The following is a 55,688-nucleotide window of genomic DNA, read 5'->3' as shown; positions in this document are numbered from 1 at the left end:
CCCCGCTGCACGGGGTCGGCGGCGAGACGCTGATCAGCGCGTTCACCGCGGCCGGGTTCGCCGCGCCGGCGTTCGTCGCCAACCAGTTCAGCCCCGATCCGGACTTCCCCACCGTCGCGTTCCCCAACCCCGAGGAACCGGGCGCGATGGACAATCTGCTCGCGCTGGCTCATTCGTCGGGCGCGGACCTGGCGATCGCCAACGACCCGGACGCGGACCGCTGCGCCGTCGCGATCCCGGCCGGCGACGGGTGGCGGCCGCTGCGCGGGGACGAGCTGGGCATGCTGCTCGCCGACCACCTGATCCGGCGGGGCGTGCCCGGCACGTACGCGACCACGATCGTCTCGTCGCAGCTGCTGGGCCGGCTCTGCGAAGCCCGCGGCGTGCCCTACGCCGAGACCCTGACCGGCTTCAAGTGGATCGTCCGGGCCGCCGAGGACCTGGCCTTCGGCTACGAGGAGGCGCTCGGCTACTGCGTGGCGCCGGCGCTGGTGCGCGACAAGGACGGGATCACCGCGGCGCTGACCGTGGCCGAGCTGGCCGCCGGTCTCAAGCGCGACGGAAAGACGCCGGCCGACCGGCTCGACGAGCTGGCCGCCGAGTTCGGCGTGCACGCCACCGACCAACTGTCGGTGCGGGTCGACGACCTGGCCGAGATCGGCGCGGCGATGGGCCGGGCCCGGTCGAACCCCCCGGCCACGCTGCTCGGCGCGCCGCTGACCGGGGTGAACGACCTGATGCCGGACAACGACGTGCTGACGTTCCGGACCGCCGCGGTGCGCGTGGTGATCCGCCCGTCGGGCACCGAGCCGAAGCTCAAGGCGTACCTCGAGGTGGTGGAACCGGTCGCCGACGGCGACGTGACCGCGGCCCGCACCCGGGCGGCCGCCGCTCTGCGCACCTTGCGCGACGAGACGGCGGCGGCTCTCGGAGTGGCTTAGGCCTGGGCGGGCTTGGGGGTGCCGAGGGCGGCCTGGATGGCCTTGCCGAGGGTGGCGACCACCAGGGCGACCGCCGGGCGAACGATCGAGTCCTCCAGGTTGGCGGAACCGGAGAAGCCGGCGCCCGCGGCGATCTGCTCCAGGCGCTCGTGCGCCCGGGCATTTTCCTCGGGCGGCAGCCGCAGTGCCGGCTCCATGCGGCAGGCGCAGAGCAGGGTGGCCAGCGCGGCGGTGCGCTCGGTGCAGATGCTGTCCCTGATGAGCGCGTCGGCGAGACGCTTACGGATCTCGGTCTCGTAGGCGTGGTCGGTGGTCGGGTAGCGGTGCACGTGGATGACGCCCATCTGGGTCTCGTCCACGTCCTGCACCACGCCCCGGCTCACCAGGTCTTCCAGGACATGGATGCGGAGGCGGTGACGCAGCCGCTGAACCCACTGGGCCGGGGTGTGCGGCTCGTCCTCGGCGACCTTGGCGAGCACGGCGTCGGCGATGGGGTCACCGATCGGGGTCGGGTCGGTCACCTTCAGAAAGCCGTCGAAGTAGGCGACCCGCCCGGCAAGCGCCAGATCGACCAGCACAGCCGCGGCCATGCCGAGGTCGAGCCCGATGCGGGAGCCGGTCGCCTTGCCGGTCCGGTCGTCATAGGCGAGGAGGAGCAGCTCCTCGGCGAGCGGAATGGAGGTCATGGGACGCAACGATAGTGGCAGGAGTCACGCGCCACGATCGCCAGGTCGGGTCGAAAGACCATCCCCTCGTCGCTCAACCGCTCAGATCAGGCAAAATACGCTGCCATGCAGGCGACCCTCGCGACTCTCGGCTACGTCTTCTCGGAAGACCGGAAGAACATCCTGATGATCCGCCGGGACGCCCGGCCGGACGACATCCACTACGGCTACCACAACGGTCTCGGCGGCAAGCTCGAGCCGGGCGAGGACGTCGCCTCCTGCATGCGCCGGGAGATCCGGGAGGAAGCCGGGCTCGAGTGCGACGCCCTCGACTTCGCCGGCACCATCTCCTGGCCGGGCTTCGGCCGGGACGGCGGCAACTGGTTCGGCTTCCTGTTCCGGATCACGGCGTGGAGCGGCACGCCCCTGTCGTCGAACGACGAAGGCAGTCTGCACTGGATGCCGATCGCGGATGCTTTGTCGGGAAACATCCCGATGTGGGAGTCGGACCAGCACTTCCTGCCACTGGTCTTCGCCGAGTCGCCGCGGCCGTTCCACGGGGTCATGCCGTTCGCCGACGGCAAGGCGCTCAGCTGGAACTACACCGAGCTCTAGAACCGCCGCATGCCGCCGAACTGACGGTCGCCGGCGTCGCCGAGGCCGGGCACGATGTACGCCTTCTCGTTCAGCCCCTGGTCGATCGAGGCGGTCACCAGGCGCAGCGGCAGGCCGCTCTCCGTCAACCGCGCGATGCCCTCCGGCGCGGCCAGCACGCAACAGATGATCACGTCGGTGCAGCCCCGGTCGACCAGCAGCTTGCAGCAGTGCAGCAGCGAGCCACCGGTGGCCAGCATCGGGTCGAGGACCAGCACCGGCTGCCCGGACAGGTCGCCGGGCAGCGACTCCATGTAGGCGCGCGGCTCGAACGTCTTCTCGTCACGAGCCAGGCCGACGAAGCCCATCGACGACTCGGGCAGCAGAGCAAGGGCGGAGTCGGCCATGCCGAGGCCGGCCCGCAGCACCGGGACGATCAGCGGCGGATTGGCCAGCCGGGTGCCGTCGGTGGGCGCCACCGGCGTGCTGATCGGGTATTTCTCGACGGCGAAGGAACGCGCCGCCTCGTAGACGACCATCGTGGTGAGCTCGCGCAGAGAGGCACGGAAGACGCCGGAGTCGGTCTCCGCGTTACGCATTGCGGTGAGCCGGGTCTGAGCCAGCGGGTGATCTACAACGAGTACGTCCACGCCGACAACCTACCGGTCCGTCAAGATCAAATGTTAACTGGCCGCGTAGAATCCGTTTCATGACTGCGACAGTGATGTCGGACCTGCGGTCGCGCCTGCACGGGCTGCCCGGGGTCGACAAGGTGGGCGTCGAGGCCAGGGCGGCCGCGCTCGGCACCCGATCGGTGAAGACGACCGCCAAGGCTCAGGCGATCGACCTGGCGATCCGGATGGTCGACCTCACCACGCTCGAGGGCGCGGACACCCCCGGCAAAGTGCGCGCGCTGTCCGCCAAGGCGCTGCGCCCCGACCCGGCCGACCCGACCTGCCCGCCGGTCGCCGCCATCTGCGTCTACCCGGCCATGGTCCCGGCGGCTTTCGAGGTGCTCAAGGGATCGGGAGTCCACCTGGCCAGCGTGGCCACCGCCTTCCCGTCCGGGCAGGCGCCGCTCGACGTGAAGCTCGCCGACACCCGTGACGCGGTCGCCGGCGGCGCCGACGAGATCGACATGGTGATCAGCCGCGGCGCGTTCCTGTCCGGCGACTACCCCAAGGTCTTCGACGAGATCGTCGCGGTGAAGGAGGCGTGCGGCGACGCCCACCTCAAGGTCATCCTGGAGACCGGCGAGCTCGGGACGTACGACAACGTCCGCCGCGCGTCCTGGCTGGCGATGCTGGCCGGCGCCGACTTCATCAAGACCTCGACCGGCAAGGTCCCGGTGGCGGCCACCCTCCCGGTCACGCTGATCATGCTGGAGGCGGTGCGCGACTTCCAGGCGCAGACCGGCCGGCAGGTCGGGGTGAAACCGGCCGGCGGCATCCGCACCACCAAGGACGCCATCAAATACCTGGTGCTGATCAACGAGACGGCCGGTGACGACTGGCTGAGCCCCGACTGGTTCCGGTTCGGCGCCTCGTCGCTGCTCAACGACCTGCTGATGCAGCGCACCAAGCTCACCACCGGCCACTACGCCGGCCCCGACTACTTCACGCTGGACTGAGTGATGTTCGAATACGCACCGGCACCCGAATCCCGCTCGGTCGTTGCGATCGCGCCGTCCTACGGTCTGTTCATCGACGGCGAGTTCGCGCCCGGCAAGGACACCTTCAAAACGATCAACCCGGCCACCGAGGAGGTCCTCGCCGAGGTCGCCCTGGGCTCACCGGAAGACGTCGACCGGGCGGTGGCCGCCGCGCGCCGCGCCTTCGAGACGTGGTCCGCTCTGCCCGGCGCCGAGCGGGCCAAATACCTGTTCCGGATCGCCCGGATCATCCAGGAGCGCTCCCGCGAGCTGGCCGTCCTCGAGTCGCTCGACAACGGCAAGCCGATCAAGGAGACCCGCGACGTCGACCTGCCGCTGGTCGCCGCGCACTTCTTCTACTACGCCGGCTGGGCCGACAAATTGCCGTACGCCGGCTTCGGCCCCGCGCCGAAGCCACTGGGCGTGGCCGGTCAGGTCATCCCGTGGAACTTCCCGCTGCTCATGCTGTCCTGGAAGATCGCCCCGGCGCTCGCCGCCGGCAACACGGTGGTGCTCAAGCCGGCCGAGACCACCCCGCTGTCGGCGCTGTTCTTCGCCGATGTCTGCCGCCAGGCCGGCCTGCCGCCGGGCGTGGTCAACATCGTGACCGGCGCCGGCGACACCGGGCGTTACCTGGTCGAGCACCCCGGCATCGACAAGGTCGCCTTCACCGGCTCGACCGAGGTGGGCCGGCAGATCGCCCGCTCGGTGGCCGGCACCGGCAAGCGGCTCACCCTGGAGCTGGGTGGCAAGGCCGCGAACATCGTGTTCGACGACGCGCCGATCGACCAGGCGGTCGAGGGCATCGTCAACGGCATCTTCTTCAACCAGGGCCACGTCTGCTGCGCCGGTTCGCGCCTGCTGGTCCAGGAGTCGATCGCCGATGAGCTGCTCGACTCGCTCAAGCGGCGGATGGCCACGCTGCGAGTGGGCGACCCGCTCGACAAGAACACCGACATCGGCGCGATCAACTCCGCCGCCCAGCTCGCCCGGATTACCGAATTGTCGGAAATTGGAACTGAAGAGGGCGCGGAACGCTGGTCGCCGGAATGTTCGCTGCCCGATCGCGGCTTCTGGTTCGCCCCGACGATCTTCACCGGCGTGACCCAGGCCCACCGGATCGCCCGCGAGGAGATCTTCGGGCCGGTCCTGTCGGTGCTGAGCTTCCGCACCCCGGACGAAGCGATCGAAAAGGCCAACAACACGCCGTACGGCTTGTCGGCCGGCATCTGGTCGGAGAAGGGCTCGCGGATCCTCGCCGTCGCCGACAAGTTACGGGCCGGCGTGGTCTGGGCCAACACGTTCAACAAGTTCGACCCCACCTCGCCGTTCGGCGGTTACAAGGAGTCCGGTTACGGTCGCGAAGGCGGCCGCCACGGCCTGGAGGCGTACCTTGCCTAAGTCTCGCCTTTCTGTGCGCAAGACCTACAAGCTCTACATCGGCGGGGCCTTCCCCCGCAGCGAGTCAGGACGGACCTATCTCGTGGACGGCGACAACGTGGCCCTCGCCTCCCGCAAGGACGCCCGGGACGCGGTGGTCGCGGCCCGCAAGGCCCAGCCGAAGTGGGCGAGTGCCACCGCGTACAACCGTGGTCAGGTCGTTTATCGCGTCGCCGAGATGGTCGAGGCCCGCCGGGCCGAGTTCAAGTCGCTCGGCGTGCCGGGCGACGAAGTGGACGCCTCGGTCGACCGCCTGGTCTGGTACGCGGGCTGGTCCGACAAGATCGCTCAGGTGACCGGCAGCGCCAACCCGGTGGCCGGGCCGTTCTTCAATCTCTCCTCGCCCGAGCCCACCGGCGTGGTCGGCGTCGTCGCCCCGCCCTCACTTCTCGGCCTGGTCAGCGTCATCGCCCCAGCGATCGTCACCGGCAACACGGTGGTCGTCCTGGCGGCCGGCCCGCAGGTGGCGGTCACCCTCGCCGAGGTGCTGGCGACCTCCGACGTGCCCGGCGGCGTGGTGAACATCCTGACCGGCCAGGCCGCCGAGACCGCGCCCTGGCTCGCCTCGCACGACGACGTGAACGGCCTCGACCTGACCGGCATCGACGACGCTTCGTTGGCGACCGAGTTGGAGCGCGCCGCCGCCGGCACGCTGAAGCGGGTCCGCCGGCCGGGCGTCAGCGACTTCTCCGGCGATCCCGGGACGGCCCCGATGACCGCGTTCCTGGAAACCAAGACGGTCTGGCATCCCAAGGGTTTCTAAGGGCGGTCGGCCGCCGCTCAGGCACGCCCATTAGGGTGTGTCGGCAGACTCACCGTCCAACCGTCCGAAATATCCCGGAGGTCACCGTGGCCAGCCAGTCCGACGAGTCCGAGAAGTCCGCAGTGGGCCTCTCCGGGCAGGACCTCTGGGACGAGGTCCGGATCGAGCCGGTCGAGATCGCGCTGCCCGGCGGCGTGGGGCTGACCCTGCGGGCGTTCCGGAAGAACTCCGAGCTGACTCCGACCGAGATCGAGGCGGAGGAGGAAGACATCTTCGACGCGCGCAAGCGCCGCGCCGAAGAAGCCGCGAAGGACGATGACGACGAGGAAGAAGTCATCGTCGACGAGGAGTTCCAGGCGCTGCTCGCCGAGGGCGAGGTCGACGAGTCGGTCGACGAGGACGCCAAGGCGGCGTCCGAGGAGCCCGACCCGGAAGAGTTCGAGGACGAGGTCGACGAGACGGCCGACGAGGACGTCCCGATGTTCCTCAGCCACAAGGGCAAGCTGCTCGCGTTCAAGACGCCGGAGTCGCTGGTCTCCTTCATTCGTTCGGGTGCTCCGCACGACCTCGCACAACTCGACACCTGGTCGGCCCTGGCCGAGCAGGTACAGTCGACCGACATCGACCCGCAGGCGGACGACCGCTACGAGCTCGACCTCGTGGTGGAAAACCTGCGCGGCGGGCACGACACGTGGGACCTTCCGCTGCTCATCGCGGCCGGCGAGGTGGCCCGTGACCTGGGTCACGCACTCCGGCTCAAGCCGGTGATCCTGGCCCTGTCGCCCGGCTCGCCGCTCGATGACCTGGACAATTCACTCCGATCGACCGAAAACGGTGGCATGGGCGGATTCTTCGGCCGCCGCCGTTTGAAGAAAATCGGGGCACAACAGGCAAGTCTTGGCTGGCGCTCGGTAATCGGCAAGATCTCTGCCGCTGTGGACTGGCGCGACTGACCCCTAACCAGGGACCATCAGTGCTTGGCCAAATACGGAAGCGTGGAGGAGGACGACGCCGTGGCGCTCGTGCGCGTGTACTGCGGTCTGGCGTCGGCTGATGAAACGGTGCGTTCGGCCTCGGCTGCGCGCCTGACCATCGCCGTGGTGGACGACGCAGGCCGGCTTCTCGGTGTCCACGAGATCAGCGACGACCCGAACGGCTACGCCGAACTGGGCATGCTTCTCGTGGAGCGGACGAGCGGGTTCACCGACGCCGCGGTCGCCGCCGACAGTGACGATCACCAGGTGACGTCCCTGTTGATCGCGGCCGGCCGTCCCCTCGTCGTCACGGACGACGACACCACCGATGACTTCGCCGAGCGCTTCGCCGACGACGACTCCGCCGAGGAGATGTCGGCCCCGCCGGCCGCGCGCCGGGCCGTCGGTCTCGCCCGGGCGCTGCAGGCCGGCGCCATCGCCGCGGCCAACCAGGCCGCCCCGCGCGAGCTGGTCAGCTACAAGCCGGTCCTGGCCGCCCACGTGGCCCTGCTCGGCGGCCGGCACGCCGCCGGGGTGGCGCTGCGTGAGGTCCTCCGCGAGCTCTACCCGGCCGCACTTCGCGCCTTCACCGACCCCTCGCACCCGCTAGCCCTCGCCGTGCTCGACGCGTTGCCCGAGCCGGGCCAGCTCACCGCGCAGGGCGACTCCGAGCGGGTGGCCGAGCAGGTCGCCGCCGAGCTGATCCGGGCCCGCGCCGGCACCGACGACGAGATCATCGCGGCGGTCACCGCCCTGCACGTGGCGATCAGCGAGTCGCCGCGCCGCGGTGGGGTCAACAAGTCGCTCGCGCCCGCCGCCGCCGAGACCGTCCGCAAGGCCATCGCCGCGGTCCGCGCGTGTGACGCCGCCTGCGCCGCCCTCATCGGCACCATCGCCACCCGCAGCACCCCGTCGGCCCGCCGCCGCGCCGAGGCGCCGCTGCAGGCCGTCACGGGCGCCGGCGCCAACCGGCGCAGCCGGCGCGACCCGATCGGGGCCGGTGGCCCGGCCGTCCCGCAACCGATGAACGCCCCGCCGGTCGCGCCCAACCCGGTCGCCCCGCCACCGCTGGCCCCGCGCCCGGTCACGCCGCCGCCGGCCGCGCCCGCCGCCGCGGCCGCGTTCCCCAACCGTGCCCCGGCGCCCGGCAACCGCCCGGTGTCGGTGCCGCCGCCTCCGCCCGGCATGACGCCGATCACCCCCGGCACGCGCCCTGTTTCCGGTGCGCGGCCCCCGCAGGCCCCCGCCGCCTCGGACACCGGCTCGTTCCGGGCGCGGCCCCCGCAGGCCCCCGCCGCCTCGGACACCGGCTCGTTCGCCTCGGACACCGGCTCGTTCCGGGCGCGGCCCCCGCAGGCCCCCGCCGCCTCGGACACCGGCTCGTTCCGGGCGCGGCCCCCGCAGGCTCCGGCCGCCTCGGACACCGGCTCGTTCCGCACGCGGCCCCCGCAGGCCCCCGCCGCCTCGGACACCGGCTCGTTCCGCACGCGGCCCCCGCAGGCTCCGGCCGCCTCGGACACCGGCTCCTTCCGGGCGCGGCCCCCGCAGGCCCCGGCGGCCTCGGACACCGGCTCCTTCCGGGTTCGGCCCCCGCAGGCGCCGGCCGCCTCGGCTGGCCCCACCGACACCGGCTCGTTCCGCGTGCAGTCGCCGGCCGCTTCGGTGTCGCCGGCGGAGAGCGGCGAGCCATTCCGCGCGACGCTCACCACCGCGGCGATCAACAACGCCCGCGCCGAGCGGCAACGCACGGTCATCCCGCCGCGTCCGGCCCGCAGCACGCCGGCGCCCGGCAGCGCCACCGACTACTCGTCGCTGCCGATGCCGACCCCGCGTGCCGAGCCGGTCGAGCCCGGTTCCCGCGCCAACTGGCCGCTGCTCAACCCGAGCGGTGACGAGCCGGCCGCGCCGGCTGCCTCGATCAGCGGGCCGCCCGCCGAGACCGGCCGGGTCAAGCCGCCGTGGCAGGACATGCCGAAGGAGCCGCCGGCCCTGCGCCTGGTGGAGCCGCGGATCGGCAACAGCCTCGACACGACGGTCACCGATCTGCCGGCCGTCTCCGAGCCGCCACCGCTGCGCCTGGTCGAGGGCGCCGCCGCCCGTCGTAACGGGATGGGCATGGGCATGGGCGGGCTCGGCAACGGCTCCTTCAACACCGGCACGACGATCACCGCGCTCGACCGCAGCACCACGCCGCCGGTTCCGTCCGACGGCGCCGACGGCGATCTGCTGATCTTCGCGGCCGCCCGGTCGGCCTGGTTCACCGGTCACGCCGAGCAGTCGCCCGAGATGGACTGGGCCAACCCGAACGACAGCGGCTGGCAGGCCGCCGAGCGGGCCGCCACCCCGGAGATCGCCGCCGAGACATCGGCGGGTCTGCCGAAGCGTGTTCCGCAGGCCAACCTGGTCCCCGGCTCGCCGCTGCGTGACGAGCGGCCGCTGCGGATCGTCCGCGACGCCGCGAGCATCGCCGCGCACACCACCGGCTACTTCCGCGGTTGGCGCCGCGGTCAGGAGATCGGCGGTTTCGCGATGGGTGGCCGGCCGGGCCGCGAGTCGGCCGGCGGCTGGGACTTCACCCGCGATCGGGAAGGCGCGGACGAGTTCCGCGACAGCGCCAACTATTCCCGCTAATTTCGGACGCGAAGGGCGGCCGCGGAGAACCGCGGCCGCCCTTTCTCATACTCGGTCCTGCCAGGTGCACAGGCAGACGCGGTTGCCCTGCGGATCGGCCAGCACCCAGAAGCTGGGCGCCTCGGCGTCGCTCTCGAGGGTGCCGCCGGCCGCCACCGCGTCGTTGATCCGCCGCCGCACCTCGGACGGGTCGATCCACAGGTCGGGGTGCCAGCGCTGCCGCGGCTCGTCGCGGCCGGACTCCTGGAACCAGATGGTCGGCAGCGCGCCGGACGGGTCGACGATCTCCTCGTCGTACTCCCCGGTGCGGCGCTCGAACCCGAGGATCGCCTCCCAGAACGGCGCGATCTCGGCGTGGTCGGGGCTGTCCAGGCCGAGTTCGAGCCAGGTGAGGCCGGCGAACGAGTGCTCGAGCCCGGCGTCGGCGATCAGGCCCGAGACGGTGCGGGCGAGCGCGACGTCCCGCTCGGTGACCCCACCGGTGTCGTGGCTGGTGAGCCGCACGTCGACGTGGGTGTAGCGCAGGTCGAGGTCGGGGTGGTGATCGACCTCCTCGGCGGCCGCGCCGATCGCGTCGACCAGGGCCAGCCCGGCGGCGAACGTGCCGCTGCGCACCCGGGTGTGCAGCCGGTTGTAGAGAAGCGCCCAGTCCGCCAATCCCTCGGCGGCCACCTGTCGTCCCGTCAGCTTCGTCATGGCCACCATCCTTACTCGACACCGTCGCCCATGGGGCTGCGCCCGGGGCGGCCCCGCGGGGTGGCCGGGCGGATGCGCTGGTTCCGGATGTGTTCGTAGACGATCGACGTGCGCACGTCGGCGACCTCCGGGCGCTCGGTCAGTCGGTCGATCACGAACTCGTACAGGCTCGCGTTGTCGGGGACCGCAACGTGCACGATGAAGTCGTCGGTGCCGGTCGTGACGTAGAGCCCGAGCGTGTCCGGCAGGGTGCTGACCCACTCCCGGAACGCCTCGATGTTGCGCCGCGACGGCGGCCGGATCCGCACCGCGATGAGCGCCTGCACCGGCCGCCCGATGGCCGGCAGATCGACGTCGAGGATGGCGCCCCGGATCACCCCGCGCCGCCGCAGCGCTCTCGTCCGGTCGAGCGCGGTGGTCGGCGAGACCCCGACCGCGGCCGCGACCTCCCGGTTGGTCTTCCGTGCATCCGACTGCAGTTCCCGCAGGATCGCCGTATCAAGTTCGTCCAGGTCAGCCACCCGATGCCTCCTGCCGATATTAGTACGGATGTTTTGCATCCATCTTATTCACCTGCCTAGCATTTCTGGGAACGAGCGAATGAATGCCTAGGGAGAACGCATGACCGTCGGATTTGCCACCGAAGAGATCGACCCCAGCGCGCCGACCCGTGCCGCCCGGCTCAAGTGGGTCGTGGTGGTCGACAGCGCCCTCCCGGCCGGCCGCGCCGCCAACGCCGCGATCTGCACCGCCGCCGCCACCGCCCAGGCCGTGGCCGGTCTGCTCGGCGACGACGCGGTCGACGCCGACGGCAACACCCACCCGGGCCTGCCCTGGGCCGGCTGCACGGTGCTCGCCGCCGACGCCGCCACGCTGCGCACGATCCGGGCCCGGGCCGCCGCCCGCCCCGACTTCTTCGTGGCCGACATGCCCGCCGCCGCCCAGCAGACCCGCGTCTACACCGAGTACCTGGCCGCGGTCGGCGAGGCGCCCGCCGACGGCCTGGACTACTACGCGGTCAGCATCGTCGGCCCGCGCAACCCACTCGACAAGATCGTCGGCAAGCTGCCGCTACTGCCGTAGCACCTTCGCGATGTTCCACTCCGCCAGATCCAGCATCCACTGACGGTCCGGAAAGTCGGTGGCGGCGATCCGCAACGGGCCCTCGATCAGGGACAACACCTGGGCGTACGTGTAGAGGTCGAGCCGCGCCGGGTCGAGCGGCGGCGGCTCGAGGCGCGGATAGTCGGCCTCGAACCGCATCGCGGTCCAGGCGTGGTCCCACTCCGCGTCGAACCGGACGAGACCCTCGAAGTCGATCAGCACCGGCTCGCCGGCCTCGTTGACCAGCACATGATCGGGGCCGAGCTCACCGTGCACCAGCGCGAACTCCCGCCGCGGCGTAACCGCCGCACGCAACCGGTGCAGGCGGTCGGCGATCCGCTCTCGCGCCGCCGCCAGGCGGGTGTCCTGCTCCGCCGCCGCCGCGAGATGCCGGAGCGCCCGATCCACCACCATGTCCTCGGCCGGGCGCTGCGGTCCGGCCGGGCGGGTGAGCGGCCCGTAGTGCCCGGTCACGTCGGCGTGCATGCGCCGCAGCGCGGCGCCCAGCTCGGTCAGCGGCGCGGCCGCCGCGACCGGATCGCGCTCCATCAGTCGCTCCAGCGACTCGCTTCCGGCATCTTCCACCAGGGCGAAAGCGCCGTCGTGGCTCAGCTCCAACAGCTCCGGTACGCGAACCCCGGCGCCCCGCAGCGCGGCGTGGTTGGCCTCGAACTCGGCCATCCCCGCCTCTCCGTCGAACGGGTCGTCCGGCGCCGTAGCCACCGACGGCCAGTAGTTCTCCGCCGCCGTCCACCGGTACAGGATCACCGTGCCGCTGTCGCCGCCGAGCCGCACCCGATAGACACCCTTCTTGGTGCCACCGGCCAGCCGCGACACCTCGGCCACCGGCCGGTCGATCAGGCCCTCGACGTCATCCGTCCCCAGAAATGCGCGCACGCCGAACGACGCTACCGGCTCTGGGATCATGCGGGGGTGCGCGCCATCGTCTTCGACTTCTTCGGCACGTTGACCGACCCGGCCGCGGAGTCCGGCCGCCGCGAGTCGTTCACCGCTACCGCGGCCGCCCTGGGCATCCCCGCCGATCACTTCTGGCAGGCGATGAGCGCCAGCTTCCCGGAGCGGATCACCGGTCGTTACGGCGGCACGCGAGAGACTCTGCGGCAGATAGCCCGGGAGTGCGGCGCCGACCCGGCCGAGTCCGATCTGGACGCTGCGGTGGCCGCTCAGCGGGCCGGCGCGGCCCTGGTCCGGCCGCCCCGCCCCGGCGTGCTGGAACTGCTGGACCGCCTACGCGCCGACGGCTACCGCCTCGGCCTGATCAGCGACTGTTCCAGCGAGCTCTGCGAGGCGTGGCCGGAAACGCCGTACGCGCCCAGAATCGACGTCGCGGTCTTCTCCTGGCGCGAGGGGTACCGCAAACCTGATCCGCGCCTCTACGCGGCGGTGAGCGCCCGTCTCGGCGTCCCCGAGCGGGAATGCTGGTATGTGGGCGACGGCGGAAGCCGAGAGCACGACGGCGCCCACCGGGCGGGCATGCGCCCGATCCTGGTGACCAATGAGGCCCACCCGGGCGCTGCGGCCCTGCGCAGCGACCCCGATCCGTACACCCCGGATCTGGTCATTTCCGATCTGGACGCCCTGCCCGGCACCATCGCCACGTAGTCGCTTGCGGCCCGGTCAGCGTTGCAGGGCGCGGACCGGCGGGATGCGGGCGGCCCGGCTGGCCGGGATGAGGCCGGCGAGCAGCCCGGCCACGGCGCTGACCGCGCAGGGCGAGCGGCGCCTGTCGCCCGATCAGCTGGGCCGTGCCGGGCGCCGTCTCGATCAGCACATCCGGCTTGCCCGCCGCGTGCGGCAGGTTTGTGGCCACCGAGTAGGGCATGATCACCGAGGCCATCGCCTCCGGCCGGCGGCCGACATCGCGATAGATGCCCATCACCGTGTAGGCGTGGCCCTCCAGAAAGACCCCGACGCCGGAACGACTGATGTGCAGCCGCTGGGCGATCGGCTCGGAGAGCAGCACCACCGGGGTGGCGTTGCGCTCCTGGAAATCGCCGTAGGTGCGCCCGGCGGACGTCGAAGGACGACGACACCTGATGGTCGAGGGTGGTGCCCAGGCCGAGACTGGCCACGAAGGCCGCCGCACCGACGACCGCGCCGATGACGGTGGCCAGCGAGCGACCGGGGTTGCGCAGCACCGACAGCGCGGCTTCCCAGAAGAGGTCGTCCCAGCGCAGCCGGGCGGTGCGAAGCTGCAGATCGCCTTGATCGAACTTCGTCATATCTCCCGCACCACGCCATCGGCCACCTGGAGCCGTCGCCCGGCGGTGTCGGCCACGGTCGCATCGTGGGTGACCACGACAACGGTCAGACCATCGAGGTTGAGCTGGCGCAACTGGGCCAGCACGACCTGGGTGTTCGCGCTGTCGAGGTTCCCGGTCGGTTCGTCGCAGAACAGCACCTGGGGCCGGGCGACGACCGCGCGGACGATGGCCACGCGTTGCATTTCACCGCCGGAGAGCTGGCGCGGGTCGGCCTGCATCCGATGAGTCAGGCCCATGCGTTCGAGCGCCTCGGTCGCCATCTGCCGGCGCTTCCGTCGCCGGTGCGGCCCGTAAAGCAAGCCGATCTCGACGTTCTCCAGAGCGGTGCGCCCGGGCAGCAGATGGAAGGACTGAAAGACGAAACCGAAGACCTGACCCCGGATTGCCGTACGCATGGCCGGCTTGCAGGTCACCGTGTCCACTCCACCGACCTGATAGGAGCCGGTCGACGGCGCGTCCAGCAGGCCGAAGAGGTTCAGCAGGGTGGACTTGCCGGACCCGGACGGCCCGGTGATCGAGACGTGGTCGCCGGCGGCGACGTGCAGGTCGGTCGGGTGCAGGGCGTGCACCGGCTGACCGTCGTCGTAGGTGCGCGCTATCTGGCGCATGCTCAGCATCGGCTCAGCCGGCCGTTTGCTCGCCGACCACGACCCGGACGCCCTCGGCGAGTTCCGGATCGCGGATCTCGACCCAGCCGCCGGCGATCTGCCCGGTCGTCACGGTGACATCGGCGGTCTTGTCGTGCTCCGACACGGTGGTGACGAAGGTCGTTCCGTCCGGCCGGGAGTAGAGCGCCGTCACCGGCACCGCCAGCACCTTCGTCGCGCTGGCGGCCACCTGCACGTCGAGTCGCAGCGACCGGCTGGTCGCCGACCGCGGCGATCGTCGCCGCTGCCTTCTCGCCGGTCAGGTCGTCGACGGCGGTGGCCGTCAAGCCGATCCGGAGCAGCGGCGCCTGGTCCTTGTCCGCGACCGCGACCACGGCCGACGCCTTACCCGCATCGGGCTCGGAGTCGCCGATGGTCACCCCGAACAGCCCCGGATCGGGAATCCGGAAGAAGTTGTCCTCTTCGCTGGTGCGATATCCCTTGCCGGCCAGGCAGCTCAGAAGCGTGCGCCACTTGGGCTGCCCGACGCGCTGGAACACCGTCACGAGGAACGGCTCGCTGAGTGCGTTGCCCAGGTCGAAGTAGCTGTAGTACAGCTTCTCGGCGGTCGGCGGCAGCTTCTTCCGGGACTTGGCGGTGCACTGATCCGAGGCCTGGTCGTAGTTCGGGTCGACGCTCGCGATCGCCGCCTGTTCCCCCGTGGACCGGAATAGGCGAATTGCCTTTCCGGCAGCGCCACGTTAGCCGCGTGGAGCACGTAGTCAAAGTATGTAAATACATCTATCGCGTAAACCACAGATGTTGTTCAGATCAGTTTCGAACGCTTGGCGATAAGGCGATCGGAAACGTTGAGACAGCCGGGACTGTATAGGAAACCCGCGGCTCGATCTGCCCTTTGATTAGACGCTGATCTATCGCAGGCGGTAACGGCATTAAAAGTCGTTCAGAATGGTCCGGGCAATTCTTTCGACCGCCCCACCCGTTCGCGGACATGCAGAATCCCCGCTCCGACCTAGCGGAGCGGGGCTTCTACGAGGCGTTACGCCGGAGCGACTGCGCGCGTGCGACGCATCGTCAACACATACTCGACCAGCGAGATGAGGACGTTCTTCGTCGACTCGCGGTTCCGGGCGTCGCAGCTCACCACGGGCACGTCGCTCGCGATCGCGAGCGCGTCGCGAACGTCCTGCGCGTTGTGGTACTGCATGCCGTCGAAGCAGTTGATCGCCACCAGGTAGGGAAGGCGACGGTGCTCGAAGAAGTCGATGGCCGCGAAGCAGTCAGCCAGCCGGCGCGTATCGACCATGACCACAGCACCGATCGCGCCCCGCACCAGTTCGTCCCACATGAACCAGAAACGCGTCTGGCCCGGGGTGCCGAACAGGTAAAGGATCAGGTCACGGTCGATGCTGATGCGGCCGAAGTCCATGGCGACGGTGGTCGTCACCTTCCCGGGCACCTGCCGGTTGTCGTCGACACCCACGCCGGCCGAGGTCATGATGGCCTCGGTGGTCAGCGGGGTGATCTCGGAAACCGACCCGACCAGCGTCGTCTTGCCGACGCCGAACCCACCGGCGATGACAATCTTCGCCGATGTAACGCGTCCCCCAGCAGCGGGACGGTGCGACATGTCAGAGCCTGCGAAGTCCACTCAGCACCCTTTCCAGCAGTTCCGTGCCTACCGCGTCGGTCTCGTCGTCCAATGAGGTGGGCTCATACACCGCGACCAGGCCGTCAGTGGCCATGTCCGCGACGATCACTCGAGCCACACCGAGCGGCAGTTGCATGCGTGCAGCGATTTCTGCGAGCGACTGCACACGGCCGCCGTCGCACATAGCCGCTATGTACTGATGCTCGCTTCCACCCTGCCCGCCGCGGATCATTCCTGATCGCCCGCGCACGGTTGTCTCGACCAGCGCTTCCAGCGCTATCTCAAGTTTTGGCCGGGTCCGACCGCGGGTCACGGCGTACGGCCTGACCAACGCGCCGGTCGGCTCATCGCGTTCTGGCATCGTCACCGCTCACCCCTTCCTCGAACCCTAGAAGTGTCTCGTGTTGTCAATGTTTTGGACAGTAGCCGACACCAACGGTGCCGACGGTTTGCCCGTTCAGCCCAGAACGCCGGCCGCGGAACGCGGCGCGGGGGTAAGGGCTTCGCCGACGCGGTCGACGAGGAGGGCCATTTCGTAGCCCACCTGACCGACGTCGCAGCTGCGCGCTGCGAGCACCGCGAACGACGAGCCGTCGGAGATCGACATCAGGAAGAGGAACCCGTTGTCCATCTCGACGACCGTCTGCAGCACCGCGCCACCCTCGAAGCACCGAGCGGCGCCCTGAGTGAGGCTGACCAGGCCGGAGGCGATAGCCGCCAGCTGGTCGGCACGGTCACGCGGAAGGTCCCGCGAGGCTGCCAGGAGCAGACCGTCGGCGGAGACCGCGATCGCATGTGCGACTCCGGGAACGCGGTCGGCGAAGTTGGCCAGAAGCCAACCGAGATCCTGCGTAGATGTCATGCCTCATGCTCCTTGCCAGCCTGCGAGGACTGCTGCCCTCCCGGAGTTCCCTCCGGGTTGGTCGATTGTTCCTTGGTGCGACCGCGCTGCACACCGCGGTGGTAAGCGGACAAGAGACCGCGAACCCCCTCGGGCGTGCGCTTCTGAGCGGGATCTCCGCCACGGTCGACACCGCCGGGGACGAGCTGCGCCATCGGTGTGCGCTTGGGCAGCCCAGCCGTGGTGGTGGTATCGATCGAACGCTCGGCGGCCGCGGCTGCGGCCTGCCAACCCTCATCGGCGGCGGTCTGCCACGGGCTGCTAGCCACGTTGCCGTTTGCGCCGTTGCCGTTCGAACCGTAGCCGTTCGCGGCTCCAACGCCCACCGGCGTCGGGTCGAGGTCTCGCGACTCGGGCGAACCGGCCTGCTGCGGCACCGCGCGAGCGGGGTCGCCGGTCGGGATCCGCTGCGAGGTGATCGCGTCCTCGGCGCCGTTGGGCTTGCCCTCTCCGGGCCGGGACGGCGTGGTCGTGGTGAACCACGCCGACTCGAGCTCGCGGAAGATCGGCAGTTCCATCGTCTCGTCGGCGAACTGACCCTGGTTGTCCCGCTGACGCGCCGCGGCCTGCGCCGCCGCGATCTGCTGAGCCGCGGTGGCCTGCGCCTCGGCGGCCTGAACCTCGGCTGCCTGGTGCGCCGCCCGGGCCGCGGCGGCTGCCCGTTGCTGGGCTTCCGTCTGCGGGCCACCCGAGGTGGGCATCGCGGAGACCGGGGTCCCCGACACCGGGCGAGCCGGCGGGGCGGACGACGGGATCGGCGCGGTCTGCGGGTTGGTCGGGCGCTCGACCTGCGGGTCGGAACGCTCGGGCCGGTAGCGCGGGATCTCGGCGGTCATGTCGAGCGCCGCGGCGAGGCTCTCCGGAACGTGCGGTCCGACGTTCGGGTCGCGCTCGGCGACCGGCGGCCAGACCGGCGGGTTCGCGGGCGGACCGGAGACGGGCCGCTCGTTCGCCGGCGGCACCGAGCTGGGCCGGGCGCCGTAGGGCGGGCCGGACGGCATCGGGGGCGCCGAGACCGGCGGCACCGGCGGGGCCGACACCGGCGGGACGAACCCGCCGCGACCCTGGTTCTCCGGGTTGGCCGGCAACTGCCGCGGGATGGATGGGCCGTTGCCGTAACCGTCGCCGCCCGGCTGCTCGCCGTTGCGACGCTGAGGCAGACCGTCGGGACCGGCGAAGCCCTGCGGACCCATCGGGCCGGACGGCAGCGGCGGGATCATCTCGTTGCTGCGCGGGCCGTAGAAGCCGTTGGAGCCGCCGCCACCACTGCCGTTGGAACCGTTGGTGCCGAAGCCGTTGGAGCCGTTGGAACCGGGCGCACCGGTGAGGTCGGACCAGGCCGGGACCCCCCGGGCACCGGTGCCGAGCATGCCACCGTTGGACATCGGCGGGTTCGGGTCGAATGGACGGCCACCGGGGTAACCGCCCCGGCCGCTCTCCAGGGCCAGCGGCTCGGGCATGCCCGAACGCCCGCCGGAGCCCTGCTGCAGGCTCTCGTAGCCGTTGGACGGCAGCGGCCGGCCGTTCTGCTGGCCGCCGACCAGAACCGACAGCGGCAGGCCGACCTCGGCCACCGTGCCGCGCTCGGAGTCGGCCGGGCGCAGCTCGACCTTGACGGCGTGCCGGCTTGCCAGCCGGGCGACCACGACCAGGCCCATCATGCGGGAGACGGCCACGTCGACCATGGGCGGGTTGGCGAGCCGCTCGTTGAGGTCACGCAGCTGTTCCCGGCTGATGCCGATGCCGTGGTCCTCGACCGAGAGCAGCGCGCTGTCGCCCAGCTTCCGCGCCTCGACGGTGACCGTCGAGTTGGGCGGGGAGAACGCGGTCGCGTTGTCGAAGAGCTCGGCGACCAGGTGGACCATGTCGTTGACGGCGTGCGCCGCCACCTCGATGTCCCGGTCGATCATGCCGAACTCGATGCGGGTGTAGTGCTCGACCTCGGACTGCGCGGCGCGGAGCACGTCGATCAGGGCGGCCGGCTCGCGCTGCACACGGGTCGAGTCGGCGCCGGCGAGAACCAGGAGGTTTTCGTCGTTACGCCGCATCCGGGTGGCGAGGTGGTCGAGCTGGAAGAGCTCGGCCAGCCGGTCCGGGTCTTCCTCGCCGCGCTCCAGCCGGTCGAGGTGGCCGATGAGCCGGTCGACCAGGATCTGCGAACGGCGAGCCAGGTTGACGAACATCGTTGCCACGGAGGCACGCAGTGCGGCCTGCTCGGCCGCGGTGCGGACCGCCTCGAGGTGGACCGCGTTGAACGCCTCGGTCACCTGGCCGAACTCGTCCCGGCTTCGCACCGGTAGTGGCTCGGCGATCTGGTCGGCCACCTGGGCCGGGGTCATCGAGGTGGCCAGCGCCGGATCACGCAGTCGCGAGACGGCGTGCGGCAGGCCGAACTGAGCGACCGAGAGCGCACCCTGGCGCAGTTCGCGCAGCGAGCGGGCCATCGACCGGGCGACCAGCCAGGCGAACAGGATGGCCAGCAGCAGCATCGCGAGCAGCACGCTGGTCTCGATGAAGACTCGCCGGTTGACGTCGTTACGGATGTCGGTGGCCTCGACCACGATGTCGGCGTCGAGCTTCTGCTCCACCTGCCGGAACAGGTTGTTGTAACCGATCATCGCCGTCTCCCACTGCTGGGAGTCGAACGGGATGTTCTTGGTGTTCGCACCCTGCAGGGCACGGAGCTGACCGGTGAGGTTGGTGGCGGCGCGACCGTCGTTGACGTTCGCGGTGCGCTCGAAGAGCTGGATCTCGGTGTCGGTGCCGACCGACTCGACGGTGCCCTGGGCGATCTCGAAACCGGTGTCGGTCAGCAGGAACGCGCGCCGCAGCGGGGCGGTGAAGTCGCCGGCGCCGAGCACCTCGTGGCCGACGTCGCGCTGCTGGGCGATGTAGTCCTTGGCCCGGGCGACCGCGGCGACTGTCCGCAGGTGGTCGCTCAGCTCGGTGTCGCTGGCCAGCTGGGCCGAGACGTCACGAACCGAGAGCAGGTCGTTGATCAGCTTGCCGTAGGTGTCGTCGACCTCGTCGACACCGAGCTTGCCGTTGGCGATCTGGCTGCGCTTGGACGGAAGGTCTTCGAGGTTGCGGTCGAGCCGCAGCAACAGCGTGCTCACCTTGGGTGGCACGTCGTCGAGCGCGGCCTTCTGCTGCGAATACGGAACCTTGGCCTGATCGACCTGCGCGTGCTCGCCGCTGTACGCCTTGAGCGCCGCGTCCCGGACCTGGCTCTGCCGCGGGCTCGTGGTGAGGATGACGCCGTAGGCACGTTCGTTCTGCAGGCGGTCGACGAGGCCACCAGCGGCCTCCGACAGCACTGAAAGGTTCCGAGCGCGCTCCGCGTTACTCGCTGTATCAATGTGGTCCACCAGGCCACTGACGCCGACAATGATCGTCGCCAGGGTAGGAACCAGCATGATCAGGCCGAGCTTCGACCAGATCGGCAGATCTCGCAGCCGATCGGCCGGCCGACGGAGACGCGACATGACGCCGGTCGCCGTCTTGGGGCGCTTGCTCACGTCACCGTCCTCCTGATTCGGGCCCGGCTTTACGGGTCGCCGGGCACCGCACACGGCCGACTACCGCGTCGGGCCCCCGAGATTCCATCACGACGAGTGTCAAAGAGAAAGAGCAGGCGGCCACGGACCGGTTGTGTGACGCGATGTTGCTCCGTCGGAGTTGGACATCGCCGGTTCGTTATGACTGCCTGTGTTGTTTAAGGTTTCTCAGAGTCACTCATGCCGATCAGTTCGGCGTGGGGGTGGCGCCGGCTGATCGAGCCCGATCGTAGTGGATCGCGGCAGGACAGACGATGTCGCGGTCAGGGCCCCAGGGCAAGGTGAGATGCCCGATTTCGCAATGTTTGTAGGGACCATTCTGACCGAACGGATGAGGGCCCTCATCAAACCCGGCAAAGCCACCACCCGTAGGTGCGGTGGTCCTTGCCGATCGACACTCATCCCATCAACTTGGCATACGCCGGTTTGATCACCTCAGTGATGATCTCGAGCCGCTCGTCGTACGGGATGAAAGCCGACTTCATCGCGTTGATGGTCAGCCACTGCAGCTCCGCCCAGCCCCAGCCGAACGCCTCGCTGAGCAGGGCCATCTCCCGCGACATCGAGGTGCCGCTCATCAGCCGGTTGTCGGTGTTGACCGTGACCCGGAACCGCAGATCGTGCAACAGCCCGATCGGGTGCTCGGCGATCGAGGCCGCCGCCCCGGTCTGCACATTGGACGAAGGGCACAACTCGAGCGGAATCCGCTTGTCGCGAACATAGGCCGCAAGCCGCCCCAGAACCGAGCCACCCGTGATGTCGTCGACCAGTCGCACGCCATGACCCAGCCGGTCGGCGCCGCACCACTGGATCGCCTGCCAGATCGACGGCAGGCCGAACGCCTCGCCGGCGTGGATGGTGAAGTGGAAGTTCTCCCGCTGGAGGTACTCGAACGCGTCCAGGTGGCGGGTGGGCGGGAAACCGGCCTCGGCGCCGGCGATGTCGAAGCCGACCACGCCCGCGTCGCGGTAACGCACCGAGAGCTCGGCGATCTCCTGCGACCGGGCCGCGTGCCGCATCGCGGTCAGCAGGACCCCGACGCGGATCGGACGGCCCAATGCCGCCGCTTCCTCGCATCCTTCGACAAATCCGGCATTCACCGCCTCAACCACCTGGTCGAGGTCGAGCCCCTGTTCCAGGTGCTGTTCCGGCGCGTAACGCACCTCGGCGTAGACGACGCCGTCGGCGGCCAGGTCGAGCGCGCACTCCTTGGCCACCCGGTGCAGGCTCGCCTCGGTCTGCATCACCGCCACCGTGTGCGCGAACGTCTCCAGGTAGCGTTCCAGCGAGCCCGAATCGGCCGCGGCGACGAACCAGGCGCCCAGCGCCCCCGGATCGCCGGCCGGAAGCTGGTGCCCGATCCCCTCGGCGAGTTCGAGGATGGTCTCGGGGCGCAGCCCACCGTCCAGGTGGTCGTGGAGCAGCGCCTTCGGCGCCTTGACGATGTCGGAGTGTGAGATGGCGACCATCAGAGAAGCCTAGAGGGCGGAAACGAATGATCGACGGAGCATTGCCGTACCTGCGGTGCCCCAATTGCCAAGAGTCGCTGCACCGGGCCGGACAAGCTCTGCATTGTGCTCGCGGGCACAGCTTCGACATGGCCAGGCAGGGCTACGCGGACCTGAGCGCGGGCCGGCTGCCCCACGTCGGGGACACCGCCGAGATGGTCGCCGACCGGGCCGATTTTCTCGCCGCCGGGCACTACGACTTCATTGCCGGGGCGCTCACGGCGTACGCAATCGGTGGTTTGGTGGTTGATGCCGGGGTGGGCACCGGCAGTTACCTGGCCCGGGTGCTCGACGCGGCGCCGGAGGCCATCGGCCTCGGCCTGGATGTGGCCAAGCCGGCGCTGCGCCGCGCGGCCCGCGCCCATCCGCGCGCCGCCGCGGTCCTCGCCGATGTGTGGCGGCCGCTGCCGATCATCGATGGGGCGGCCAGCATGGTCATCAATGTGTTCGCGCCGCGCAATGGTCCTGAGTTCCGGCGGATCCTGCGCCCGGACGGGATTCTGCTGGTGGTTACGCCGGCCCCGGAGCATCTGCGCGAGCTGATCGCCGCGCACGGTCTGATCCGGGTCGATCCGGACAAGCAGGCCCGGGTGCGGGAGGCGCTCGACGAGCACTTCACCGCGGGGGTCGCCGAGACGCACGAGCGGGAGCTGCGACTGACCGCGGGCGAGGCGCGCACGCTGATCGGGATGACGCCGAGCGCGCGCCACGTGCCGGTAGCCGGCCTGCCGACGACCGACGTGATGGTGACAGCTGCGGTGCAGGTCACCGCCTATCACCCTCACACCGAGAGGTCGACCTCTTCCCACTCGGGCGGTTTGTCGTGATAGGGGCCGGTGAAGATCACCGCCCACTCGAGGGCCCACCGCCGCTGGCCGATCGCGTTGCTGTCGAGCTCGCCGGGTAGGTCGGCGCCGACCCGCTCGGCCTCCTGGAACGCCCAGTCCAGGCAGTAGTAGAGATCGAGCAGGACAGCTGCCTCGATCGGGTCGCGGGGTGACATCAGCGACCGTGAGCGCCAGCTGCCGAAAGTCTCACCAGATGGCAGGTCGGGCATCTGGGACATCAGCCGGCCCTCGGGTGGCGCGGTCGGGTCCAGGTGCCGGGTCAGGCCCAGCAACCACGCCAGCGCGAACACCGCATCGTGGTGCAGCACGAACGACCGGTGATCGCCGTCGGCGCCGATCACGAACTGCCACTCCGGCGGGGTCACGAGATCGACCAGGTGCGATCCGAGCAGCCAGCCCATGGCGATCTCGGTGGGCATCCCGAAACATCGCGCCACGACCACGTGAAGCACCGCGCAGCGGGCCTCGATCTCCACGGTCGGGCGCAGTTCGACCGTGTCGCCCGGCTCCCAGATCAGCGGGAAGCCGGGCGGTGGCAGCGGCAGGCCCAGTCGCTCGATCTCGTCGAGACTGGCCTCGCGGACCGCGCGCGGGTCGGGGGCGGCCTTCGTCATGGTGCGTCAGGCTATGCGGTCGAGCACGAGTGGGGTAAGTGCGGGCGCGGTCGCACCGACGGTTATCGCTGCCGCCGCTTCGGCGCGCGCGGCATCGATCCGCGCGGATTCATCGGTACGCAACTCCAGCAGCACGTCCCCGGCACTGACCCGGTCCCCCGGCTTCACCGCCAGAAGCACGCCGGCGCCGAAGCTGACCGGGTCCTCCTTGCGGGCCCGGCCGGCGCCGAGACGCCAGGCGGCAATGCCGATCCCGTACGCGTCGACGGCCGTCACGACGCCGTCCTGGGTCGCTCGCAGGATCTCCGTCTCCCGCGCCACCGGCAACGAAGCGTCCGGATCGCCACCCTGTGCCTGGATCATCCGCCGCCAGGTGTCCATGGCCGCGCCGCTCTCCAGCACCTTCGCCGGGTCGGCATCCACCCCGGCCGCGGCGAGCATCTCCCGGGCCAGCGCGAGGGTCAGCTCGACCACGTCGGCCGGTCCGCCGCCGGCCAGCACCTCGACCGACTCGGCCACCTCGAGGGCGTTGCCGACGGCCAGGCCGAGCGGGGTGTTCATGTCGGTGAGCAGCGCGATCGTGTTGACCCCGCTGTCCTTACCGAGCCGCACCATGGTGCTCGCCAGCTCGCGGGCGGTCGCCAGATCCTTCATGAAGGCACCCGAGCCGACCTTGACGTCCAGGACCAGGGCGCCGGTGCCTTCGGCGATCTTCTTGCTCATGATCGAGCTGGCGATCAGCGGGATGGCCTCGACCGTGCCGGTGACGTCGCGCAGCGCGTAGAGCTTGCGGTCGGCCGGGGCCAGGCCGTCGCCGGCCGCGCAGATGACCGCGCCGACGTCGTCGAGCTGCCGCTTGAACGCGTCGTTGCTGATCGTGGCCTGCCAGCCGGCGATCGACTCGAGCTTGTCGAGGGTGCCGCCGGTGTGGCCGAGGCCGCGGCCGGAGAGCTGCGGCACGGCCGCCCCGCAGGCCGCCACGAGCGGGGTCAGCGGCAGCGTGATCTTGTCGCCGACACCGCCGGTGGAGTGTTTGTCGGCGGTCGGCCGGCTGACGCCGGACAGGTCCAGCCGCTCCCCGCTGGCGATCATCGCGGCGGTCCAGCGGGCGATCTCGGCCGGCGTCATGCCGCGCAGCAGGATCGCCATGGCCAGCGCCGACATCTGCTCGTCGGCGACCACACCCTTGGTGTACGCGTCGACCACCCAGTCGATCTGGTCATCGGAAAGGACGTGGCCGTCCCGTTTGGTCCGGATGATGTCCACCGCAGCGAAGCTCATTTTTCCCCTTCCCACCGGACGGGGATGCCCTCCGGTGGCTCTCCCTCGCCGGCCCAGGCCAGGCCGCCGTCGGCATCCACCACCACGATCCGTGGCGTGCGGACCCGGCCCCACTCGACCGCCTTGGCGGTGGTGGGAAAGTTCGGTCCCTCCTCGAGGACGCCTTTCGCGACGTCGCTCTCCGAAGGGCTGCCCCCGGACCGCTCCCAGTAGGCGGTCCAGACCGTCTCACCGCCGGACAGGTCGGGGTGCACGAACACCGTGCCCCGGCCGCGCCACTTGGCCAGCGCGGTCGGCACCTCGTTGCCGCCGGCCGGCCCGTTGACCTTGTCGAGGTCGTCCGGCCCGAACGCGTTCGGCAGCAGCTCGCTCATCTTCAGCGGCCGGGGCAGCGCCTCGACCAGGCACTCGCCCCCGCCGTGCTCGTAGAGCAACTGCCGGCAGCGCCCGCACGGCATCAGCGGGTTGCCGTTGGCATCCACGCAGGAGACCGCCACCAGCCGCCCGCCGCCGGTTGCATGAAGCGAGCTGACCAGCCCGCACTCGGCACAGAGCCCGACGCCGTAGGACGCGTTCTCCACGTTGCACCCGACGACGACCCGGCCGTCGTCCACCAACGCCGCCACTCCGACCGGAAAGTCGGAGTAGGGCGCGTACGCGTGCCGCATCGCCTCGATGGCGGCGGCCCGCAGTCCAGCCCAGTCGATCTCCATGCGGCAAATTCTGCCAGGTGAACCCGTCAGCTCTTGACGTATGGCTGGCCATCGGCGGCCGGCGCCCGCACCCGGCCGACGAGACCGGCCACGGCCACGATGGTGGCGATGTACGGCAGCATGTTGAGGAACTGGTTGGGCACCGGGCTGCCGGCCACACTCAGGAAGTAGGCGAGCTTCTGCGCGAACCCGAAGAACAGGGCCGCGCCGAGCGCCCCGAACGGCGTCCACCGGCCGAAGATCAGGGCGGCCAGCGCGATGAAGCCGGCGCCCGCGGTCATGTTCTTGTTGAACGCGCCGGTCGAGACGAGCGTGAAGTACGCCCCACCGGCCCCGGCGATCAGGCCGCCGACCATCACGTTCACGTAGCGCAGGCCGCGCACCCGGACACCGACCGTGTCGGCCGCGGTCGGGTGCTCGCCGACCGCGCGGGTGCGCAGGCCCCACCGCGTGTTCTTCAGCGCGAAGTGGATGACGACGACCAGGATCAGCGCGATCCAGGTCAGCACCTGGGTGTGGAACAGTACCGGCCCGATCACCGGGATGTCGGCCAGGCCCGGGATCTCCCAGCGCGGCATCTGCGGCGGCTGGTTGTATTTCAGGGCGTTGGGCTGCATCAGCCGCTCGTAGAGGAAGCCGGTGACGCCGAGCGCGAACAGGTTGAGCACGGTGCCGACCACGACCTGGTCGACCAGGAACTTGATGGCCAGCACGGCCAGCATCGCGGCGATGATCAGGCCGCCGATCATGGCGCTGATCAGGCCGGCCCAGACGCTGGTGGCGAGGGTGCCGACCAAGGCCGCGCCGAACGCGCCCATCAGGAACTGGCCCTCGATCGCCACGTTGACCACGCCGGAGCGCTCGCCGAGCACACCGGCCAGGGCGCCCAGGATGAGCGGCAGGGCGTATTCCACGCTGCCGCTGAGCGTGTCGACCAGCGGCATGAACTTGCCGGCCACCTGCCAGCACAGGAACGACAGCACGAAGGCCGCGATGCCCAGGCAGAGCAGCAGGGTCTGCCAGCGCTTGGCCCGGCCGGTCAGCATGACCGCGCCGAGCACCAGCGCGATCACCCCGAACAGGATCGTGCCGAACTGCCCGTTGATGGACAGGGCGGCGCCGGTCGCGTCGGTGCTGAGCGTGAACCGCGCGGTCTTCGACTCGGCGAGCGGGCCGAAGATGACCGCCGCGATCAGGCCGATGACCGTGACACCGGCGCCGAGCCGCCGTTCCCGGTTCCAGAACCGGTCGGGGGCGTCGACTCCCGTCAGATTTTCCACTGTCGCCGTCGACACGCGGCTCACCAGCCCTTTGCCATCGAGGCGCCGAGCCGTGCGGAACGGGCGGCGCGGAGCTGGAAGATCGCCTTTACCAGGGCCGGTGCGGCGATGAAGATGACGATCAGGGCCTGCAGCACGGTGACCAGTTCGAGCGAGATGCCGACGTCGACCTGCATCAGGTTGCCGCCGGCGCGCAGGGCGCCATAGAGAATCGCGGCGAACAGCGTGCCCCACGGTTTGTTCCGGCCGAGCAGCGCGACCAGCAGGCCGTCGAAGCCGATGTTGCCGGCCACCTGGGCGGTGAGCTTGTCCGCGGTGCCGAGCACCTGAGTGGCGCCGCCGAGGCCGGCGAGGCCGCCGGCCACCACCATCAGCATGGTGTACGTCTTGGCGACGCTCATCCCGGCGGTCTTGGCCGCGGGCGGGTTGACGCCGACCGCGCGCAGCTCGAAGCCGAACGACGACCGGTTGATCAGCCAGGCGACGCCGGCCGTCGCCCCGACCGCGATCACGATGCCGAGGTGCACCCGCAGCGGATCGGGCATCGCCGGCAGCTCGGCCGAGTGCGCGATGGTCTTGCTGATCGCGTCGCTGCGCTCCGGGTCCTGCACGCCCTTCTGCAGGATCAGCCAGCCGAGGAACAGCGTGGCCGTGTAGTTGAGCATGATGCTGGTGATGACCTCGTGGGCGCCGGTGCGGGCCTTGAGGAAGCCGGGCAGGAAACCCCAGAGCGCGCCGCCGATCAGGCCGAACAGCAGCGCCACGATCAGGTGCAGGCCGGGCGGCAGGTGGAAGGCGAAGCCGGCCACCCCGGCGAACACACAGCCCATGACCGCCTGGCCCTGGCCACCGATGTTGAACAGGCCACCGCGGAAGGCGATCGCCACCGCCAGGCCGGTGAAGACCAGCGGGGCCGCGTAGGTGAGGGTCTCGGAGACCGGCCCGAACGCGGCCTGCCAGGTGCCGGTGCCGTTGAACCAGGCCTGGAACGAGGCGGGGTCGAAGATGGCGCCCTTGAACAGGTCGGCGTACGCGCCGCTGATCAGGTCCCAGCTCGACTGCAGCGCGTCGCTGGGCCGGGAGGTGAAGTAGGAGAACTTCGACAGCACCTCGGAGTCGGAGATCACGATCAGCACGGCGCCGACGACCAGCGCCAGGAAGATCGACAGGATCGTGACCGTGACGGTGTTGGCCGACCAGAGGTTCTTCAGGAAGAGAGTGAGGAAGCCGTCCTCCTTCTTCTCCGGCGACTCCTTGGCGGGTGGGGGCGCCTCGACGTCAGTAGTCACTCTGCTTCTTCCTCTTCCGGTTCCGCCTCTGCGCCGGTGATGCCGGCCATCAGCAGGCCGATCTCCTCGCGGGGCATGTCGGGCGAGACGATGGCGAGGATCCGGCCGCGGTACATCACCGCGATCCGGTCGGCGAGACCGACCACCTCGTCGAGCTCGCTGGACACCACGAGTACGGCGGTGCCGTTGTCCCGTTCATGGATGATCTGGCTGTGAATGAACTCGATCGAGCCGACGTCCACGCCGCGGGTGGGCTGGCTGGCGATCAACAGGCGTAGCGGCCGGGACATCTCCCGGGCCACGACCACCTTCTGCTGGTTACCGCCGGAGAGCGTGCCGACCGTCGCCGTCGCCGACGAGGCGCGGATGTCGAACTGGGTGACCCGCTCGGCGGCCGCCTCGTTGATCGCCTTGGTGTTGAGCCGGAGGGCGTTGCCGAACGGCGGCCGGTCGTACATGTCGAGCACCAGGTTCTCGGCGACCGAGAACTCCTTGACCACACCGTCGAGGCTGCGGTCCTCGGGGACGTAGCCGACCCCGGAGCGGAGGATCTTCTTGGTGCTCATCCCGGCCAGGCTCTCGCCGTCGAGCGCCATCGAGCCGGTCCGCAGCGCGCGCAGGCCCATGATGGCCTCGACCAGCTCGGTCTGACCGTTGCCCTGGACGCCCGCGATGCCGAGCACCTCGCCGGCCCGGACGGTCAGGTCGACCCCGTCGACGGCGCGGACGCCGCGGTCGTCGTCGACCACCAGGCCGCTGATCGACAGGACGTCCCGGCCGGGCTCGGCCTGGGTCTTGCTGACTTCCAGGCTCACCGAACGGCCGACCATGAGCGCGGCCAGCTCGTCCTCGGAGGTGTCCGGGCTGGCGGTGCCGACGGTCCGGCCTCGGCGGATCACGGTGATCCGGTCGGCGACCGCCTTGACCTCGCGCAGCTTGTGGGTGATGAAGACGATCGACTTGCCGCCCTCGGCGAGGCTGCGCATGACCGCCAGCAGCTCGTCGGTCTCCTGCGGGGTGAGCACCGCGGTCGGCTCGTCCAGGATGAGCAGGTCGACGTCGCGGGTCAGCGCCTTGACGATCTCGACCCGCTGCTGTGCGCCGACCGGCAGGTCCTCCACCAGGGCGTCGGGATCGACCGGCAGGCCGTATTTCTTCGAGGTCTCCAGCACGTCGCGGCGGTTGCGGCGGCGGTCGAGGATGCCGAGCGGGCCGCCCCGCACGTCTTCCGCGCCGAGCGCGATGTTTTCCGCCACGGTGAAGACTGGGACCAGCATAAAGTGCTGGTGGACCATGCCGATGCCGGCGGCGATGGCGTCACGGGGGCTCCGGAAGACCTTCGCCTCTCCGTTCACCACGATCTCGCCCTCGTCCGGCTGGAGCAGGCCGTACAACTGGTTCATCAGCGTCGACTTGCCGGCGCCGTTCTCGCCGAGCAGGGCATGCACCTCGCCGGGCTCGACCGTGATGTCGATGTGGTCGTTGGCCACCAGGTCGCCGAAGCGCTTGGTGATGCCGCGCAATTCGAGTCTCAGCGGAATCTCCTACCGCTCGGCTGACATTGGGGGTTGGCCGACATGGGAACCGCCGCTCGACCGCGAGAGATTCTCGCGATCGGCGGCGGCCAGGATGTTACCTACCTGCTTACTTAGGGGCGTTAGCCGACTCGACCTTGACGGCACCCGAGATGACGTCGGCCTTCAGCTTCTCGACCTCGGACTTGAGGCCCGCGTCGATCTTGCTGTCGAACTCGTGGTACTCGGCCAGCTCGACGCCGCTGTTCTCCAGCGTGCCCAGGTAGCCCGGGGACGCCGCGAGCGGCGTGCCGGTGGCGCCGGAGACGACGGCCTTCTCGACCGCGTCCTTGATGTTCTTGACGACGGTGGTCAGGAAGACGCCGCAGTACTGCGCCGCGCTGGTGCAACCGTCCTGGTCGACCCAGATGATCGAGACCTTGCCGCTGGAGCCCTGGGCGACCTCGGCCGCACCGAGGCCGGTGCCACCGGCGACCGGCAGGATCACGTCGGCGCCCTGCGAGACGAACGTGTTGGCGAGCGCCTTGCCCTTGGCCGCGCTGGCGAAGTCGTCGGTGAAGCTGCCGGCCTGCTTGGTCTTGTCCCAGCCGAGCACGGTGACGTTCTTGCTCTTCACCTTGTTGTAGTACGCGACGCCGTCGGCGAAGCCGTCCATGAAGATGGTCACCGGCGGGATCTTCATGCCGCCGAACGTGGCGACCTTGCCCGACTTCGAGTAACCCGCGGCGAGGTAGCCGGCGAGGAACGAGGCCTGGTGGGTGGCGAACTGCATCGGGAAAACGTTGGTCCCGGTGCTGCCGCTGTCCACGATGGCGAACTGCGAGTCCTTGTTGGCGTCCGACACCTTCTGGGTGGCGGTGCCCATGAGGCCGCCGACCGAGAGGATGAAGTTGCACTTCTGGGTCACGAAGCCGCGCAGGTTGGGCTCGTAGTCAGCCTCGGCGGTCGACGCGACGTACTTCGGGTCGACGTTGCTGGCCTGCGTCTTCGCAGCCTGCAGACCGGCCCACGCGGAAGCGTTGAACGACTTGTCGTCGATGCCGCCGGTGTCGGTGACCATGCAGGCCTTATATGCCGCAGCGGTGCTGGCAGAGCTGCTGCCGCTGGGAGTCTCATCCGGGGCGTCACCACAGGCGGCGGCGGTGAGGGCAAGCCCACCGGCCGCGAGAACCGCAAGGATCCGCTTCCCACGTACTGGGCGCAAAACGCCCTCCTTCCAATGCACACCGACACCCGTCGGTGAGTCTTCAAGTTGGGGAGCGTAGCCGCAGGCCACGGGGTCAGATGAGGTTTGCCCCGGACTGTTGGCGCACCGTTATCTCGCCGCAACCGGCGATCAGGTTGAACGCCGGTTTAGGCGGATCTAAGCGCGAATTGACCGGCGATTGCGTAACATGCCGTTAATCTTTCGGCCGGGCGCGGATGTCAACCGCGGATTCTTCGGCAAAGTGAGCGTTCGTTTTACACTCGGAGAATGCCACGCGTCTCCGAGGAGCATCTCACCGCCCGCCGCGAGCAGATCCTGGCCGCGGCCCGCACCTGCTTCCTCAGCAAGGGCCTGCACAACACCTCGATGCAGGACCTCATCCAGGAGGCCGGCCTGTCGGTGGGCGCCGTCTACCGCTACTTCAAGTCCAAGAACGAGATCATCAACGCTATCGCGACCACCGTGGCCGGCGCGCTCCAGCGGCACATCGAGGCGGTGGCGGCCGAGCGGCTGCCGCTGATCGACTCGCTCGAGCGGATCCTCGACGCCGTCGACGAGCAGCTCGGCCCGGCCGGCAACCTGCCGATCGCCCTGCAGATCTGGGCCGAGGCGACGCTCGACCCGGCCATCGGCGAGATCGTCCGCGAGCGGTACACCGGGATGCGGCTCGGCTTCCAGGCGTTGGTCGAGCATTCGATCGAGAGCGGCGAGCTGCCGCCGGACACCAACGTCGAGGGCGTGACGGCCGCGTTCTATTCGCTGCTGCCCGGCTACGCGCTGCAGCGGCTGCTGACCGGCGCCCCGGACCGGGAGACCTATCTGGCCGGGGTGCGCGGGCTACTCGACCGGCGCTAACCGGGCGGCGATGCGCGCCCAGCCCGCCCGCACCTCCGCCTCGGTGGGTGCCCGGCCCGGCCGCACCCGCCGGGGCTCGTAGTCGTCGTCCTCTGCTTCGGCCGGTGCCTCGACGCCCGCTCGCGCCAGCTCGATCTCGTCCCGGATCGCCTCGGCGTCGACCCGCGGCAGCAGCGGCTCGACCACCGCCATCAGCTCCTCGTCGGCCACCACGGCCTGGGCTAGAGCGAGGGCGTGCGCCCGTTCGTAAGGTCCGCAGACGACCGGCTCCCAGTCCTCCTCGTCGCCCAGCGAACCGATCGTGATGACCCAGGGAAGGTCCGCCACCGGTGAATCAGCCGGTAGGTCAAGCGTCACGAGAGTACCCACGGGCACATCATTCCGGGCGGCTGTGCCGAATCCAGGTATTTTGCCCCACCGGGGCAGTTTTATCGTCAGCTGACATGTCGACGACGCGACCGTGTGGACTGGTCGCCGCCCAGGCCGCCCCGAAGAGCAGCAACTGGTTGAAGACGTATAGATAAACCAGAACCCCCACCGCCGAACCCACCAGGCCGTACGCCGGGTTTCGCTCGACCAGGCTGACGAACGACTTGCCCACGGTGTTGAGCAGCGTGATGCCGAAGCCGACCTGCAGCACCGGCGGGGCGATCCGGCGCACCGTCATCCGCAGCCGTGGCACGGCCGCCAGCAACGCCGCGGCGAGCAGCATGTTGACCGAGATGGTCAGCACCCAGCTCACCGCCGACTGCACGAAGCCGTCGGCGAGCCAGTCCGTCACCTTCTCCAGGCCGTAGACGGCAAGCTGAGAGAGCGCGAGCAGAACGATGAGCCCGATCAGAACAAGAAGATCCAGCGCCTGCCGTACGCCGATGTAGCCGGGCTGCTCTGGAATCTTCCAGATCAGTCGCTGTGACGACCGGATCGCCTCCACCCAGCCGATGCCGGTGAAGGTCAGGCCGACGATGCCGACGATGCCGACGGTCTTGCCGCTGGAGAGGATCGCCTGGATGTCGAGGAACGGCAGGTTCTGCGCGAGGAACTCGGTGACGATGTTCAACAGCTCGACGTTGCTGGTCAGCAGGATGCCGAAGATCGAGTAACCGATCAGGAGCAGCGCGAAGATCGCGAAGAAGCCGTAATAGGCGATCGCGGCGGCCAGTCGGCCACCCTGCGCGTCCCAGAAACGAAGCAGGGCCCGGCTGAGGTGATCGAAATAGCGCGACCGGACGCGCCAGCGCATGATCTGCGCCTCGGCGGCGTCATACGCCCGATCGATCGGGTTCACGGGCGCACCGTAACCGAAATCACGGCGCCGGAAACTCAGACACCCAGGGGGAAATCGCGGCGTCTGCGCCAGGGGCCCTCGCCACCGTGCGAGAACAGCGTGAACGAGGCGACGTGGAACTTCGCCGTAAAGCCGGCGAGATCGTCGAAAACCTTGTCGAGCTGCTCGGACGAGACGTCCTGGGCGACCGTGACGTGCGGGTGGTACGGGAAGCGGGACCCGCGGTCGATGTCGTCCGAGGAGGTGATCGCCTCGGCGAGCAACTCGCACTCGCTGATGCCGATCGCGAGCGTCACGAACACCACCTCGGTGATCGGCCGGAACGTGCCGGTGCCGCGCAGCTGGATGGTGAACGGCTCCTGGGCCTCCGCGACCTTTTCCAGGTGCTTCTCCACCGCGCCGAGCGCGTCGTCGGCGATCTCGGTGGGGCCGAGCAGCGTGACGTGCGCGGGCGTGTAGGCCGCCTGCGGGTCACCGGCCTCGGCCCGGCGCCGGGTCAGCTGCTCACCCCAGGGTGCCGGGATGTCGATCGCGACGCCGATCCTCACCGCCTCAGAGCTCGCGGGCCGGGCTGAGGAAACCCACATTCTGGTACGCCTCGGCGAGCGTCACCGACGCGACGGCGCGAGCCTTGTCGGCGCCGATGGCGAGAACCTTGTCGAGGTAACCCGGGTCTTCCAAGTAGGCACGAGTGCGTTCCTGGAGCGGCTTCACGAACTCGACGACGATCTCGGCCAGGTCCTTCTTGAGGTCGCCGTAGCCCTTGCCGTCGTACTGCTCGAGCAGTTCGTCTATGGTCCGCATGGTCAGCGCCGCGTAGATGGTCAGCAGATTGCTGACGCCCGGCTTATTCTCCTCGTCGTAGAGGATCTCGCGCCCGGTGTCGGTGACCGCGGACTTGATCTTCTTGGCCGACCGGGCCGGCTCCTCGAGCAGCTCGATGATGCCGTTCGGCGAGGAGGCCGACTTGCTCATCTTGGCCGTCGGGTCCTGCAGGTCGGTGATCTTCGCGGTGTCGCGCAGGATGTAGGGCGCGGGGATCGTGAAGGTCGGGCCGAACCGGGTGTTGAACCGCTGGGCCAGGTCGCGGGTCAGCTCGAGGTGCTGCCGCTGGTCTTCCCCGACCGGGACCTGGTCGGCCTGGTAGAGCAGGATGTCGGCGGCCTGCAGGATCGGGTAGGTGAAGAGCCCGACCGTGGTGGTGTCGGCGGCCTTGGCCGACTTGTCCTTGAACTGGACCATGCGGCCGGCCTCGCCGAAGCCGGTGATGCAGCTCAGCACCCAGCCGAGCTGGGCGTGCTCGGGCACGTGCGACTGGACGAAGAGCGTGCAGCGCTCCGGGTCGAGCCCGAGGGCGAGCAGCTGGGCCGCCGAGATGCGGGTGCGGTTGCGCAACGCGATCGGGTCGTGCCCCATGGTGATCGCGTGCAGGTCGACCACGCAGTAATAGGCGTCGTGCGTCTCCTGCATCGCCACCCAGTTCCGCACCGCGCCGAGGTAGTTGCCGAGGTGGAACGAATCGGCGGTCGGCTGGATACCGGAAAGGACCCGAGGGCGGTGGGCGGCGTCTGACATAGCGGCCATTCTGTCAGGCGTGCGGGCGACTCGCGAACACGTACTAGCCCTGTTCGACTATGTTGACTTGTGAGCGGTTCTGAGAGAAACTCGGGGCCGCCTAGACTTGGCAGAAAGAGCCGACTAAGGGGTTAACCGTCGTGAAATTGCTCGTCACCGGGGGTGCCGGCTACGTCGGCAGCGTCACCAGCCGTCTGTTGCTCGATGCCGGCCACGAGGTCACCGTGCTCGACAACCTGAGCACCGGGTTCCGCGAGGCCGTCGCACCTGACGCCACCTTCATCGAGAAGGACATCCGCGACGCGGCCGACGTGCTCACCCCCGACTCCGGCTTCGACGCCGTGCTGCACTTCGCCGGGCTGATCGCGGCCGGCGAGTCGATGGTCAAGCCGGAACTGTACTGGCACGACAACGTCGTGAAGTCCCTCGCCCTGCTGGACGCGGTGCGTGCGGCCCGGGTGCCGCGGTTCATCTTCTCGTCCACCGCGGCGGTCTACGGCAACCCGGTCGAGCTGCCGATCACCGAGTCGGCCGCCAAGGCGCCGACCAACACCTACGGCGCCACCAAGCTGACCTTCGACCACGCGCTGACCTCGGAGACGTACGCGCACAAGCTGGCCGCCGTGTCGCTGCGCTACTTCAACGTGGCCGGGGCGTACATCCAGGGCGGCTACGAGATCGGCGAGCGGCATAACCCGGAGACCCATCTGATCCCGATCGCCCTGCAGGTGGCGGCGGGCAAGCGGGAGAAGCTGCAGCTGTTCGGCGACGACTACCCGACCGTCGACGGCACCTGCGTGCGTGACTACATCCACGTGCAGGACCTGGCCCGCGCGCACCTGCTCGCGCTGGACGCGGCCACCCCGGGCGAGCACCGCATCTACAACCTGGGCAACGGCAACGGCTTCTCCAACAAGCAGGTCGTCGAGGCGGCCCGCGAGGTCACCGGCGCGGCCCTGCCGGCCGAGACCGCCCCGCGCCGCGAGGGCGACCCGGCCACCCTGGTCGCGTCGTCCGCCAAGGCCCGCGACGAGCTCGGCTGGGTGCCGGAGAAAAACACCCTGCAGGCCATGATCGCCGACGCCTGGACGTTCTACCAGGCGCACGTCGCATGACCGCCGCAGACCTCTTCCGCAAGCAGTTCGACAGCGAGCCGGCCGGCTTCTGGGCCGCTCCCGGCCGGGTCAACCTGATCGGCGAGCACACCGATTACAACGACGGCTTCGTGCTGCCCTTCGCCCTGCCGCAGCGCACGATCGCGGCGGTCAGCCCGGCCCCGGCCGGGGAGTGGACGGTCTGCTCGACGGTCGAGGACGAGCCGGTCTCTTTCGGGCCGACCGAGCCGGGCGACGTGAGCGGCTGGGCGGGCTATGTCGCCGGCATCGTCTGGTCGCTGCGCGACGCCGGCTTCGACGTGCCCGGCGCCCGGATCGCCATCGACTCCGAGGTGCCGGTCGGCTCCGGCCTCTCCTCGTCGGCGGCCCTCGAGTCGTCGGTGCTGACCGCACTGATCGACCTGGGCGACCTGGACATCCCGCTGGAGCGGCGCCCGGCGCTGGCCCAGCGGGCGGAGAACGTCTATGTCGGTGCGCCTACCGGCATCCTCGACCAGTCGGCCTCGATCCGCTGCCAGGAAGGCCGAGCGCTGTTCCTGGACTGCCGGACGTACGAGGTCGACCAGATCCCGTTCGACCTGGCGGCCGAGGGCCTCGCCATCCTGGTGATCAACAGCAACGCCCCGCACCAGCACGTCGACGGTGAGTACGGCGCCCGCCGCAAGTCGTGCGAGGAAGCGGCACACATCCTCGGCGTGCCGGCGCTGCGCGACATCTCGGTCGACGGCCTGGCCGACGCGCTCGGCAAGCTCGACGACGACGTGATGCGCCGCCGGGTGCGGCACATCGTCACCGAGAACCAGCGCGTGCTCGACACCGTCGAGCTGCTGCGCGCCGGCCGCACCCGCGACATCGGCCCGCTGCTGACCGCCTCGCACGCTTCCATGCGGGACGACTTCGAGATCACCGTGCCGCAGGTCGACATCGCGGTCGAGTCGGCGCTGTCGGCCGGGGCGTACGGCGCCCGGATGACCGGCGGCGGCTTCGGCGGCTGCGTGCTCGCGCTGATCGACGCGGCCCGGGCGGACGAGACCGTCGCGGCGGTCGAGGCGGCGTACGCGGGAGCCTCTTTCACCGCGCCGACCTGCTGGATCGCCACCGCCGGACCGGGCGCCACCCGGCTTTAGAACTCATGTCGCCGGGTAATCCGCGGGCATGACCAACGAAACGCGGGAAAGCGACCAGCCGAACGAGTTCGGTTTCAGTGGTGCTGCCACGGCACCGGAGCCGGAGCCGGAGCACACTCCGGCTCGCGAGGTCGACGGCGAGAGCATTGCGGTGCCCGCCGGCGACCTCACCGGGGCGGTCAGCCACGCAATCGAGGATGCCACCCGGAAAGACCCGGACGCGTCCTAGTACGAGCGGCCCAGGGTGCTCTCCCGCGCCACCAGGCGATGATCGACGCAGATCTCGCGGGGTGGCGCGGTGGCAGCCGGACCCCCGCCGAGCCGCTCGGCGAGCAGGTCGACGGCGAACTGGGCGATCCGCTCGGTGTCCGGCGCGATCGTGCTGAGCGACGGCGTGCTGAACCGACCCTCCTCGATCCCGTCGAACCCGATGATCGCGATGTCGCCGGGCACGTCGAGGCCGCGCTCGGCGCACGTCCGGATCGCGCCGAGCGCCAGCGGATCGGTGAAGCAGAAGACCGCGTCCGGCGGCTGGCCGGCCTGGTCGAGCAGCTGTGCCATGGCGGCGGCGCCGTCGGCGAGGTGCATCCCGGACACCGGCACGATGAGCGCCGGGTCGGCGGGAAAGCCGGAGTCGGCGAGCGCGGCGCAGAAGCCGGCCAGCCGTTGCGCCCGGATGACCGTCGAGGGGTGGTCCGGCGCTCCGATCGCGGCGACCCGCCGGTGACCGAGCCGCAGCAGATGCCGGGTCGCGTCGGCCGCAGCCGCGGCGCCGTCGACCGCCACGTGATCGGCCGGCCCGTCCACCGTCCGCTCGCCGAGCAGGACGGTCGGCAATCCGTCGGCGCACACCGCGGTGGAGTCGATGCCGACCGGGCTGAGGATGAGCCCGTCGATGGAGTGCCGGCGCAGGCCGGCACCCAGGTCGCGGCCGTCGGTCTGCTCGATCAGCACGGTCCAGCCGCGCCACTCGGCGGCCCGCACGATCAGCCCGGCCAACTCGGCGAAGTAGGGCGAGCGCAGGTCGGGCACGGCCAGTGCGATTACACCGGAACCGCCACCGCGCAGCCGGCGGGCGGCCGGGTTCGGCACGTAACCGAGCGCGTCGATGGCGGCCTGGACTCGGGCGCGGGTGTCCGGAGCAACGTGGACGAACCCATTGACGACATTGGACACCGTCTTGATCGACACCCCGGCCCGGGCGGCCACATCCTTCAGTCGGGTCGGCACGGCTTTGCACGTTACAACGTTGCAGTACTTAAATCCGATCACCCATGGGAGCTAAGGGCGTGCTGATGAATCTCGGCTCGCGATTACCGTGGCGTCATGTCCGTAAGCACAGCGTGTCCATCGGCCGAGGAATCCTCGGTTCTGGTCGAGGGTGATCTCGGCGCGGCCGTGGCCCTCATGTCCGTACGTGGCGTCTGGGACCAGTCGCTGCGGCAGGTGACCAACACCGCGCTGAACGAATGCCTGTCCGGGCATCCGGAGGCGATGATCCTCGATCTGTCCGCATTGGACGACCGATGGTGCGGCAGCACGACCACCTGGACGACCGCGCAACAGTCCGCGGCGGTCCTGCAGCCGATCGTGCAGCTGGCACTGTGCATCCCGCCGGAGATGCCACTGGCCGACCGGATGCAGCGCCTCGGCACCCGTGGTTACCTGCCGGTCTACGCGAAGCTGCGCCAGGCGCGGGTGGCGATCGCCGGGCGGCTTCCCTGCAGCGATCGGAACACGCTGACCCTGCAGCCCGAGCCGGACTCGCCTAGCCTGGCCCGCGACCTGGTCACTCAGGCGTGCCTGTCGTGGGAGCTGGCCGATCTGCTGCACCCGGCCCGGCTGGTGATGTCCGAGCTGGTGACCAACGCGATCGAGCACACCGGTTCGACGATCACGGTGTCGGTGAGCCGGCGTGACGCCGGAGTTCACCTGACCGTGTCGGACAGCGACCCCACGTTGCCGATGATGCGGAAACCAGCGCGGCCCCGCCCGGGCCGGCCGTTGGACGACCGGGGGCGGGGCCTGCGTGTGGTGACAGCTACCGCGGACGCCTGGGGCGCCCTGCCCACGAAGACCGGAAAGGTCGTGTGGGCCACGTTGCAGCCGGCTATTGCGCCTCGATGATCATGCCGGCGCCGACCGTGCGGTTCGTGCTCTCGTCGATGAGGATGAAACCACCGGTGGTGCGGTTGCGCCGGTACTCGTCGGCGAGCAGCGGCACGGTGGTGCGCAGCTTGACCCGGCCGATCTCGTTGAGCTTGAGCTCGCCGGCGCTCTCGTCGCGGTGCAGGGTGTTCACGTCGAGGCGGTACTGCAGGCCACGGATGACCGTCCGGGCCGTACGCGTGGTGTGCTTGATGGTGTATTTGACGCCGACGCGAAGCGAGGCGGTCTCGTCCATCCAGCAGATCATGGCCTCGACGTCCTGGGCCACAGCCGGCGCGTTGTGCGGCCGGCAGATCATGTCGCCACGGGAGATGTCGATCTCGTCGGTGAGCCGGACGGTGACCGACATCGGCGGGAACGCCTCGGTGACCGGGCCGTCGGCGGTGTCGATGCCGGCGATCTTGCTGGTCAGGCCGGACGGCAGCACCAGCACGTCGTCGCCGGGCTTGAGCACGCCCGAGGCGACCTGGCCGGCGTAACCGCGGTAGTCGGTGACCGTGGTGGACTGCGGGCGGATCACGTATTGCACCGGGAAACGCACGTCGACCAGGTTGCGGTCGGAGGCGATGTGCACGTGCTCCAGGTGGTGCAGCAGCGACGGGCCTTCGTACCAGGGGCTGTTCTCCGAGCGGGAGGCGATGTTGTCGCCGTTGAGCGCGGAGACCGGGATGATCGTCAGGTCGGTGATCTCGAGCTTGGCCGCGAACGAGGTGAACTCGTCGGCGATCTTGTCGTAGACCGATTTGTCCCAGTCGACCAGGTCCATCTTGTTGACGCAGAGCACCAGGTGCGGCACCCGCAGCAGACTCGTCAAGAAGGCGTGCCGGCGGGACTGCTCGACCAGGCCCTTACGCGCGTCGACCAGGATCAGCGCCAGGTCAGCGGTGGAGGCGCCGGTGACCATGTTCCGGGTGTACTGAATGTGCCCGGGGGTGTCGGCGATGATGAACTTGCGGCGCGGGGTGGCGAAGTAGCGGTACGCGACGTCGATCGTGATGCCCTGCTCGCGCTCGGCCCGCAGGCCGTCGGTGAGCAACGCGAGGTTGGTGTATTCGTCGCCGCGCGCGGCGCTGACCGCCTCGACCGCGTCCAGCTGGTCGGCGAAGATCGACTTGGTGTCGTAGAGCAACCGCCCGATCAGCGTCGACTTCCCGTCGTCGACGCTGCCCGCGGTGGCGAAGCGGAGCAGATCCATGCGCTGCGCCGGGGCGCTTTCGGCCTCCAGCAGTGCCTGGCTCATCAGAAGTAGCCCTCTCGCTTACGGTCTTCCATCGCTGCCTCGGAGACCTTGTCGTCGCCGCGGGTTGCGCCCCGCTCGGTGATCCGGGTCGCGGCGACCTCGTCGATCACCTTTTCCACGGTGTCGGCGTCGGAAAGCACGGCCGCGGTCTGCGACGCGTCCCCGACTGTCCGGTAACGAACCCTTCGCACCTGCGCGGCCTCGCCATCGCGCACCTGGATGAATTCGTTCACCGCGTAGAACATGCCGTCGCGCTCGACCACCTCGCGGTCGTGCGCGTAGTAGATGCTCGGCAGCGGGATCCGCTCCCGGGCGATGTAGTGCCAGACGTCCAGCTCGGTCCAGTTGGACAGCGGGAACACCCGGATCGACTCACCCGGGTGGTGCCGGCTGTTGTAGAGCCCCCACAGCTCGGGGCGCTGGTTCTTCGGGTCCCACTGACCGAACTCGTCACGGAACGAGAACATCCGTTCCTTGGCCCGGGCCTTCTCCTCGTCGCGCCGGGCACCGCCGAACAACGCGTCGAAGCGGTACTTCTCCACCGCGTTCAGCAGCACCGGCGTCTGGATCCGGTTGCGGGTGCCGTCCGGCAGCTCGCGCACCAGGCCGGTGTCGATCGCTTCCTGCACGCTGGCCACCACCAGGTTCAGGCCGAGCGTGGCGACCCGGGAGTCGCGGTAATCCATGACCTCCGGGAAGTTGTGCCCGGTGTCGATGTGCATGACCGGGAACGGGACCCGCGCGGGCGCGAACGCCTTCTCCGCCAGCCGCAGCATCACGATCGAGTCCTTGCCACCGGAGAACAGCAGAACCGGGCGCTCGAACTCGGCCATCACCTCACGCATGACAAAAATGCTCTCGGCTTCGAGAGCATCCAGATGCGAGACACGGTATGGCTTCGGCTGACTCATCGGTGTTTCCCGACCTTTCCGGGGGGCTACTTACGGTCGTTGTTACGGAAGGTGACGTTGCAACGCTGCAAGCAACCGCGGAGCGAGATCCTTCCGACAGACCACCAGGTCCGGCAGCTTGGGATCGGCCTCGTTGTATTTCAGCGCAGAACCGTCGATTCGGCTAGCGTGCAGGCCGGTGGCCAAAGCCACAGCGACCGGCGCGGCGGAGTCCCACTCGTATTGCCCACCGGCGTGCACATAGGCATCTGCCTCGCCGTTTATCACCGCGGCGATCTTCACACCGGCCGATCCCATGGGAACCAACTCGGCACCGATTTCTTCGGCCAGAGCGGTCACGAAGGCCGGCGGGCGGGTCCTTGAGGCAGCGATCCTGATCGATCTGCCATCGCCGTTATCGATCGGCAGCGGTGGATACGCGGGCGGATAGTCGGTAGCCAGCGTCCGGTGCCGGGCCGGCATCGCGATCGCGCCGGCCGCCAGATGACTCGGGTTGCCGGAGTCGGCACTCCAGAGAGCGACGTGCACGGCCCAGTCGGTGCGGCCCTCCTCGGAGAACTCGCGGGTGCCGTCGACCGGGTCGACGATCCAGACCCGGTTCGAGCCGAGCCGCTCCGGCCGGACCGAGCTGGGCTCACCGTCCTGCCAGGCGACCCGGGAGTGGTCGTCCTCCTCGGAGAGCACCGCGTCGGCCGGCCGCCAGCGGGCCAGCTCGGTGCGCAGCAGATCATGGGCGGCCCGGTCACCGGCGGTCTTGAGCGCCTTGCCGTCCGCGAAACCCATCTCCGCACGGACATCGAGCAGCACCTGCCCGGCCCGGTCGGCGAGCCAGCGGGCGAAGGCCGAGTCGATGACCGGGGGTGTCCCGCCCGGCTCGCCTTCCCGTTGGTTGGTGATGCGCTCCGACGTCTCTGTCATTGGCCTGTGGCTCCTCACTAGTACGCTCCGGACGAACGCACCACGGCGGTCATCGTCCGCAAAAGGATCACCAAGTCCAAGCTCAGGGACCAGTTCTCCACATAGCGCAGGTCCAAGCGGACGGCTTCCTCCCATGGCAGGTCCGATCGTCCGGAAACCTGCCATAGGCCCGTCATGCCCGGTTTGACGGCCAGACGGCGCCGCACATCGTCGGCGTAAACAGCCACCTCCGCCGGCAGCGGAGGGCGCGGCCCCACCAACGACATCTGGCCGAGCAGCACGTTGAGTAACTGCGGCAGCTCGTCCAGCGAGAACCGGCGCAACCAGCGGCCCACCCGGGTGACCCGCGGATCATCGCGGATTTTGAAGAGCACACCGTCGTGCTCGTTGAGGTGCCGCAGCTCGGCCAGCCGGGCCTCGGCGTCCACGTACATACTCCGGAACTTGAAAATGCGGAACGGACGCCCGTCGCGGCCGACCCGTACCTGACGAAAGAGTACCGGCCCTCGTGAGGTCACCCGCACACACAGTGCGACGCCCAGCAGCAGCGGGCCGAACGCGGCCAGCAGCGCCAGCGCGCCGAGCCGGTCGAACACGTCCTTGACCAGCCGCGATCCGCCGTGCAGGCGGGGGTGTTCGACGTGCAGCATGGGCAGCCCGTCGAACGGCCGGATCGTGGTGCGGGCACCGGCCACATCGGCCAGCGCGCTCGCCACCACCAGGTCGACCTCGTCGCGCTCGAGCCGCCAGGCCATCCGGCGCAACGCCTCGCCGTCCAGCTCCGGGCAGCTGAGCACCACCACGGTGTCCGCGTCCGCCTGCTCCACCGCGCCGGCCACGTCGTCGAACGTGCCGTACACCGTCATCCCGGTCACGCCGACGCCGTCGTGCCCCGGCGGCAGGCACGCGCCCACCACCTCCAGGCCGTGGTAACGCTCGCGACGCAGCTGGCGGGCCATCCCGATCACCGACAGCTCGTGGCCGGCCAGGATCACCCGGCGCAGGCTCTCCCCGCGGGCCCGGGCCAGGTGCAGCCGCTTACGCAGGGCGAAACGCAACACCGCCGAGGTGCAGATCGCGGTGGGCAGGGCGGCGAGGACATAGCCTCGGGCAAGATCGAGATCGAGCGCGTACGACACCAGCGCCGCACCCGCGATCAGCCCGACCCCACCCCGGAGCACGCGTTGGTACTCGTCGGTCCCGACGAACAGGTACCGCCGCTCGTACGCCCGGGAAACCGCGAGCACGGCCAGCAACAGAACCGGCAGCAACGCCGAAATGATCATGTAGCTGCGGTTGTACGTGGTGACGTCGTCGCCGAAGCGCAGCCCGAACGTCACGGCGCCCGCCGCGCTGCCCGCCACCAGGTCGGCCAGCACCAGCGACCGCACGTAGCGGCCCTCCCAGCGCTGCCGGCGGGACATGGCCGCATGCCGGCCGCGCGCCCGCAGGAACGGGCGGGCCATCGGCCGCGCCGCCATCGACCGGTTGCGCCGGTCGGAGTCGTGTCGTTCGGCCGCCTGGTTCCGCTCGGCCGGCCCCTGCGCCGCCCGCGGGGGCGCATTGTCGGGCTTCAGCCTCGGCCGGGTGCCGGATCCGGCCGGCGGCGTGCTCATCGGCACCACCGGCGCCGGGATCTTCTTGTTCCGGACCGTGGTCTTGCGACTCACCGGCCGATGCGGTCGTGGACCGCTGTTCGCCGGCGGATGGTTCGCCGTTTTGCCCGCGGCCGGAAGCAACTCCGGCAGGAGAACGGTCGGTTCGCTCAATACCGACTCCTGCTCCTGCACCCCGCACCTCCCCCGTCACGCCGGCCAATCGCACCGAGCGGTGCGTACGTGTGACCAACGGTCGGACGGCGGCAGGCGTCACGGGACAACAAGACGGACAAAACCGCTCATACGATCCATCCGTTTAGACCCCGGCCGATCAACCGCCATGGTATTTGTTCTGCGCCCACTCGACGCCCTCGAGCACGATCGCCTCCACGACGTCGGCCGCCCGGTCGATGAGAAACTCCAGCTCCTTGCGCTCCGTGCCGCTGAAGTCGGACAGCACGTAGTCGGCTGGATCCTGCCGCCCGGGTGGCCGCCCGACCCCGAAACGGACTCGTGCGTACTCCTTGCTCGACAGTGACTTGGACATCGACCGCAACCCGTTGTGTCCGCCCTCACCACCGCCCCGCTTGGCACGCACCTCCCCGAACGGCACGTCAAGCTCATCATGCACGGCAATCACGTTCGACACGGGCACCTTGAAGAACTGGGCCAGCGACACGACCGGGGCGCCGGACAGGTTCATGAAGGTCAGAGGTTTGACCAGCACCAGCTTGGGGCCGCCAAACCCTAGGCGCCCCTCCGCCATGTCGGCGTGCGCCCGCTTCGACCGCCCGAACTTCGCGCCCACCCGGGAGGCGAGCAGATCGGCCACCATGAATCCGGCGTTGTGCCGGTTACCGGCGTACTCCTTGCCGGGGTTGCCCAGGCCGACCACCAGCCACGGCTCGTCGCTCACTGCTCTGCCTCCAGACGCACGTCAGGGAAAGTGCCATCCGGCACTTTCCCTGATCACTGCTTCGACACCGCCGTGCGGTGACTTACGCCTCGGTCGAAGCCTCGGTGGTCTCGGCGGTCTCGCCCTCGGCCTCGCCGCCCTCGAGCTGCTCGGCGGTCTGCGCCTGGGACACGATCGCCAGCACGTAGTCGGGCTCGACGGCCAGCTCGGTGCCCTGCGGCAGGATCACGTCGCCGGCGGTCACCTGAGCGCCCGCCTCCAGGCCCTCGATCGAAACCTCGAGGCTGCTCGGCAGGTGCATGGCCTCGGCGACCACGGCGAGCGTGGTCGACTCGCTGACGATCAGGGTGTTGCGGGCGGCCTCGCCGACCAGCGTCACCGGGACGTCGACCTGGACCTTCTCACCGCGCTTGACGATGATCAGGTCGATGTGCTCGTACGTGTCCTTGATCGGGTCACGCTGAATCGCCTTGGGGAGCGCGAGCGTGGTGCCCGACGCGCCATTGATGTCGATCGTGAAGACCTGGTTGAGACCGCCGTGCCGGATGGCGGCGGCGAACTCACGGGCCGGAAGAGCGATGTGCTGCGGGGCCTCGCCGTGGCCGTAAAGCACGGCGGGCACCAAACCGGCCCGGCGCGTGCGGCGGGCACCACCCTTGCCGAACTCGGTGCGGGGCTCGGCGCTGATCTTTACCTCGGACACGGGGAAACTCCTGAAACTCTTCGATCGGGCTGCGTAAGTCGGCGGGCGTACCAGCAGTGGCGTGCTGCGGTGCCGGGCAAGGGGGCGCGCTGGGCACAGGCCCGGAGCACCGCGTCGATCACGGTGCCTCCGAGCGGCTGCGAAGCTCAGCAGACCGCGGGGCACCCTCGCCGTGGCAACCGTATTAGCTTACCTTCTGCCCAGGCGCAGGCCGAAATCGGGGCACGCGGCGCTGAAAATCAGCTGAGACCACCGAACAGCGTGGTCACCGAACCGTCGTCGAACACCTCACGGATGGCCCGGGCCAGCAACGGAGCGATCGACAACACGGTGATCTTGTCGAGTCGCTTCTCCGGCGGCAGCGGCAGTGTGTTGCACACCACCAGCTCGCTGATCCGGCTGTTCTTCAGCCTTTCGGTGGCCGGGTCACTCAACAGAGCGTGCGTCGAGGCCACGATCACGTCGGCCGCACCCTCGTCGAACAGGATGTCGGCGGCCTTGGTGATCGTGCCACCGGTGTCGATCATGTCGTCGACGATCAGGCACACCCGGCCCTCGACCTCGCCGACCACCCGGTTGGCCACCACCTGGTTGGGCTTCAGCGGGTCACGGGTCTTGTGGATGAACGCCAGCGGGCAGCCGCCCAGCCGGTCGGTCCACCGCTCGGCGACCCGCACCCGGCCCGAGTCGGGCGCCACCACCGTGAGCGGCCGGCCGGCGAACTTCTTTTCCACGTGCTCGGCCAGGATGTCCATCGCGAACAGATGGTCCACCGGGCCGTCGAAGAAGCCCTGGATCTGCGCGGTGTGCAGGTCCACGGTCAGGATGCGGTTGGCGCCCGCGGTCTTGAGCAGGTCGGCCACCAGGCGCGCGGAGATCGGCTCCCGGCCCCGGTGCTTCTTGTCCTGACGCGCGTACGGGTAGAACGGCAGGACCACGGTGATCCGCTTGGCCGACCCACGCTTCAACGCGTCGATCATGATCAGCGTCTCCATGACCCACCGGTTCACCCCCTCGGTCATCGACTGCACGACGAAGGCGTCCGAACCGCGCACCGAGTCCTTGAAACGAACGAAGATCTCGCCGTTCGCGAACTCGTACGAGTCGGACGGCGTCGGCGCCACGCCCAGCACCTGGCCGATCTCCTCAGCCAGCTCGGGGAACCCCCGGCCGGAGAAAAGCATCAGGCTCTTACGGTTCTCCGCGACGATGCTGCCCATCGGCTCGCTGCTCCCGTTGGATCGAGGGGGTTAGTCACCTGAAGTATCTCCCGGGGCCACCTTCGTGACATGCCCCGAGCCCGGCGGGTGGGATGCCTCACCCCCTCAGGGGACGCTACTCGTCCTTCGGCTGCCCGGCAGCACGCTCGGCGGCCTCGGCCGAGACCGTGCCGGCGCGGCGCCGGGCGGTCCAGCCCTCCACGTTTCGCTGCTGCGCCCGGGTCACGCCGAGGCTGCCCGAGGGCACCTCCTTGGCGATGGCGCTGCCGGCGGCCACGTACGCCCCCGGGCCGATCTCGACCGGGGCGATCAGCACGGTGTCCGACCCGACGAACGCGGCCTCACCCACCGTGGTGTGGTGCTTGTTGACGCCGTCGTAGTTGGCGAAGATCGTGCCGGCTCCGATGTTGGCCCTGGCGCCGATGGTCGCGTCACCCACGTACGTCAGGTGCGGGACCTTCGCGCCCTCGCCGAGCTCGGCGTTCTTGGCCTCGACGAAACCGCCCACCTTCGACTTGCGGCCCATCCGGGTGCCCGGCCGCAGGAACGAGAACGGCCCGACGGTCGCCTCCGGCCCGATCTCGGCGCCGATCGAGTGCGTGCGCAGCACCGTCGCGCCGGCTCCGACCGTGGTGTCGATCAGCGTCGTGTCCGGCCCCACCACCGCACCGGTGGCCACGCTCGTGGCCCCGCGCAGCTGTGAGTTCTGGTCGATCACCGCGTCCGGCTCGATCGTCACGGTCACGTCGATCCAGGTGGTCGCCGGGTCGAGAATCGAGACGCCGGAACGCATCCAGGCCGTGTTGACCCGGTCGCGCAGCATCGCCCGCAGGCCCGCCAGCTGCGCCCGGTCGTTGGCCCCGAGCGTCTCGGCCGCGTCCGGCGCGACGAACACGCCGACCGGGCTGCCCACCTCGACGAGCAGGGCGAACACGTCGGTCAGGTATTCCTCGCCCTGGTCGTTGTCGGTGGACAGCTTGCCCAGCGCGTCGCGCAGCTGGGCCAGGTCGAACGCGTAGATCCCGCCGTTGATCTCGCGGATCGCGCGCACCTCGGGCGACGCGTCGCGCTCCTCGACGATCCGGGCCAGCCCGCCGTCCGGGCCTCGCACGATCCGGCCCAGGCCGGTCGGGTCGTCCACCGCGGCCGCCAGCACGGTCGCCGCGCGCTTGCCCGCCTCGTGCGCCTCGATCAGCGCGGTCACCGTCTCGGCCCGCAGCAACGGAGCGTCCCCGCTGAGCACCACCACCGTGCCGGACGCTTCCGGAGCCGCCTCGAGCGCGATCCGCACGGCGTGGCCGGTGCCGTTCTGCTCGGCCTGGAGCACCGGCACCGCGGCCGGCGCGACCGCTGCCAGGTGCTCGCGGACCAGGTCGGCCTGGTGCCCGACCACCACGATCGTCCGCTGCGCCTCGGCCGGCGCGGCCGCCACCAGCACGTGCCCGAGCAGCGTGCGGCCGAGCAGCTCGTGCAGCACCTTGGGGGTCGCGGATTTCATCCGCTTGCCCTCTCCCGCGGCGAGGACGACGACGGTACGACGAGGGGCCTGGCTCACGCGATGACTCCATTGCTCGCAGTAGGCACTGAGATGCGACGCCGACACAGCCGCAGAGCATCCTGCTCCCGGAAGAGGATTCGAACCCCTATAAGCGGCACCAAAAGCCGCTGTCCTGCCATTAGACGATCCGGGACCAAAGCGGACATATCTCAATGGTCCATGTCCACCGCTCACATGATAGCGGCACGCGCCTTCGGCAATGATCCCCGACATCTCGCCGAGCCACGGACCAGTTGTGCGTCGCACCGATCCGCTCGAAATCAAGCCGTCAAAGTCTACGGTCCCGTAAGTTACGGTGACGTAGGCGTAACCAGTTGATCTCCCCCCGTAGCCGTGATGAGGTGTCAATGACTTCCGCCGTCGAGGCCGCCACGACCACCGGCCCCAAGCCGCTGACCGAGGGCCCGCAGGCACGAGGCGTCCTGCTCGTTCTGTACGCGTTCGTCATCGTCCCGTTCCTCGCGGTGCTGGCCGCGGTCCCGGTCGCGTGGGGCGGCTGGCTCTCCTGGACCGACATCGCCATCGCCGCCGTCTTCTACGTCGTGTCCGGCCTCGGCATCACGGTGGGCTTCCACCGCTACTTCACGCACGGCTCGTTCAAGGCCAAGCGATGGCTGCGGATCGTCCTCGCGCTGGCCGGCTCGGTGGCCATCGAGGGCGAGATCATCCAGTGGGTGGCCGACCACCGCCGCCACCACATGTTCAGCGACCAGGAGGGCGACCCGCACTCGCCGTGGCGCTACGGCACCGGCTACTGGGCGCTGACCAAGGGTCTCTGGCACGCGCACCTGGGCTGGATGTTCAGCCGGGAGCGGTCCAACCGGGCGCGCTTCGCCCCGGACCTGCTGGAGGACAAGGACATCCGGCTGGTCGACAATCTGTTCCCGGCCATCGTGCTCTTCTCGACCCTGTGCCCGGCGCTGATCGGCGGCCTGGTGACCTGGTCGTGGACGGGCGCGCTGACCGCCTTCTTCTGGGCCGGCATCATCCGCATCGGCCTGCTGCACCACGTGACCTGGTCGATCAACTCGGTCTGTCACGTCTACGGCGAGCGCCCGTTCGAGGTGCGCAACGGCGACAAGGCCTCGAACTTCTGGCCGCTGGCGATCATCTCGTTCGGCGAGTCCTGGCACAACCTGCACCACGCCGACCCGACCTGCGCCCGGCACGGCGTGCTGCGCGGTCAGCTCGACAGCTCGGCCCGGCTGATCTGGCTCTTCGAGAAGGCCGGCTGGGCGTGGAATGTGAAGTGGCCCAGCAAAGAACGCCTGGCAGCGAAGATGATCAAGGCGTGACGGCTGGCACGGGGGCACGGGAAATCGGGCACACCTGGCAGGATGGCCGGGTGACGGACTCTGGCGGTAGCAGCGACGACCAGCCTCGTGCGCGTCGACAGCGGCCGGCCGCGAACCCTCCCCGAGTGCGCATGTCGGCCGCCCAGCGGCGCGAGCAGCTGATCGCGACCGGGCGTCAGCTGTTCGCCGAGCGAGGCTTCGACGCGACCAGTGTGGAAGAGGTCGCCGCCCGGGCCAAGGTGTCCAAACCGGTGGTCTACGAGCACTTCGGCGGCAAGGAAGGCCTCTACGCGGTCGTCGTCGACCGCGAGGTGCGCTCGCTTCTGGACCGGATCGCCGCGGCACTGACCGCCGGCCATCCGCGCGAGCTGCTCGAGCAGGCCGCGCTGGCGCTGCTCGACTACATCGAGGACGAACCGCACGGCTTCCAGGTGCTGGTGCGCGAGTCGCCGGTGCTCTCTCCGGCGGGCAACTTCTCCAGCGTGATGAACGACGTGGCGCACCAGGTGGAGCACATCCTGGGCGGCGAGTTCAAGAGCCGCGGCATCGACCCGAAGTTCGCCGAGTTGTATTCGCAGGCGCTGGTCGGCATGGTGGCGCTGGTCGGTCAGTGGTGGCGCGAGGCCCGCAAGCCGAAGAAGGAGATGGTGGCCGCCCACCTGGTAAATCTGGCGTGGAACGGCCTGTCCCATCTCGAACCGAAACCGACGTTGCTGACCCGCAAGACCCGTTAGCGCGGGTGGGCCGCGGCCTCTTCGGCACGGGCGGCATCGCGGCTTCCGACCTTGCCGTAGAGACCACCGACGAGCGCGACCACGCCGAGGACGATGGTCACGATCACGTTGATCATTGACGCGTTCAGGACGTTGGCGTCGGTCTGGATGAACGCCATGACCAGCATCGCGAGCCCGCAGAGTCCCCAGCCGAGGACCAGCGCGACATGGTGGTAGAGGTTGCCGCCGACCAGCACGGCGAGCAGCAACAGGACACCGACGATCGTGTAGAGCCAGGATGCGGCGGGGTTGGTCCGCAGCCCGAGCACCCAGTCGGCGCCCCGGTGGAAGAACTCGTCTCCCCAGGTCTTGCCGAGTCCGATGAGGCCGAACAGAGCAAGGTAGAGGCCGGACAAGCCGACGAAAAAGCGATAGGTCTGACGCAGGTGGTGATTGAGGGGGTAATGCGCCATCAGGCCGTGCGGCCCTCCCTTACCTGTCGGGGTGCGCCGGCCTGCGCGGGCGGCGCGACCTTGCTGTAGAGGCTGACCGTGATGAGGGCGAGACCCACCAGGTAGGTCACGATCACGGTCGCGATGTTCTGCCCGAACACGTTGGCGTCGGTGCGGCTGAAGGCGAGCCCGTAGGTGCCGAGCGCCAGCAGCCCGTAGCCGAGGTATTGGTCGCCGACCGTGTCGAGATTGCGCCCGACCGCGGTGATGATCAGCACGATGGCGCCGACGGCCAGCGAGATGATCGACAGCAGCAGGTTGGCGCCCTGCCCGAGCACGAGGTGCTCGGACTTACCGGTGAAGTCGTCGCCGGACGTCTGGATCAGGCCGACGATCCCGAACACGACCAGGTAGGCGCCGGCGATGAAACCGACGACACGATAGATCGGCCGCAGCGGGTGGTTGACCGGATTGTGCGCCATGGTGTCCGTCTCCAAGGTCAGATGTTGTCCACGCCGATTCTCGCCTATCTCGGTCAGACGGCGCAGGCACACCCCCCGGTTAGCTTTCCGGCACCTGCTCCGCCAGCTCGAGCCAGGCCTCCTCGACCTGCCCGCGCTCCTCCTGCGCCGCCTTGAGCTGGGATTCCAGCTCAACAATCTTCTGGTAGTCGGATCCGTGCTCGGCCAGCGACTCGTTGATCTTGAGAATCCGCTCGTCGAGCTTGACGACCTGACGCTCGAGACGAGCAAGATCCTTGCGAGCCTGCCGCTCCTCACCCGCCGAGAGGCCACTCCCCCTCGACGCGGCTTGCGCTTGCGTTTCCGGTACGCCGAGGGAAATGCGGCCGGCCGCCCGGGACAGGTATTCGTCGACGCCGCCGGGCAGGTGCACCAGGCGCCCGTCGCCGAACATCCCGTACGCCGTCTCGGTGACCCGCTCGACCAGGTAACGGTCGTGGCTGGCCACGATCATGGTGCCCGGCCACGAGTCGAGCAGGTCTTCCAGCGCGGCCAGCGTGTCGGTGTCGAGGTCGTTGGTCGGCTCGTCGAGCAGCAGCACGTTGGGCTCGGCCGCGAGCAGCCGCAACATCTGCAGGCGCCGCCGCTCACCACCGGACAGGTCGCTGACCGGCGTCCAGATCCGCTTGTCGGTGAAGCCGAACACCTCGGCCAGCTGACCGGCGGACAGCTCTCGATCGCCCAGCCGGACCCGCTTGGCGACCTCTTCGACCGCTTCCAGCAGGCGCAGGTCGCCGGGCAGCTCGCGGAGCTCCTGGGACAGGAACGCGGCCCGCACGGTGGAACCGGTGACCAGGCGGCCGCCGTCCGGCTTGGTGAGGCCGGCCAGCAGCCGCAGCAGGGTGGTCTTGCCGGCCCCGTTGGCACCCAGGATCGCGATCCGGTCGCCCGGGCCGACCTGCCAGGTGAGCCCGCCCAAGATCGGCTTGGTGCCGGCCACCAGCGTGACGTCTTCCAGGTCGTAGACCTGCTTGCCGAGCCGGGTGACGGCCAGCCGCTGCAGGCTGACCGTGTCGCGCACCGGCGGCACGTCGGCGATCAGGGCGTTGGCGGCGTCGATCCGGAACTGCGGTTTTGAGGTGCGGGCCGGCGGGCCGCGCCGCAGCCAGGCGATCTCCTTGCGGAGCAGGTTTTGCCGGCGGGCCTCGACCGTGGCCGCGACCCGCTGCCGCTCGGCGCGGGAGAGGATCCAGGCCGCGTAACCGCCCTCGTACGCATGCACCTGCTCGTCGACGACTTCCCAGGTGGCGGTGCAGACCGCGTCGAGGAACCAGCGGTCGTGGGTGACCACGACGAGCGAGCCCCGGCGGGTCAGCAGGTAACGCGCGAGCCAGTCGACACCGGCCACGTCGAGGTGGTTGGTGGGCTCGTCGAGGATCAGCAGGTCGCTCTCGCGGACCAGCAGGGCGGCCAGCGCGACCCGGCGGCGCTCGCCACCGGACATCGGCCCGACCGGGGTCTCCAGCCCGAGGTAGCCCATGCCGAGCCCCTCGAGGATGGTGCGCACACCGGCGTCGCCGGCCCACTCGTGCTCGGCGCCCATGCCCTCGGCCAGCCAGCCGGTGCCGAGCACGACATCGCGCACGGTCGCGTCGGCGGCCAGCGTCAGGTTTTGCGGAAGGGAGGCGACCCGCAGGTCACGACGGTGGGTGACCCGGCCGGAGTCGGGTTCCTCGCTCTTGGCGAGCATCCGAAGGAGGGTGGACTTGCCGGCGCCGTTGAGGCCGACGATGCCGACCCGGGCATCGTCGTCGAGCCCCAGTGAGACGTCGGTGAGCAGTTGACCGGCGGCGCCATAGCCCTTGTTGACCCGGTCCAAGTTGATGATGTTTGCCACGATGCGGACTAGGTTACCCGCGCGCCCGGCATCGGCCCGCGCGCGGTGACTGCCTCCCGGCACACCCCCGCGGCCTCGAGCGCGCCGGCGATCCGCTCCGCGTCCTTGGCGTCGGCGGCGAGGAACACGCAGGTCGGCCCGGACCCGGAGACCAGGGCCGCCAGCGAGCCCGCGGCCTGACCGGCCTCGAGCACGCCGGTCAACTCGGGCCGCAGCGCGATCGCGGCCGGCTGCAGGTCGTTGCCGAGGGCGGCGCCGAGCACCGCCGGGGCACGCTGGCGCAGCGCGGTCATCAGGTCGTCGGCGCCGGCGATGGCCTTGGGCGGGATCGGGCTCGCGCGCAGGGCGTCGAGCTTGCCGTAGACCTCGGGCGTGGACAGGCCGCCGTCGGCCAGCGCCAGCACCCAGTGCCACGTGGTCGGCCGGGCCAGGATCGGGCTGACCGACTCACCGTGACCGGTGCCCAGCGCGGTGCCGCCGTGCAGCAGGAACGGCACGTCGGAGCCGAGCGTGGCGCCGATCTCGGCGAGCTCCTCGCGGGTCATCCCGGTGCCCCACAGCAGGTCACAGGCGAGCAGGGTGGCCGCCGCATCGGCGCTGCCACCGGCCAGCCCGGCCGCGAGCGGGATCGACTTGCGCAGGTGCAGCCGAGCGTGCGCGGGCACTCGGGCCCGCGCGGCGAGTGCCCGGGCGGCCCGGATGATCAGGTTGCTCTCGTCGAGCGCGAGCGATCCGGCCCCCTCGCCCTCCATGGTCAGCGCGAGCGTGTCTCCCGGCCGGGCGGTCAGCTCATCGAACAGGCTGATCGCGTGATAGACGGTGTTCAGCTCGTGATAGCCGTCGGCTCGCAGCGGCCCGACCCCGAGATGCAGGTTGATCTTTGCCGGCACGCGGACCCGAACCGGACCATGGTGCCGGCGAGGCTCGTCATCGTCCGGCCCCCACGCCTCCGTCACTGGGCGATCTCCTGCTCATCGGAGGCGCCGGCCCACGCGGGCGTCCACGTGACGAACTCGGTTGTTTCGGTCGTCATGAGTCCACCTCCTCGGGGTGTCTGCCGGACGCGCTGAGCTTACCGCCGACGCCCGACAGTTTTGCCGCGGCCGCTATCGCCGCGAATTGCTCCACGGTCAGCTGCTCGCCGCGTTCCTGTGGACTGATTCCCGCCGCGACCAGCACTTTCTCGGCCCGGTCCGGGCCGCCGGCCCAGCCGGACAGCGCCGCACGCAGGGTCTTGCGCCGCTGCGCGAACGCCGCATCCACCACCGCGAAGACTTGAGATCTGTCGATATCCCCCGCAGGTGGACGCCGGCGGCTGAACGCGACCAGGCCGGAGTCCACGTTGGGCACCGGCCAGAACACCGCGGGCGGGACCTTTCCGGCCGGCCGGGACTCGGCGTACCAGGCCAGCTTGACCGACGGAACGCCGTACACCTTGGAGCCCGGACCGGCGGTGAGCCGGTCGGCGACCTCTTTCTGCACCATCACCAGGCCGCCGCGCAGGGTGGGGAGCTCGGCGAGCAGGCTCAGCACCACCGGGACGGCGACGTTGTAGGGCAGGTTGGCGACCAGCATCGTGGGCGCCGGGTCGAAGTCGGCGGCGTGCACCCGCATCGCGTCGGCCGGGTGCACCGTGAGGTTGGCGGCGGTGACCGTCGCCGGCAGGGCCTCGGCCAGCTTGGGGTCGATCTCCACGGCGTGCACGTGGGCGACCGCGCCGACCAGGCCGAGGGTGAGCGAACCGAGCCCGGGGCCGACCTCGAGGGCCACGTCGTCGGGGCGCAGACCGGCCGCGGCGACGATGCGCCGGATCGTGTTCGGGTCGTGCAGAAAGTTCTGGCCGAGCTTCTTGGTCGGGGCCACGCCGAGGCGCGCCGCGAGCTCCCGGATCTCCGCCGGGCCGAGAAGTGCGTCAGCCATGAGGAAAGAGCCTACGGGCGGGGGCGGCACGGCCTGGACGCGACGGGGTAGAAAGCAGTCATGACCGAGTTGCTGGAGCTCACCGCCCTGGTGGAAGCGCCGCCCGAGCGGGTGGCGGAGATCCTGCTGGACGTCCGCCCAGGCGGCCGGTCGCCGGTGGTGACCGGTGGCGAAGGTGACGAGTTCGTCCTCATCGACCGCGGCAGCCACCTCACCGTGACCGTCGACCGGCAGGCGCGGTCGGTGAGCCGGCAGGGCGAGTGGTGGTACCGCGGGGTCACCTCAGTCGAGCCAGATCCGCGCGGCAGCCGGGTGGTGCACCGCGTCTTCAACGTGGCGGAGAAGAACGGCTGGGCGGTGCGCTGGGTCGCACGCGGGCCGCTGAGCGCGGCTCCGGCGTCGTTCGCCGAGACCGTGCGCAGCCTCGGCGAACAACTGGGCGTGGCCACCCGGATGCTGGACTAGCTCCACGGGCCGAAGACCCGCTCGCCGTTGGCCGAGATCGCGGCGCACAGCGCGTCCACGTCCTCGTTGCGGGCCTCGGCCAGGGCACGGACGGTCAGCGGGATGAGGTAGGACGCGTTCGGGCGGCCACGATGCGGGACCGGCGTCAGATAGGGGGCGTCGGTCTCCACCATGATCTGCTCAGCCGGGGTGATCTCGGCTGCCGCGCGCAGAGCGCCGGCGCTGGCGAAGGTGACCGTGCCGGCGAAGCTCAGGTGGTAACCGCGCAGGACGCACTCGGCGGCGAAGTCCGGGTCGCCGGAGAAGCAGTGCATCACCACGGAGTCCGGCGCGCCCTCCTCGTCGAGCACCCGCAGCACGTCGCGGTGCGTCTCCCGGTCGTGGATGATCAGCACCTTGCCGTAGCGCTTGGCGATCGCGATGTGCGCCCGGAAGCTCGCCTCCTGCGCGGCCCGGCCCTCCTCGCCGGTGCGGAACGTGTCGAGGCCGGTCTCGCCGATGCCCCGCACTCGGGGCTCGGCGGCGAGGGCCTCGATCGCGCGCAGCGACTCGTCCA

Annotated in this window: 56 protein-coding genes, 1 tRNA gene and 1 pseudogene (2 of these 58 cut by a window edge); 18 read left to right on the top strand and 40 right to left on the bottom strand. The window is 69.8% G+C overall.

The window, feature by feature from the left end:
• Positions 1-941, top strand: the 3' portion of a protein-coding gene (locus tag AB0E90_RS11110; protein WP_360402671.1) for a phospho-sugar mutase. 700 nt of this gene lie to the left of the window's left edge; 941 of the gene's 1,641 nt are visible here — the last part of the coding sequence; its start codon lies beyond the left edge, outside the window; the stop codon is at positions 939-941.
• Here AB0E90_RS11110 and AB0E90_RS11105 read toward each other — a convergent pair.
• Positions 938-1,627, bottom strand: a complete 690-nt coding sequence (locus tag AB0E90_RS11105) for a GPP34 family phosphoprotein (protein WP_360402669.1) — start codon at positions 1,625-1,627, stop codon at positions 938-940. The genes AB0E90_RS11110 and AB0E90_RS11105 overlap by 4 nt on opposite strands.
• Before the next feature lie 105 nt (positions 1,628-1,732).
• On the opposite strand from AB0E90_RS11105, the gene AB0E90_RS11100 reads away from it, so the two are divergent.
• Positions 1,733-2,221 (top strand): 8-oxo-dGTP diphosphatase, encoded by a 489-nt coding sequence (locus AB0E90_RS11100; RefSeq protein ID WP_360402667.1) that lies wholly within the window; start codon positions 1,733-1,735, stop codon positions 2,219-2,221.
• Here AB0E90_RS11100 and upp read toward each other — a convergent pair.
• Positions 2,218-2,850 carry a uracil phosphoribosyltransferase gene (gene upp, locus AB0E90_RS11095; protein ID WP_360402665.1) on the bottom strand — a complete coding sequence of 211 codons (633 nt, stop codon included), beginning with the start codon at positions 2,848-2,850 and terminating at the stop codon, positions 2,218-2,220. The genes AB0E90_RS11100 and upp overlap by 4 nt on opposite strands.
• Positions 2,851-2,909: 59 nt before the next feature.
• Here upp and deoC point away from each other — a divergent pair, with 59 nt between their 5' ends.
• The 5 genes from deoC (at position 2,910) to AB0E90_RS11070 (ending at position 9,659) form a co-directional block, all read left to right on the top strand.
• Positions 2,910-3,830, top strand: coding sequence for a deoxyribose-phosphate aldolase (gene deoC, locus AB0E90_RS11090; RefSeq protein ID WP_360402663.1), 921 nt, complete (start codon positions 2,910-2,912; stop codon positions 3,828-3,830).
• A 3-nt stretch (positions 3,831-3,833) separates the two neighbouring features.
• Positions 3,834-5,252: an aldehyde dehydrogenase family protein gene (locus AB0E90_RS11085; RefSeq protein ID WP_360403322.1), complete on the top strand. Its 1,419-nt coding sequence runs from the start codon at positions 3,834-3,836 to the stop codon at positions 5,250-5,252.
• Entirely contained in the window at positions 5,245-6,054 is an 810-nt protein-coding gene (locus AB0E90_RS11080; protein ID WP_360402661.1) for an aldehyde dehydrogenase family protein, read from the top strand. Before AB0E90_RS11085 ends, AB0E90_RS11080 begins: the two co-directional genes overlap by 8 nt.
• Before the next feature lie 86 nt (positions 6,055-6,140).
• Positions 6,141-7,007, top strand: a complete 867-nt coding sequence (locus AB0E90_RS11075) for a DNA primase (RefSeq protein ID WP_360402658.1) — start codon at positions 6,141-6,143, stop codon at positions 7,005-7,007.
• 24 nt (positions 7,008-7,031) lie between these two features.
• On the top strand, positions 7,032-9,659 hold the full coding sequence (locus AB0E90_RS11070) for a transposase (RefSeq protein WP_360402656.1): 2,628 nt from the start codon (positions 7,032-7,034) through the stop codon (positions 9,657-9,659).
• Between the two features lie 45 nt (positions 9,660-9,704).
• Here AB0E90_RS11070 and AB0E90_RS11065 read toward each other — a convergent pair whose 3' ends face one another.
• Entirely contained in the window at positions 9,705-10,355 is a 651-nt protein-coding gene (locus AB0E90_RS11065) for a 4a-hydroxytetrahydrobiopterin dehydratase (protein WP_360402654.1), read from the bottom strand.
• An 11-nt stretch (positions 10,356-10,366) separates the two neighbouring features.
• Complete coding sequence (locus AB0E90_RS11060; protein ID WP_360402652.1) at positions 10,367-10,876, bottom strand: Lrp/AsnC family transcriptional regulator; 510 nt, start codon at positions 10,874-10,876, stop codon at positions 10,367-10,369.
• A 100-nt stretch (positions 10,877-10,976) separates the two neighbouring features.
• Between AB0E90_RS11060 and AB0E90_RS11055 the strand changes: the two genes are divergently transcribed.
• Positions 10,977-11,438 carry a DUF2000 domain-containing protein gene (locus AB0E90_RS11055; protein ID WP_360402650.1) on the top strand — a complete coding sequence of 154 codons (462 nt, stop codon included), beginning with the start codon at positions 10,977-10,979 and terminating at the stop codon, positions 11,436-11,438.
• On the opposite strand, the gene AB0E90_RS11050 is transcribed toward AB0E90_RS11055, so the two are convergent.
• On the bottom strand, positions 11,427-12,356 hold the full coding sequence (locus AB0E90_RS11050) for an aminoglycoside phosphotransferase (RefSeq protein ID WP_360402648.1): 930 nt from the start codon (positions 12,354-12,356) through the stop codon (positions 11,427-11,429). The genes AB0E90_RS11055 and AB0E90_RS11050 overlap by 12 nt on opposite strands.
• 36 nt (positions 12,357-12,392) lie before the next feature.
• Between AB0E90_RS11050 and AB0E90_RS11045 the strand changes: the two genes are divergently transcribed.
• The gene (locus AB0E90_RS11045; RefSeq protein WP_360402646.1) at positions 12,393-13,082 is read left to right on the top strand and encodes an HAD family hydrolase; all 690 of its coding nucleotides are present in this window, start codon (positions 12,393-12,395) and stop codon (positions 13,080-13,082) included.
• Here AB0E90_RS11045 and AB0E90_RS11040 read toward each other — a convergent pair.
• The 8 genes from AB0E90_RS11040 to AB0E90_RS11005 all read right to left on the bottom strand — a co-directional run bounded on the left by AB0E90_RS11040 (position 13,039) and on the right by AB0E90_RS11005 (position 21,930).
• Positions 13,039-13,566, bottom strand: a complete 528-nt coding sequence (locus AB0E90_RS11040; protein WP_360402644.1) for an ABC transporter permease — start codon at positions 13,564-13,566, stop codon at positions 13,039-13,041. The genes AB0E90_RS11045 and AB0E90_RS11040 overlap by 44 nt on opposite strands.
• A 132-nt stretch (positions 13,567-13,698) precedes the next feature.
• The gene (locus tag AB0E90_RS11035) at positions 13,699-14,352 is read right to left on the bottom strand and encodes an ABC transporter ATP-binding protein (protein WP_360402642.1); all 654 of its coding nucleotides are present in this window, start codon (positions 14,350-14,352) and stop codon (positions 13,699-13,701) included.
• Positions 14,353-14,365: 13 nt separating this feature from the next.
• A complete protein-coding gene (locus AB0E90_RS11030) occupies positions 14,366-14,587 on the bottom strand; it encodes a hypothetical protein (protein ID WP_360402640.1) in 222 nt (73 codons plus the stop codon).
• A gap of 804 nt (positions 14,588-15,391) precedes the next feature.
• The gene (locus AB0E90_RS11025; protein WP_360402638.1) at positions 15,392-15,982 is read right to left on the bottom strand and encodes an ATP/GTP-binding protein; all 591 of its coding nucleotides are present in this window, start codon (positions 15,980-15,982) and stop codon (positions 15,392-15,394) included.
• A gap of 1 nt (position 15,983) precedes the next feature.
• A complete protein-coding gene (locus AB0E90_RS11020) occupies positions 15,984-16,364 on the bottom strand; it encodes a DUF742 domain-containing protein (RefSeq protein WP_203725131.1) in 381 nt (126 codons plus the stop codon).
• Between the two features lie 96 nt (positions 16,365-16,460).
• A complete protein-coding gene (locus AB0E90_RS11015) occupies positions 16,461-16,865 on the bottom strand; it encodes a roadblock/LC7 domain-containing protein (RefSeq protein ID WP_014447580.1) in 405 nt (134 codons plus the stop codon).
• Positions 16,862-20,422, bottom strand: a complete 3,561-nt coding sequence (locus AB0E90_RS11010; RefSeq protein WP_360402636.1) for a nitrate- and nitrite sensing domain-containing protein — start codon at positions 20,420-20,422, stop codon at positions 16,862-16,864. The genes AB0E90_RS11015 and AB0E90_RS11010 overlap by 4 nt, the downstream gene beginning before the upstream one ends.
• Positions 20,423-20,859: 437 nt before the next feature.
• Positions 20,860-21,930 (bottom strand): adenosine deaminase, encoded by a 1,071-nt coding sequence (locus AB0E90_RS11005; RefSeq protein WP_360402634.1) that lies wholly within the window; start codon positions 21,928-21,930, stop codon positions 20,860-20,862.
• 26 nt (positions 21,931-21,956) lie between these two features.
• Here AB0E90_RS11005 and AB0E90_RS11000 point away from each other — a divergent pair, with 26 nt between their 5' ends.
• Entirely contained in the window at positions 21,957-22,796 is an 840-nt protein-coding gene (locus AB0E90_RS11000) for a putative RNA methyltransferase (RefSeq protein WP_360402632.1), read from the top strand.
• Here AB0E90_RS11000 and AB0E90_RS10995 read toward each other — a convergent pair.
• From AB0E90_RS10995 to AB0E90_RS10965, 7 genes are all read right to left on the bottom strand, one after another.
• Positions 22,751-23,431, bottom strand: a complete 681-nt coding sequence (locus AB0E90_RS10995) for a DUF4272 domain-containing protein (RefSeq protein WP_360402630.1) — start codon at positions 23,429-23,431, stop codon at positions 22,751-22,753. The two genes, AB0E90_RS11000 and AB0E90_RS10995, sit on opposite strands and share 46 nt — an antisense overlap.
• Before the next feature lie 6 nt (positions 23,432-23,437).
• Positions 23,438-24,712, bottom strand: a complete 1,275-nt coding sequence (locus AB0E90_RS10990; RefSeq protein WP_360402628.1) for a thymidine phosphorylase — start codon at positions 24,710-24,712, stop codon at positions 23,438-23,440.
• Entirely contained in the window at positions 24,709-25,425 is a 717-nt protein-coding gene (locus AB0E90_RS10985) for a cytidine deaminase (RefSeq protein ID WP_360402626.1), read from the bottom strand. Before AB0E90_RS10985 ends, AB0E90_RS10990 begins: the two co-directional genes overlap by 4 nt.
• 26 nt (positions 25,426-25,451) lie before the next feature.
• Complete coding sequence (locus tag AB0E90_RS10980) at positions 25,452-26,720, bottom strand: ABC transporter permease (RefSeq protein WP_360402624.1); 1,269 nt, start codon at positions 26,718-26,720, stop codon at positions 25,452-25,454.
• Between the two features lie 5 nt (positions 26,721-26,725).
• Entirely contained in the window at positions 26,726-27,994 is a 1,269-nt protein-coding gene (locus tag AB0E90_RS10975; RefSeq protein ID WP_360402622.1) for an ABC transporter permease, read from the bottom strand.
• Positions 27,991-29,517, bottom strand: a complete 1,527-nt coding sequence (locus AB0E90_RS10970; protein WP_360402620.1) for an ABC transporter ATP-binding protein — start codon at positions 29,515-29,517, stop codon at positions 27,991-27,993. The genes AB0E90_RS10975 and AB0E90_RS10970 overlap by 4 nt, the downstream gene beginning before the upstream one ends.
• A 121-nt stretch (positions 29,518-29,638) precedes the next feature.
• Positions 29,639-30,733, bottom strand: coding sequence for a BMP family ABC transporter substrate-binding protein (locus AB0E90_RS10965; RefSeq protein ID WP_360402618.1), 1,095 nt, complete (start codon positions 30,731-30,733; stop codon positions 29,639-29,641).
• 270 nt (positions 30,734-31,003) lie between these two features.
• On the opposite strand from AB0E90_RS10965, the gene AB0E90_RS10960 reads away from it, so the two are divergent.
• Positions 31,004-31,591 carry a TetR/AcrR family transcriptional regulator gene (locus AB0E90_RS10960; protein WP_360402616.1) on the top strand — a complete coding sequence of 196 codons (588 nt, stop codon included), beginning with the start codon at positions 31,004-31,006 and terminating at the stop codon, positions 31,589-31,591.
• On the opposite strand, the gene AB0E90_RS10955 is transcribed toward AB0E90_RS10960, so the two are convergent.
• The 4 genes from AB0E90_RS10955 to trpS are packed head-to-tail and all read right to left on the bottom strand — an operon-like array spanning position 31,574 to position 34,454.
• Complete coding sequence (locus tag AB0E90_RS10955; protein ID WP_360402614.1) at positions 31,574-31,960, bottom strand: hypothetical protein; 387 nt, start codon at positions 31,958-31,960, stop codon at positions 31,574-31,576. The two genes, AB0E90_RS10960 and AB0E90_RS10955, sit on opposite strands and share 18 nt — an antisense overlap.
• Before the next feature lie 7 nt (positions 31,961-31,967).
• Positions 31,968-32,879 (bottom strand): YhjD/YihY/BrkB family envelope integrity protein, encoded by a 912-nt coding sequence (locus AB0E90_RS10950; RefSeq protein WP_360402612.1) that lies wholly within the window; start codon positions 32,877-32,879, stop codon positions 31,968-31,970.
• A 35-nt stretch (positions 32,880-32,914) separates the two neighbouring features.
• Positions 32,915-33,466, bottom strand: coding sequence for a 2'-5' RNA ligase family protein (locus tag AB0E90_RS10945; RefSeq protein WP_360402610.1), 552 nt, complete (start codon positions 33,464-33,466; stop codon positions 32,915-32,917).
• Positions 33,432-34,454, bottom strand: a complete 1,023-nt coding sequence (gene trpS, locus AB0E90_RS10940) for a tryptophan--tRNA ligase (RefSeq protein WP_360402608.1) — start codon at positions 34,452-34,454, stop codon at positions 33,432-33,434. The genes AB0E90_RS10945 and trpS overlap by 35 nt, the downstream gene beginning before the upstream one ends.
• A 140-nt stretch (positions 34,455-34,594) precedes the next feature.
• Between trpS and galE the strand changes: the two genes are divergently transcribed.
• Genes galE through AB0E90_RS10925 form a run of 3 tightly spaced genes read left to right on the top strand, consistent with a single transcriptional unit; the run spans position 34,595 to position 36,925 of the window.
• Positions 34,595-35,569 carry a UDP-glucose 4-epimerase GalE gene (gene galE / locus AB0E90_RS10935; protein WP_360402606.1) on the top strand — a complete coding sequence of 325 codons (975 nt, stop codon included), beginning with the start codon at positions 34,595-34,597 and terminating at the stop codon, positions 35,567-35,569.
• Positions 35,566-36,696, top strand: a complete 1,131-nt coding sequence (gene galK / locus AB0E90_RS10930) for a galactokinase (RefSeq protein ID WP_360402604.1) — start codon at positions 35,566-35,568, stop codon at positions 36,694-36,696. Before galE ends, galK begins: the two co-directional genes overlap by 4 nt.
• Before the next feature lie 28 nt (positions 36,697-36,724).
• Complete coding sequence (locus tag AB0E90_RS10925; RefSeq protein ID WP_360402602.1) at positions 36,725-36,925, top strand: hypothetical protein; 201 nt, start codon at positions 36,725-36,727, stop codon at positions 36,923-36,925.
• On the opposite strand, the gene AB0E90_RS10920 is transcribed toward AB0E90_RS10925, so the two are convergent.
• Entirely contained in the window at positions 36,922-37,926 is a 1,005-nt protein-coding gene (locus AB0E90_RS10920) for a LacI family DNA-binding transcriptional regulator (protein WP_360402600.1), read from the bottom strand. The two genes, AB0E90_RS10925 and AB0E90_RS10920, sit on opposite strands and share 4 nt — an antisense overlap.
• A 96-nt stretch (positions 37,927-38,022) precedes the next feature.
• On the opposite strand from AB0E90_RS10920, the gene AB0E90_RS10915 reads away from it, so the two are divergent.
• Positions 38,023-38,823, top strand: coding sequence for an ATP-binding protein (locus AB0E90_RS10915; RefSeq protein WP_360402598.1), 801 nt, complete (start codon positions 38,023-38,025; stop codon positions 38,821-38,823).
• Here AB0E90_RS10915 and AB0E90_RS10910 read toward each other — a convergent pair.
• The 9 genes and pseudogenes from AB0E90_RS10910 to AB0E90_RS10870 all read right to left on the bottom strand — a co-directional run bounded on the left by AB0E90_RS10910 (position 38,807) and on the right by AB0E90_RS10870 (position 48,062).
• Positions 38,807-40,105, bottom strand: a complete 1,299-nt coding sequence (locus tag AB0E90_RS10910) for a GTP-binding protein (protein WP_360402596.1) — start codon at positions 40,103-40,105, stop codon at positions 38,807-38,809. The genes AB0E90_RS10915 and AB0E90_RS10910 overlap by 17 nt on opposite strands.
• Complete coding sequence (gene cysD / locus AB0E90_RS10905) at positions 40,105-41,016, bottom strand: sulfate adenylyltransferase subunit CysD (protein WP_360402594.1); 912 nt, start codon at positions 41,014-41,016, stop codon at positions 40,105-40,107. Before cysD ends, AB0E90_RS10910 begins: the two co-directional genes overlap by 1 nt.
• Before the next feature lie 42 nt (positions 41,017-41,058).
• Entirely contained in the window at positions 41,059-41,934 is an 876-nt protein-coding gene (locus tag AB0E90_RS10900) for a 3'(2'),5'-bisphosphate nucleotidase CysQ (protein WP_360402592.1), read from the bottom strand.
• A 17-nt stretch (positions 41,935-41,951) separates the two neighbouring features.
• Positions 41,952-43,400, bottom strand: coding sequence for a sugar transferase (locus AB0E90_RS10895; RefSeq protein ID WP_360403320.1), 1,449 nt, complete (start codon positions 43,398-43,400; stop codon positions 41,952-41,954).
• Between the two features lie 463 nt (positions 43,401-43,863).
• Positions 43,864-44,448, bottom strand: a complete 585-nt coding sequence (gene pth, locus AB0E90_RS10890; RefSeq protein ID WP_360402590.1) for an aminoacyl-tRNA hydrolase — start codon at positions 44,446-44,448, stop codon at positions 43,864-43,866.
• A gap of 82 nt (positions 44,449-44,530) precedes the next feature.
• A complete protein-coding gene (locus AB0E90_RS10885) occupies positions 44,531-45,151 on the bottom strand; it encodes a 50S ribosomal protein L25/general stress protein Ctc (RefSeq protein ID WP_360402588.1) in 621 nt (206 codons plus the stop codon).
• 239 nt (positions 45,152-45,390) lie between these two features.
• Complete coding sequence (locus AB0E90_RS10880) at positions 45,391-46,371, bottom strand: ribose-phosphate diphosphokinase (protein ID WP_360402586.1); 981 nt, start codon at positions 46,369-46,371, stop codon at positions 45,391-45,393.
• 105 nt (positions 46,372-46,476) lie between these two features.
• Positions 46,477-47,926 (bottom strand): annotated as a pseudogene (gene glmU, locus AB0E90_RS10875) (bifunctional UDP-N-acetylglucosamine diphosphorylase/glucosamine-1-phosphate N-acetyltransferase GlmU).
• A 65-nt stretch (positions 47,927-47,991) separates the two neighbouring features.
• A tRNA-Gln gene (locus AB0E90_RS10870) sits at positions 47,992-48,062 on the bottom strand.
• A gap of 214 nt (positions 48,063-48,276) precedes the next feature.
• On the opposite strand from AB0E90_RS10870, the gene AB0E90_RS10865 reads away from it, so the two are divergent.
• Together AB0E90_RS10865 and AB0E90_RS10860 are read left to right on the top strand one after the other, a co-directional pair.
• Positions 48,277-49,224, top strand: a complete 948-nt coding sequence (locus tag AB0E90_RS10865; RefSeq protein WP_360402584.1) for an acyl-CoA desaturase — start codon at positions 48,277-48,279, stop codon at positions 49,222-49,224.
• A 131-nt stretch (positions 49,225-49,355) separates the two neighbouring features.
• Positions 49,356-49,958 carry a TetR/AcrR family transcriptional regulator gene (locus AB0E90_RS10860; RefSeq protein WP_360403318.1) on the top strand — a complete coding sequence of 201 codons (603 nt, stop codon included), beginning with the start codon at positions 49,356-49,358 and terminating at the stop codon, positions 49,956-49,958.
• Here AB0E90_RS10860 and AB0E90_RS10855 read toward each other — a convergent pair.
• The 5 genes from AB0E90_RS10855 to rsmA all read right to left on the bottom strand — a co-directional run bounded on the left by AB0E90_RS10855 (position 49,955) and on the right by rsmA (position 54,667).
• Positions 49,955-50,410, bottom strand: coding sequence for a DUF4383 domain-containing protein (locus AB0E90_RS10855; RefSeq protein ID WP_360402582.1), 456 nt, complete (start codon positions 50,408-50,410; stop codon positions 49,955-49,957). The two genes, AB0E90_RS10860 and AB0E90_RS10855, sit on opposite strands and share 4 nt — an antisense overlap.
• On the bottom strand, positions 50,410-50,871 hold the full coding sequence (locus AB0E90_RS10850; protein WP_360403316.1) for a DUF4383 domain-containing protein: 462 nt from the start codon (positions 50,869-50,871) through the stop codon (positions 50,410-50,412). The genes AB0E90_RS10855 and AB0E90_RS10850 overlap by 1 nt, the downstream gene beginning before the upstream one ends.
• 79 nt (positions 50,872-50,950) lie before the next feature.
• Positions 50,951-52,747, bottom strand: a complete 1,797-nt coding sequence (locus AB0E90_RS10845; protein WP_360402580.1) for an ABC-F family ATP-binding cassette domain-containing protein — start codon at positions 52,745-52,747, stop codon at positions 50,951-50,953.
• 8 nt (positions 52,748-52,755) lie between these two features.
• Complete coding sequence (locus AB0E90_RS10840; protein ID WP_360402578.1) at positions 52,756-53,703, bottom strand: 4-(cytidine 5'-diphospho)-2-C-methyl-D-erythritol kinase; 948 nt, start codon at positions 53,701-53,703, stop codon at positions 52,756-52,758.
• A gap of 73 nt (positions 53,704-53,776) precedes the next feature.
• On the bottom strand, positions 53,777-54,667 hold the full coding sequence (gene rsmA / locus AB0E90_RS10835) for a 16S rRNA (adenine(1518)-N(6)/adenine(1519)-N(6))-dimethyltransferase RsmA (protein ID WP_360402576.1): 891 nt from the start codon (positions 54,665-54,667) through the stop codon (positions 53,777-53,779).
• Between the two features lie 60 nt (positions 54,668-54,727).
• On the opposite strand from rsmA, the gene AB0E90_RS10830 reads away from it, so the two are divergent.
• On the top strand, positions 54,728-55,132 hold the full coding sequence (locus AB0E90_RS10830; RefSeq protein ID WP_360402574.1) for a hypothetical protein: 405 nt from the start codon (positions 54,728-54,730) through the stop codon (positions 55,130-55,132).
• On the opposite strand, the gene AB0E90_RS10825 is transcribed toward AB0E90_RS10830, so the two are convergent.
• Positions 55,129-55,688, bottom strand: the 3' portion of a protein-coding gene (locus AB0E90_RS10825; RefSeq protein ID WP_360402572.1) for a TatD family hydrolase. The gene runs 340 nt beyond the window's last position; the window shows 560 of its 900 coding nt (coding positions 341-900); its start codon lies off the right edge, out of view — the gene reads right to left on this strand; it ends in the stop codon at positions 55,129-55,131. The genes AB0E90_RS10830 and AB0E90_RS10825 overlap by 4 nt on opposite strands.

Source organism: Actinoplanes sp. NPDC026619, from assembly GCF_040638295.1.
GTDB lineage: Bacteria > Actinomycetota > Actinomycetes > Mycobacteriales > Micromonosporaceae > Actinoplanes.
This window is presented reverse-complemented; position numbering and strand designations above follow the sequence as displayed.

Bases quoted from the DNA above. Each gene is read 5' to 3' on its own strand.
- AB0E90_RS11105 (WP_360402669.1), bottom strand. From the start codon at position 1,627: ATGACCTCCATTCCGCTCGCCGAGGAGCTGCTCCTCCTCGCCTATGAC.
- AB0E90_RS11100 (WP_360402667.1), top strand. From the start codon at position 1,733: ATGCAGGCGACCCTCGCGACTCTCGGCTACGTCTTCTCGGAAGACCGG.
- deoC (WP_360402663.1), top strand. From the start codon at position 2,910: ATGACTGCGACAGTGATGTCGGACCTGCGGTCGCGCCTGCACGGGCTG.
- AB0E90_RS11085 (WP_360403322.1), top strand. From the start codon at position 3,834: ATGTTCGAATACGCACCGGCACCCGAATCCCGCTCGGTCGTTGCGATC.
- AB0E90_RS11065 (WP_360402654.1), bottom strand. From the start codon at position 10,355: ATGACGAAGCTGACGGGACGACAGGTGGCCGCCGAGGGATTGGCGGAC.
- AB0E90_RS11055 (WP_360402650.1), top strand. From the start codon at position 10,977: ATGACCGTCGGATTTGCCACCGAAGAGATCGACCCCAGCGCGCCGACC.
- AB0E90_RS11035 (WP_360402642.1), bottom strand. From the start codon at position 14,352: ATGCGCCAGATAGCGCGCACCTACGACGACGGTCAGCCGGTGCACGCC.
- AB0E90_RS11025 (WP_360402638.1), bottom strand. From the start codon at position 15,982: ATGTCGCACCGTCCCGCTGCTGGGGGACGCGTTACATCGGCGAAGATT.
- AB0E90_RS11020 (WP_203725131.1), bottom strand. From the start codon at position 16,364: ATGCCAGAACGCGATGAGCCGACCGGCGCGTTGGTCAGGCCGTACGCC.
- AB0E90_RS11015 (WP_014447580.1), bottom strand. From the start codon at position 16,865: ATGACATCTACGCAGGATCTCGGTTGGCTTCTGGCCAACTTCGCCGAC.
- AB0E90_RS11005 (WP_360402634.1), bottom strand. From the start codon at position 21,930: ATGGTCGCCATCTCACACTCCGACATCGTCAAGGCGCCGAAGGCGCTG.
- AB0E90_RS11000 (WP_360402632.1), top strand. From the start codon at position 21,957: ATGATCGACGGAGCATTGCCGTACCTGCGGTGCCCCAATTGCCAAGAG.
- AB0E90_RS10995 (WP_360402630.1), bottom strand. From the start codon at position 23,431: ATGACGAAGGCCGCCCCCGACCCGCGCGCGGTCCGCGAGGCCAGTCTC.
- AB0E90_RS10990 (WP_360402628.1), bottom strand. From the start codon at position 24,712: ATGAGCTTCGCTGCGGTGGACATCATCCGGACCAAACGGGACGGCCAC.
- AB0E90_RS10985 (WP_360402626.1), bottom strand. From the start codon at position 25,425: ATGGAGATCGACTGGGCTGGACTGCGGGCCGCCGCCATCGAGGCGATG.
- AB0E90_RS10960 (WP_360402616.1), top strand. From the start codon at position 31,004: ATGCCACGCGTCTCCGAGGAGCATCTCACCGCCCGCCGCGAGCAGATC.
- AB0E90_RS10945 (WP_360402610.1), bottom strand. From the start codon at position 33,466: ATGTGGGTTTCCTCAGCCCGGCCCGCGAGCTCTGAGGCGGTGAGGATC.
- trpS (WP_360402608.1), bottom strand. From the start codon at position 34,454: ATGTCAGACGCCGCCCACCGCCCTCGGGTCCTTTCCGGTATCCAGCCG.
- galK (WP_360402604.1), top strand. From the start codon at position 35,566: ATGACCGCCGCAGACCTCTTCCGCAAGCAGTTCGACAGCGAGCCGGCC.
- AB0E90_RS10925 (WP_360402602.1), top strand. From the start codon at position 36,725: ATGACCAACGAAACGCGGGAAAGCGACCAGCCGAACGAGTTCGGTTTC.
- AB0E90_RS10915 (WP_360402598.1), top strand. From the start codon at position 38,023: ATGTCCGTAAGCACAGCGTGTCCATCGGCCGAGGAATCCTCGGTTCTG.
- AB0E90_RS10910 (WP_360402596.1), bottom strand. From the start codon at position 40,105: ATGAGCCAGGCACTGCTGGAGGCCGAAAGCGCCCCGGCGCAGCGCATG.
- cysD (WP_360402594.1), bottom strand. From the start codon at position 41,016: ATGAGTCAGCCGAAGCCATACCGTGTCTCGCATCTGGATGCTCTCGAA.
- AB0E90_RS10900 (WP_360402592.1), bottom strand. From the start codon at position 41,934: ATGACAGAGACGTCGGAGCGCATCACCAACCAACGGGAAGGCGAGCCG.
- AB0E90_RS10895 (WP_360403320.1), bottom strand. From the start codon at position 43,400: ATGGCCCGCCCGTTCCTGCGGGCGCGCGGCCGGCATGCGGCCATGTCC.
- AB0E90_RS10880 (WP_360402586.1), bottom strand. From the start codon at position 46,371: ATGGGCAGCATCGTCGCGGAGAACCGTAAGAGCCTGATGCTTTTCTCC.
- AB0E90_RS10865 (WP_360402584.1), top strand. From the start codon at position 48,277: ATGACTTCCGCCGTCGAGGCCGCCACGACCACCGGCCCCAAGCCGCTG.
- AB0E90_RS10860 (WP_360403318.1), top strand. From the start codon at position 49,356: ATGTCGGCCGCCCAGCGGCGCGAGCAGCTGATCGCGACCGGGCGTCAG.
- AB0E90_RS10855 (WP_360402582.1), bottom strand. From the start codon at position 50,410: ATGGCGCATTACCCCCTCAATCACCACCTGCGTCAGACCTATCGCTTT.
- AB0E90_RS10850 (WP_360403316.1), bottom strand. From the start codon at position 50,871: ATGGCGCACAATCCGGTCAACCACCCGCTGCGGCCGATCTATCGTGTC.
- rsmA (WP_360402576.1), bottom strand. From the start codon at position 54,667: ATGGCTGACGCACTTCTCGGCCCGGCGGAGATCCGGGAGCTCGCGGCG.
- AB0E90_RS10830 (WP_360402574.1), top strand. From the start codon at position 54,728: ATGACCGAGTTGCTGGAGCTCACCGCCCTGGTGGAAGCGCCGCCCGAG.